We start from the raw sequence: 57,671 nt of genomic DNA, 5'->3' as shown, positions 1-57,671 counted from the left end.
GCATTCGACCACTCTGCCATCTCTCCGTACGGCGCGAATAATATGGTTAAACGTGTTACTTGTAAAGAGCTAAATATAAATTAATCGTAAATAATAATTAAACGATTAAAAACAAGTCACATTGCTCTTTTGTTACGCTATTTACTTCAACACGCTTATTAATTCAATACTCAGTAATATTGTTTGGGCCTGCGAGCAATCCAAGAACAAATCAAACAAGCCAATAAACTCAATGCCGCGAATGTTACACTTTGAAATATTAAGTCAAACCGATTTAAATCATCACTTGGCACTATTACAAACATAAAAGCGGGGAGTACACTTAGCGCTAAAACATAACAACACACTTTAAATGCCCGTCCAAAGTCAAAACGTTTAGACTGTTGCATCCACAAAGTTAACAGTATTAGCATACCTATTGCAGAGCCTGCTATAAAATGCGCTGCATTTGTACTCATTGCAACATACAAGGTTACAAAAGCACCAACGATTCCCCAAATTGACCACGCAAGCCAGTTTTCTTTTTCCTGTAAAAATAAATTTCCCATTGTTTTCGTCTTCTTTATCGTTATTTTTATTAAGACTTTCCGTAATGTATCAAAAAACAACCGATTAAAAAACAAACTGAAGAAGAATTATTAACTTTTGTGCTTCCAAGCGCTTCTCACAGCCAAACCACTAACTTTTTTATATTACTCTTGGTAACCTTAATGAATTATGACTATGCAAATTGCATAAAGTTCATACTATTTCACAAATTACTAAAATAATGTTCTGGTTTATGGCGAGGTGACTTTTTACACTCGACTTGAGGAGTACCAATGTATAAGTACCCTACTATTTCATCTTGCTCATGTAAGTTAAGCGCTTTTTTGACTGCTCTACTTTGTGCAAAGTAACCTGTGCGCCAAACACCACCTAAACCTTGAGCAAATGCAGCTTGTTGCATTGCTAATACACTACAGCCTGCACTTTGTACTTGCTCGATACGAGGAACTTTTGGGTGTTCTTGATATTTAGCAATTGCTATTACAATCATAGGCGCACGAAGGGGAAGCTCTTTAGCACGGTTAATTACTTTTTCTGTCTGTTGCTCTGCCACTGCACTTTGATGGTAAATTTCACCCAGTTTATTGCGTGCATCACCTTGAGCAATGATGAACTGCCACGGTGCTATACAGCCATGATCAGGAACACGTAATGCTGCTTGCTTAATTATGTCGAGCTGCTCAGGCGTAGGACCCGGCTCTGTTAGTTTAGAGTCTGATTGGCGAGTAAGTAAAAGCTCGATAGCGTTCATAACGATTCCTCAAAATTCAAAACGATAGAGTAACATTTAAAACCTTAAATAATAAATACCGAGAAATTAAAATGCAAAACGGCCGCAAAGGGTCAACTATGCAGCCGTTAATAAAATACATTTAATGCGCTATTTTTTTATAACGTTTCGCTTTAACCAGTAATCAAAACTAACAAAACGCCCACCGCCCATAAAAAATAAACTTAGGAGCATAGCAAAATAAATTGCCGAAAATTCTATGCCATTATTTAAAATAGATGGTTTACCTTTTTCGTATAGGTAATCAGGAAAGCCATGCTCTTCAACTAAGCCTCGAATTTTCCCTATCCTGTCTTGTACTTCTAGTGAGTTTTCGAGGCTTTCTTTTGCACCAGGTATAGATAACCAATCAAGTACTTGCGCAGCACTTGTTTCTGGATTAGTCGGCGCTATTGCAAACCACCCGTTATGCCAATGTACTGAAGTAGCCGCTACAACCATTGTGAACATAAGCGGGATACTGACTAAGCGAGTTAAAAGGCCAAATAATAACAACCAACCTCCTAAAAACTCACTCCAACCAGCTAAAAAAGCTAGTAAGTCAGGAAACGGTAAGCCTAAACCCCATTCACTATTACCAAACCATTGAACGACATCAGGCGACGCTAAAAAGTTACTTAGAAAGCCTTCTGTTTCAGTGCTTATAGCAAGTTTGTTATAACCTGCGATGATCATAACGGGAGCTAAGATTAAGCGAAATAGTAAAGCAGGTAAACCATCTAAAAACGATAGTTTACCCAATATTGTGTTATAAAAACTGATTAGTTTATTCATGCGTATCCTGTGTGTTCAATGTTTATTAAGTTATAGACTATAAACAACAAAGACCGTATAAATTGATAAACTATTTCAATTTATTTACAAAGGTTAAATACTTCTCGCCACTTGTAGGGCTTCAAAAATAGCGCGTTTAGCATCAATTGCAGCAGCCAGTTTAGCTCCGCCTATCACATGCACTTTTGCGTTATCTGTGTAACCTTCTAGCACTTCGCTATTAGAAACCTGACCAATACAGGCAATAACAGTATCTACCGGCAGCACTTGTACTTCTCCAGCAACATTAATTGTTAACCCATTTTTATCAAAACTTTGATATTGGCAATCAGCAATTTGTTTAACGCCATGCTGTTTAGCAACTTGGCGATGTATCCAACCAGTGGTTTTACCAAGCTCACTACCAAAACGACCCGAACTGCGTTTTAACATATACAATTGGCGCTCGTCTTTATGAGGTTGTGCATCACACTCAATCCCCCATTGCGTTTTAAACTCGCTAATAGATTGTGATTTATGTTCACTTAAAAAAGCAACCATATCAAAACCAATACCGCCAGCACCTAAAATAGCGATTGATTTGCCCAATTCTACTTCGCCGCGTATGACTTCGTCATAAGCAAACACACGCTTATCATCACTACATTTAATAGAGGCTTCACGCGGCCTAACGCCTGTTGCAAAAACAATATCATCATAATTTTTAAGCATTGAATCGTCGTAAGCTTTACTAAGCTCCACAGTTACTTTTAATCGCTCGAGCTCATTTGTGAAGTAAGTAAGTGTATGGTTAAAGTCTTCTTTACCCGGTATCTGCATGGCTAAATTAAATTGGCCGCCCATTTGCGATTTTTGATCAATTAACGTGACGTTATGCCCTTTTTGAGCCAAGTAACAACTTGCTGATAAACCAGCAGGACCTGCACCGACAACTAATACATTTTTAGCTTTGGCTGCTTGCTCTAGCGGGTAATCTAGCTCAAATGCAGCTTGTGGATTAACTAAACACGTAGCACGTTTATTTTTAAATACGTGATCTAGACAACCCTGGTTACAGCCAATACAAATATTAATTTGTTTAGATTGATTGTTTACATACTTATTAAAAAACTCAGGATCAGCCAATAACGGACGTGCCATCGAAATTAAATCAGCCTCGCCTGCATTTAAAATATCGTTAGCAATTTCTGGAGTATTAATTCGGTTAACAGCAATCACAGGGACATTAACTACGTCTTTTAAACGCTTTGATGCTTCTTTAAATGCACCCGGTGGCACCATACTCGCAATAGTCGGTACACGCGCTTCGTGCCAACCAATGCCAGTGTTAAATATATCAACACCCGCTTTTTCAAGTTCGGTAGCCTGAATAACAACTTCCTCTGGTGTTGAACCGTTTGGAATCAAATCAATGACCGACAATCTAAAAATAATTAAGAATTTTTCAGATACTTTTGCTCTTACAGCTTTAATTATTTCAAGTGCAAGTCGCATTCTATTTTCTAAGCTGCCACCAAACTCATCATCGCGTTTATTGGTATGAGGCGCCATAAACTCATTAATCAAATACCCTTCAGAACCCATGACTTCTACGCCATCGTAGCCGGCTTTTTCAGCCATATAGGCAGAATGCGCAAAGTCTTTAATTGTTTTTTTTATCGAGCCAAGCGACATCGCTTTAGGTTTATAAGGATTAATAGGTGCTTTTATTGCACTTGGTGCTTGATTGAAAGGATGGTATGCATAACGTCCAGCATGTAATAATTGCAAACAAATTTTTCCACCGTGTTTATGCACAGCATCTGTGTAAGCGCGATGCTTAAACACATCGTAATAACTATTAAATGAGGAAGAAATAGGTGTTAACTTGCCACGTAAATTAGGGCTGTATCCGCCTGTAATTAACATCGCGGTGCCACCTTTTGCACGTGCTTCATAAAATGCGCGTAAGCGTTTGCGGTTATGCCAGCCCTCTTCAAGACCTGTATGCATTGAGCCCATAACCAAGCGGTTACGTAATTGTGTGTGTTTTAGTTGTAATTGTTGTTCTAACATCTTGTGCCCCGTTAACTGGTCTAACCTGTATACATTAGCTAATTCTGCTTTAATGGCAAGTAATAAGCAATATGTGCATGCATTTAATTAAAAATAGCAGTAAAAACTTACGTTTATATAGGTTCATAAACACTTCGTTACGATTTAGCAGTTAAATTTATTTTTATTCTAGGCTAAGATGGGACTAATGTATTAACTGTACCAAATTAAGGAGCTATTTTGATAGCAAAGGTATTTAAAGGTATTTGGGCTGGAATTAATTTTTCTCGTCGCTTAATACTAAACATTTTGTTTTTATTACTGGTAATTGTTTTCTTTGTGTCACTCTCAAGTGACGATGATCAAATAATAGTTGAAAATGGCTCTGTACTTAGGCTTAACTTAAATGGCCCTATTGTTGAAGAGAAAACATATATAGACCCAGTTGAAGCCGCAATTAGTGATGCAACTTCTGGTTCTGAAGCACCAAGCGAAATATTACTCGACGATATTGTTGAAGTAATAAACGAAGCGACTAAAGACGATCGTATCACGGTGATATTGCTTGATTTACAAGAGATGCCTAAAGCACATTTAAATAAACTTAAGCAAATTACAAAGGCTATTGATGCCTTCAAGCAAGCTGGCAAAAAAGTAATTGCATCGGGTTATTACTATACTCAAGCACAATACTATATTGCATCGCATGCTGACGAAATAGCTATGCACCCATACGGCAGCGTAGGTATTGAAGGTTATGGCATGTACCCGCTTTACTTTAAAGATGCACTTGAAAAGCTTGAAGTAACGCAGCATATTTTCCGTGTTGGTACATTTAAGTCAGCAGTAGAACCTTTTATTCGTAACGACATGTCCGATGCAGCTAAAGAAGCTAACCGCGTTTGGTTAGGCGCTCTTTGGAGCGAATACAAACAAGATGTTGCCGCTGTTCGCCCGTTTGATGAGTCAAATTTTGACGAAACAATGGACGTATATCTAGAAAAAATGAAAGCTGCCGATGGCGATGCAGGTAAATATGCACTTGATCACCAGTGGGTTGATTCTTTAAAAACAAATCAGCAAGTTCGCAAACAATTAATTGATTTAGTGGGCACACAAGAAGATGGTAAGACATTTAAGCAAGTTTCATTTCGTGAATACTTAAGCTTAATTAAACCGCCTATTGAAATTGATAACCCTATTACCGAAAAAGTAGCGGTAGTTGTTGCTAAAGGTACGATTGTTGATGGTGAGCGTAAAGCGGGCGAAATTGGGGGTGACTCTACAGCTGCCCTACTTCGTAAAGCACGCCTTGATGATAAAGTTAAAGCGGTTGTACTACGTATCGACTCTGGTGGCGGTAGTATGTTTGCCTCTGAAGTTATTCGTGCTGAAGTATTAGCCCTTAAGGCTGCTGGTAAACCTGTTATTGCTTCAATGAGTTCTGTGGCTGCATCAGGTGGTTATTGGATTGCCTCTGCTGCAAACGAAATTTGGGCAGCACCAAGTACAATTACAGGCTCAATTGGTGTATTTGGTACGTTTATGACATTTGAGAAAACCTTATCAAAAATTGGTGTTTATTCAGATGGCGTTGCAACAACCGAAATGGCTGGCTTTTCTATCACTCGTCCACTAAATGAAAAGATGGGTCAAGTAATTCAAATGAACGTTGAGGAAGCATACGGTCGCTTTTTAAATGTTGTTGCTGATGCGCGTAATATGACGCCTGAGCAGGTTGACAAAATTGCCCAAGGCCGTGTATGGATTGCATCTCAAGCACTTGAACTAGGTTTGGTTGATAAGCTAGGCGACAAACAAGATGCGATTGAAGCCGCTGCTGCACTTGCCAAGCTTAATCATTATGAAGTTAAAACTATTAAACAAGATTTAAGCTCGCAAGAAAAAATGATTCAAAACATTTTTGGTAATGCGTCTATTAAATCTATGCTTGGTTTGCAAACACAAAAAACATCTGTGTTAGCAACACAAGCTAATTTACAAAGTGTTATTAACCAATTAAGTACTGAAGTTGAAAACCTTAAAGATTACAACGATCCACAAGGTGTATACGCACGCTGTTTAGTGTGTAACGTTGCACAATAAAAGTGCATAGCTTCACCTAATCAGCTGTATTTAAAGCTGCTTAACGTTATACTAGGCCCAGTTTTTTTACTGGGCTTTTTTTATGAAACGTAAACGCATTTATATCGCTTATACTGGCGGTACTATAGGTATGAAAAAATCGAGTCGAGGCTATATTCCTGCTGAAGGTTTTTTAACAGAAACCGTAGTGAATAACGCAGAATTTAATCGTGATGAAATGCCTTTGTTTGATATTCACGAATACTGCCCTCTTATAGATTCTTCAGACATGTCTCCAGAGCATTGGCAACTTATTGCTAATGATATCAAAGATAAATACCAAGATTATGATGGTTTTGTGGTGCTCCATGGCACTGATACTATGGCGTATACAGCCTCAGCGCTGTCATTTATGTTCGAAAATTTGACTAAACCTGTGATTGTAACCGGCTCACAAATTCCGCTCTCACAATTACGTTCTGATGGCCAAGTAAACTTACTTAATGCCATGTATTTAGCTGCAAATTATCCTATTGCTGAAGTAAGTCTCTTCTTTAATAACCAACTGTTTAGAGGTAATAGAGCAACTAAAGCACACGCGGATGGGTTTAATGCTTTTGCCTCGCCTAATCTAGACCCCTTAGCGTTATCAGGTATTAATATTCAACTTATTAAGGGTCAGCTTAGCCCATATGTTGAAAATGAGCTGCAAGTTACACCAATTACACCTCAACCTATCGGGGTGCTTTATTTGTATCCTGGCATTAGCCAAGAGGTAGTTAAAAGCTTGGTCAATGGCAATATTAAATCACTGGTGCTACTGAGTTTTGGTGTGGGTAATGCACCACAAGATCCGAGCTTTTTGTCAATACTCGAAGAAGCAAGTAAACGTGGCGTCGTAATTGTTAACTTAACTCAGTGTTTAAAAGGTCATGTAAACATGGGTGGCTATGCAACAGGTAATGCGCTATTAAATATTGGTGTAATAAGTGGGTATGATATGACCCTTGAAGCATGTTTAACTAAGTTACATTATTTATTTAGCCAAAATCTTGAAGTCGAAACGATTCGTCATTTAATGCAAGATAACTTACGTGGTGAGTTAAGCCGTTAATTTTTACGGGCTAAAAATACAAAAGGCACGCTAAATAGCGTGCCTTTATCGTTTTAAACAACTGTTTTTATCTAACTTTAGCGTCTATATCTACTAAATCAGTTAAATGACACATTTCACCACTGTGGGTTTTTATGCCGTGCTCACCAAAGTAATCACGCTGGGCTTGAACTAAATGCCCATTACTCGGTGTAGTTAATGTTGCTAAATACGTTTGTGTAGCTCCCAATACAGGGAATGCTAAACCAGTCATTATTGCTTGACCGGTAATTTTTCGCAAAGAGTTAGACTCTTTTTCAAGAGTGTCAATAAATTCAACACCTTGTGCAACGCTATCAAGGTAGTCAGCACGGATTATACAACCAGCGCGCCATGTTTGAAGCGTTTTAGATAAATCTACTTTCCACTGATGAGTACGTGATGCACCTTTAATTAGCGCTAAACCTTGACGATACGCAAGTAAGCTTGCAAGTAAGAACGCGTCTTTTAGCTCTTCTAAATCAATTTCAACATTGTTCGTTGATTTAGATGCATATGTCATCTCTTGTGCAGCCGTTGTGTTACATGCATTAGTTAAATGACGAGCTTGAACAGCAGCAACAAGTGAAGGGACAGCAATACCAAGCTCTAGTGCATTTTGCGCAGTCCAAAGACCAGTACCTTTAGCGCCAACTTTATTATCAATTAAGTCCGCAAGCGGTACATTATTATGATTTTCAAGTGACAATATATGGCTAGAAATAGACAGTAAGTAACTATTTAATTGACCTTCTGACCAGTCATTAAATATCTCAGCTACTTCTTTTGGTGAACGATTAGTACCTAAACGAAGTAATTGGTACACTTCTGCAATAAGTTGCATCAGTGCGTATTCAATACCGTTGTGAACCATTTTTACAAAATGACCACTTGCTGATTGGCCAACACGTGCAAAACATGAGTCGCCATTATAGCTAGCAGCTACTTTTTCAAACCATGGCTCAATACGTTCCCAACCACCTTCAGAACCACTTGCCATCATTGCAGGACCATGACGAGCGCCTTCTGCACCGCCAGAAATTCCCATAGTGGCAAATTCAAATTTATTTTGGTATTTGAGTTTACGCGTTATACCATCTTTATAATTACTATTACCGCAATCGACTATCATATCGTCACAATTAACGCCGGCCTCTACAAGTTCATTACAAACTGTATCAACTAACTCACCAGCAGGAACAAGTAATAAAATAGAACGAGGTGCCTCTAAACGCCTTACCATGTCACTTAAATCAGAGACAATGTGAAGCCTATCAGCCATGCCTTGTGATTTGGCACAACTTAGTAACTCTTCACCCGCATGTGGGTTTTTATCATAAGCGACTAGCGTTATCCCTTTTTCAATCAAGTTTAGGGCAAGATTTTTTCCCATAACGCCTAACCCTACTAATGCAACTTGCATCTAGTGTCCTCCTCGGTAACAACTATTTGGTTAGAAAATTCAGTGTATAAATTAAATAATACCGCGTGCATTATACTCATACAGTCATAAAATACTAACTATGAGCTCATACAACATGCTTTTTTATTACAGATAAATAAGCTACGTAATTATATCAAACATCAATGCTCTCGGGGTGACTAAAAGCAACGCTAATTGAAATTAAGATCATTGACGCATTCTGACACCGGTGTCATAATGATGACACAATAGTTTTGTATAAAATAGTGGCAAACCTTTGAAGTTTGCACATAATTAAAATATTTTAATCTAATATAGATGTTTTAATTCAACAAAATAACGTCAACATGCTTTCACCAAGCAAACAGGAGAAATTGATGCTAAGACGCACGAAAATAGTCGCTACCCTTGGACCTGCTACCGATAGAGATAACAACTTAGAAAAAATTATTATCGCTGGGGCTAATGTAGTACGTTTAAACTTCTCACATGGTGTTGCCCAAGATCATAAAGACCGTGCGCAAGCTGTACGCGATATTGCAAAAAAATTAGGCAAGCATATTGCTATCCTTGCTGACCTTCAAGGCCCTAAAATCCGCGTTTCTACTTTTAAAGAAGGTAAAGTAACGCTTGCTGTGGGTGCAAAGTTCACTCTTGATGCAAAAATGGAAAAAGGCGAAGGCGATGTTAACTCTGTAGGTATTGATTATAAAGAACTACCTAACGATGTTAGCCCTAACGACCTACTACTCCTAAATGACGGCCTTATACAACTAAGTGTTGATGAAGTAGCTGGGCACTTAGTACATTGTACTGTAACTGTTGGCGGTGTTTTATCTAACAATAAAGGTATTAACCGTTTAGGTGGTGGCTTAACTGCTCCAGCATTTACTGAAAAAGATAAAGAAGATTTAATAACTGCCGCTGAAATTGACGTAGATTACATTGCCGTATCATTCCCACGTAGTGGCGACGATATGCGCTACGTACGCTCACTTGCTGAAGCTGCTGGTTCAAAAGCACAACTACTTGCAAAAATTGAACGTGCTGAAGCCGTTGAAACACAAGAAGCTGTTGATGACATCATTCTAGCGTCTGACGCTGTAATGGTTGCTCGTGGTGATTTAGGTGTTGAAATTGGTGATGCAGCTCTTATGGGCAAGCAAAAACTAATTATTCGTCGTGCTCGTTCATTAAACCGTACTGTAGTTACAGCAACGCAAATGATGGAATCGATGATCGATAACCCTATGCCTACACGTGCAGAAGTTATGGATGTTGCAAATGCTGTTCTTGATGGAACAGATGCTGTAATGCTTTCAGCTGAAACAGCTGCAGGTGATTACCCTGAAGAAACTGTTGCAACTATGGCACGTGTTTGTTTAGGTGCTGAATCTCAAAAAGAAACGCATGTTTCTAAGCATCGTTTAGATAGTCGTTTTTCTAACAATGCAGAATCTATCGCACTTTCTGCTATGTATGCAGCTAATCACTTAGATTCTGTTAAAGCTATCATCACGCTTACTGAATCTGGTAGCACGGCTAAATTAATGTCACGTATCAGCTCTGGCTTACCAATCTACTCGCTTTCACGCCATGCGAGTACATTAGGTCAAACAGCACTTTATCGTGGTGTTTACCCAGTATTTTTTGATTCTACAAAAACTGAAAAAGACGGTATGGTAAAAGCGGCACTTGATACTTTGGTTTCTCAAGGTTCTTTACAGTCTGGTGATACAGTAATTATTACTCACGGTGACTCAATGGAAACTGTGGGCGCAACTAACACTATGAAAATTGTAACTGTTGCGTAATTAAACGCCGAATATAAAAAATGCGAGCTTAGCTCGCATTTTTTGTGCCTGTAATAAAAGCGTTGGCTTTAACTTGCTAATGCCGCTTTAACCTTATCTCGGTAGCTACGGCTCACTTTTAATTCTTGTCCGTTTTCAAGTACTAATAAATACTCGCCACTTACTTGTGTAACCAGCTTACTAATTTGTTTTGTATTTACTATTGCACTGCGGTGTACACGCACAAATAACTGAGGGTCCAGCTCTTGCTCAAGCTCTTTCATTGTTTTACGAAGTATATGCGTTTGTCCATCTTCACAGTGTAAACACATATAGTCACCTGCAGCATCAACCCATTGGATAGTCGCTACAGGTACCCGTATAATTTCACCCTGCTCTTTTACTGCAAGCGATTCTGGGTAACGTCTATCTGTTAAGGTATCGCCAGTCGCTAATTTTTTTAATATTTCTTCGCAATTATTACCAGTAATACCGGCTACAAAACTCGCTAGTTTTTTCTTATGGGCGTTGTCTTGCTGCGTTTTTAAATAAGTATGCACTTTTTCTACCGCCTGTTTTAATCTGTTATCATCAACGGGTTTTAAAATGTAATCGAGAGCATGAATTTCAAATGCTTTTACAGCAAACTGATCAAAAGCAGTTACAAATACAATTGCAGGTAATACTTTTGTACTTTCGCTAAGCGCTCTTGCCACCTCAAAGCCATTCATACCTGGCATCTGAATATCTAAAAAAACCAAATCGATTTTCTCTCTTTGGCACATTTCAATTGCATCAGCGCCTGAACTACATAATTTAATTACTTCAATATCAGAATATTCTTCAAGTCTTACCGCTAAACCTTTTCGCGCTAACGGTTCATCATCAACAATGAGTGTTTTTATTTTAGTCATTTTTCACAGCCTTCTCAAAAGGTACTCGCAGATTAACTTTTAATCCACTTGGCGTATTATGTGATAATACAAACGAATAATTATTTTCATACAACGTTTTTAATCTATCTTTGGTGTTAGCAACACCTACACCTTGAGCGTTAACTAATTGGCCATCAAGTATTTCAGTGCCAGGGCCGTTGTCACCCACTTCTAGTAATAATTCATTCGCAAATACTTGTGCTTTAATATCAATTACACCACCTTCTGTCAGATGGGCAATGGCATATTTAATCGCGTTTTCTATAATTGGTTGCAAAATTAAGCTCGGTACTAAAGCCTCTTTTGCTTGCTCGCTAATATCTACATTTACTTTCAATCGCTCATCAAAACGGACGCGCTCTATTTCTAAATAAAGCATGAGAGCATGTAGCTCTTGCTCAAGCGGTACTTTTTTAATTGGATCGGTATTAAGTGTGTAACGTAAAAAGTCACTTAACCTTGCTACCATTAAGTTAGCATCTTTGTTTTCTTTAACCAAAATTAAAGTAGAAATAGCGTTAAGTGTATTAAATAAAAAATGGGGATTTAACTGATACCTGAGCATTTTTAGTTGCGCTTCGTGTGCCATCGTTGTGGCCTTTAACGCTTTTTGTCGCTCACTTTGTAATAACTGATAATATTTAACGCCAAAGTACAAACCACTCCAACATAAAATAATATATACAGAATCTAAGCCTTGCTGCAGGTAATAAAACCACTCCTCTGGTCTATAACCATGGCGGTATATTTCCCATAGATTGAATTTTTGAACGACAGCCCATAGAGTCCCCGTTATATAAGAGGCACCAAATACTACAATCATTAATACCCAAGGAGAGGCATTCCAAATTTTACGGTAAATATACCTAAGCGGCACTGTCATCAAACAACCAGCGTAAGCATTCAATAAAATAACAAATACGTATATATCACGCATTTCAAATACTTTAGAGCCGATATAATTTACTAACGCGTAACCAATCCAGCCCGCGATTTGCAAAAGCCAAAAAAAACGTTGCCTGTTATCGACTAAAGATTGCCAGTTCAAAATAGATGTTTACTCCGTATGGTTAAAACTAATTCCATAAAATAGGCGTTTGTTATTTTTATTATTTTTACCTATGTAGGGCTAATTTTCACAAAATTAGGTAGTCTTATTATATAGATTTATGAGTTTGCATAGCACTACAGCTTGCCTTGCTTTTTAAGAGTCTTACCGCAAACAAATAGTCGAGACACTAAAAAAGCGAAAGGTTATCCACCTTCCGCTTTTTAAATATCAATAGCTTTGTGTAAATTAAGCTAGTTTATCTGATGCTACTTTGTACGTTGGATCTTCAATCACATTCACTTCAACTAAATCACGTGCTTTATGAAGCAACTGCGTACAGTCTTTACTTAAGTGACGTAAATGAAGTTGTTTACCTGCTTTTGTATATTTGTCAGCAAGTGTATCAATTGCTTCTATTGCACTGTGGTCAGATACGCGGCTGTGTTTAAATTCAACAATCACATTTTTAGGATCATTTTTCACATCGAATAACTCAGAAAAGTTTTTAACAGAGCCAAAGAATAACGGACCATGTAGTTCGTACACCTTAGCGCCTTCCTGATCAATGTAGTTAGTTGTATAAATCTGCTTCGCATGCTGCCAAGCAAATACTAGAGCCGATACAATAACACCCACACATACAGCAATCGCTAAATCAGTAATAACCGTCACGCCCGACACAAGAACAATCACAAATGCATCAGATAATGGTACGCGCTTCATCATTTTAAAGCTTGCCCACTCAAATGTACCAAGTACTACCATAAACATAACACCAACAAGTGCAGCTAATGGGATCATTTCAATTAAGCTAGAGGCAAAAATAATAAAACCAAGTAGCATAAGTGCAGCGCTTATACCTGATAAACGAGAGCGGCCACCTGAGTTAATATTGATCATTGATTGACCAATCATTGCACAACCACCCATTGCACCAAACATACCGCAGGTAATATTTGCAGCGCCTTGACCAATACATTCTTTATTACTATGACCACGAGTTTCTGTGATCTCATCAATTAAGCTAAGCGTTAATAATGATTCAATTAAACCAATAGCCGCTAAAATAAGTGCATATGGGAAAATAATTTTCAGTGTTTCTACATTAAAAGGCACCATAGGAATATGAAATTCAGGTAAGCCGCCAGCGATTGTTGCAGCTTCGTCGCCTGTCATTCCTTTTAAGAAATCTAATACTGTATGCGCTTCTAAATCAAACCCAATCACTAATCCGGTTACAGTTACAATAGCAACTAGAGATGAAGGCACTGCTGTAGTCAATTTTGGCAAAAAGTGGATTATTGCCATGGTTAATGCAACTAAGCCAAGCATGATAAATAATGGATTACCTGTCATCCATTCTTGTCCGCCCATACCGTCTGGCACTTTAAACTGCCCTAGCTGAGCTAAAAATATAACAATTGCTAACCCGTTTACAAAACCAAGCATTACCGGATGAGGAACCATACGGATAAACTTACCGAGTTTAAATACACCCGCGAGAATTTGCAGTATTCCCATCAGCAACACAGTTGCAAATAGATACTCAACACCGTGATCAAGCACTAAACTTACCATGACAACAGCTAGTGCACCGGTTGCACCTGAAATCATACCAGGGCGACCACCAAAAATAGCCGTAATTAAACCAACGATAAACGCGGCATATAGACCAACCAAAGGTTCTACATTTGCAACAAATGCAAACGCAACTGCTTCTGGGACTAAGGCTAACGCCACAGTTAATCCAGATAGAATATCGTTTTTAGCAGAGCTAGGCGCCCTACTGAGTAAGTTAAACATTGAGGTCCTCAAATGGTGTAATGGGTATCAAAAAAAGCGCTAAATTCTACCAAATTAGCGCTCAGTTAACAATTGTCATTATGTGGTTAAGCTAAACTAAAAATGGTTTAGCTTTTAAAAGAAGTGCTTTTACAAAGGAAGGGAAGTACTGCGTTTTACACATGTCATTGTTACATTAGAATGTACTTCTTGGACGTATTCTAAGCTTAGTAAATTATCGCGCACAAAATGCTCATACCCTTCTATGCCTTGTGAAATTATGCGTAGCATAAAGTCCATGGTACCAGCCATAGTGTAACACTCTGTTACCTCGTCGTAGCTCATGATCAGCTTTTCAAACTCAGCAAGATTCTTTTTACCGTGATTTGATAAACGCACATGTGCATATACAAGCATATCAAAGCCAAGTTTTTTCTCATCTAAAAGAGCCACTTTGCTTTTTATATAACCATCTTGCTCTAGCTTAGCGATTCGACGCCAGCATGGAGATTGAGACAAGCCTACTTTATCTGCAATTTCTGCGGTTGATAAACTAGCATCTTGTTGTAAAAGTGCCAATATTTGGCGATCTACGTGATTTAGAGACATTTTATTTCTTATTTATCAAATAAACTGGTTAAATTATACAGCCATTTTAAAACTCAGTCTGCTTATTTTTAATGTTTATGCAGTTTGTAAACTTAAAATAAGCAACTTAACCAAACTTACCACTTACAAAAGGATTTGTTTTTTTTTCAAATCCCACCGTAGTGTCGCTACCATGTCCTGCCAGTATTTTAGTATTATCAGGTAAGGTTAAAATATGCGTCTTAATCGACTCTATAAGTTGTTCACTGTTCCCCTTAGGGAAATCAGTGCGCCCTACTGAGCCTTTAAAAATAACATCACCTACAATAACGCATTCATTCTCTTGTTGATAAAACACAATATGACCAGGTGTATGCCCTGGGCAATGCTTCACTAAAAAGCTAAGTTTACCTACGCTCACGGTATCGTTATGGTTTAGCCAAATATCCGGATAAAAAGGCTCAATGGGTTTAAACCCGAACATTTGTGCTTGCATAGGTAAGTTTTCAAACCAGAAGTACTCATCTTTTTGTGGGCCAATAATTTGTACGTTAAATTGATTACGTAAAATATCAGCCCCACCCACATGATCTAAATGCCCGTGCGTTAACCAAATAGCACTTAATTCTAGTTTATGCTCATTAAGGGCTGCTACTATTTTATCAGGGGCGCCACCTGGGTCTATGACTACGGCTTGTTTAGTTTCACTACACCAAATAATACGACTATTTTGTGCAAATGCAGTGACGGGTATGGTTATAATTTGCATATTAGATTTCTTTACTTTTTTGATCCGGGATAACAACTTCTTCTTCAAATGACATCAATATTGGGTACTTTAAGTACGCTTGATCATAAAATGGACTTTGCTCATATAACCAGTTTAATCTCGCATCAGCGTCGCTTGCGAACGATTTATCTTTAAGCTTTTCATCAAACTTAAGCGCTAGCTTTGGATTATCTTTTAGCATTTGGCGTGCATACGGAATGAGCGCATAGTTTTCCATGTACTCAGTACGCTGAAAAATAGTATTAAATTCCCCCCATGCAAAAAACGAATCTGGTGCTTCAGGGTGCAATAAATGCACAGCAAGCTCACCTGCTTTTTGTTGAGTATTGACTTGATACCAACCATCTAAATCTACATTTATAGCAGGGACGTAATCAAAAGTTGCTGATACTCTAAAACGCCCTTCAAATGGTGCTTTATCAAACGTGTAGTCTGCCACCTTTGCAACTTTCAAAGGCTGTGTGTTTGCCCCTTCAAGTTTATTAATAGAGACACCATGTAACTTTAGTTTCTTAATTATATTGCGATATACAGGCGGAATAAAAAAAGCTTTAGGTACTTCAACTGTATGTTGTACATCTTTTTGCCAATAAATAGGTAAGTCGGTATATGTATGTGCTTTACCCAAATACTTCACTTCATTTTGGCCTGAGAGCGCATTCATGCTTGATGAATACTCAATACCTTTAAACTGCGCAATCGTATCAGCTTGCTTGGAATAGCCACGCTTTACTATTAACTGTTTAGGAACAAATTCCTGTTCTTTTTTTACTGCATCAGCTAATTCATGACTGTGCTTTGATAGCGCAGTAATAGCACCATCTAAAAATACATAAGTTCCCAATACACGTTGCTTGTAAGGCTTCAATGAATGATTTTCGACTAAAATAGTCGGCAATGACTTTAAATCCCCCCAACCATTTGAAAAACGTGGCGTAGCAACCCAGCCCGCTAACCCTTTTTTAAAGTCGCGTTTATCCATAACAAAAACAAGTGGTCCTGGGATGTGTCCTTGCTTCGCTAGCGTATCGTCAATGAGAGGTTTAAAAAACTGGTTTAATGCATCAGATACCGCAGGCGATTCGCTCGAAAATACCGGATTGTAACCATAAGTCACATCGTATTGGTAATCTGCGCCGTCGGTAACGTGTACATCAATGTATAAATTTGGGTTGTAGTCGTTAATAACCTTTAAAACACTTCTAACTTCTGGGGTATCTAATTTAGTAAAATCACGATTTAAATTAAGGTTATTAGCATTTGTTCTAAAGCCCATTTTTGCAGGGCCCCGTTGATTAATGCGATTGAATGCACTGCTACGTTCGTGACCATCTACATTTAAAATAGGAATAAATAATATGTTTACCTTTTTTAAAATGTCACGGCGCTTACCCGTCGCTATATCTCTGAGTAACATGAACATGGCATCTTTACCGTCTATCTCACCAGAATGTATTCCTGCCTGGATAAAAATAGTTGGCTTAGTGCTATTAGCCATTTGCCTTGCTTCAAAAAAGCCTTGTTCACTGGCAATCAACATTTTTATTGCGCGTTTACTATTACTATAGCCAATGGTTTGAGATTGAAACTGAGTAGGGTTTGCAGCAACTAACCTATCTACAAATGCCATTGTATTTGCATAATCGGGCGACGCTTCACCTGCAGATAACTCAAAGTCAGTAGTTAACGGCCCTTGTTTTTGTAAAAGCTCTACGCTTTTCCCCTGCCACTCAATGAGTGGAGGTAAGTGTGCGTCATACGCCACACTTGCAGATAAAATTAGTAAACTTGCAAACATATAATTCTCTAACAAACGCCTTAATTATATAAATTATATCAACTAAATTTTTTATAATGAGGAAACTGCGGTGATTCAACAAAAAAATGCAGCCAAATACATTTCACTCATTCACACCCGTGTTTTTAGGCTTTATAACCTTATTAAGTATTATACCAATGCGCAATAATACTTAATCATTTTGCGGGGCTAACCATGTCGCTACCTGCGTTAAAAAACTCTCATTTACGACTGCATGGATGCAGGAGCAATTGCCGAGAACAACTAAATAGCGAATTTTTGCCTAGCTATCAACACGTTTTTCCGCCCTCAAAATAGATCATTTAATTAAGCGAATTGGTATTACTCATTGGTTTAAGTTACTAAATTACAGGCACAAAAAAAGGAGCCATAGGCTCCTTTTTAATACTTATATAAAAAGCTTAAGCGGCTAGGCCTTCTTTTGCTTTTTCTACAAGCGCTGCGAATGCAACTTGGTCATAAACAGCGATATCTGCAAGGATCTTACGATCGATTTCTACAGAAGTCTTTTTAAGACCATTGATAAAACGGCTGTAAGACAGACCATTTTGACGTGAAGCAGCATTGATACGTGCAATCCATAATTGACGGAAAGTACGTTTCTTCGCACGACGGTCACGGTAAGCGTATTGACCCGCTTTAGTAACAGCCTGGAAAGCTACGCGGTAAACACGTGAACGTGCTCCGTAGTAACCTTTTGCTTGTTTTAAAACTTTTTTGTGACGTGCACGTGCGACAACGCCGCGTTTAACTCTTGCCATTTCTAAAAACCCCTATTAAGCGAACGGTAACATACGTGAAACTAGACCATGGTCATTTTTATGAACCATCATCTTAGGACGTAGGTGTAACTTACGCTTAGAAGTTTTCTTAGTCAGAATATGACGAAGATGCGCTTGTTTACGCTTGAAACCGCCAGAAGCAGTCTTTTTGAAACGCTTAGCAGCGCCACTGTGACTTTTTAGCTTATAAGCCATTGCAATAACTCCAATTGTATTGCTTTTAAATTAGTAAGCAGGCGTGAGATATATTTCTATAGCTCCACTTTTAGGCCTAACTTACTGCCATGTTCCGGTGAAGACCCAACATAAATGCCGCAATCTTGCTTTAAGACCGGTTAACTCAGGTGAATATTCGCATATTGCTTGCAGACCTGAGCTAATTTCGGTGCGTATTATCGCTTAAAAATTATTTTTTAGCAACAGGCGCCATCATCATAACCATTTGGCGGCCTTCAACACGATTTGGGAAAGACTCAACTACTGCAAGCTCTTCTAAATCGGCTTTGATACGGTTTAATAATTCTATACCAATTTCTTGGTGAGCCATTTCACGACCACGGAAGCGGATAGTAATCTTAGCTTTATCACCAGCTTCTAAGAACTTACGTAAGTTGCGAAGCTTAACCTGATAATCACCTTCATCCGTACCAGGACGGAATTTGATTTCTTTTATCTGGATTTGCTTTTGCTTCTTCTTCTGCTCTTTTAGTTCTTTGCTTTTTTCAAAGATGAACTTACCGTAGTCCATGATTCTACAAACAGGCGGCTCAGCGTTTGGACTGATCTCAACAAGATCAACACCCGCTGCATCGGCCATAGTTTGCGCGTCTTGTAATGACTGAATTCCAGCTTGTTCGCCTTCAATGTCAATTAAACGAACTTCTTGCGCTGTAATTTCTTCGTTAATACGATTTTTTTGAGCTGTTTGTTGCCCTTTCTTGCCGCCTCTAATAGTACGTTCCTCCAAGAATATCAATAATATAAGCGTGTAAATGGCTGTTTGTTAATGCCTTACACGCTCGATTTTTACTGTCGATTTTTAATTTCTTCACTAATTTTAGCTACAAAATCATCAACATTAAATTTGCCAAGGTCTTCACCTGTGCGAGTACGCACTGCTACTTCTTGCTGTTCAACTTCTTTATCGCCAACAACAAGCAAGTATGGAATACGCTTCAGTGTATGCTCACGGATTTTAAAGCCAATCTTCTCATTTCTCAAGTCAGCAGCGGCTCTAATTCCAAGTTTATTTAATTTTTGTACAACTTCTTTAACATAAGGAGCCTGTTTATCGGTAATATTCATAATTACCACTTGCTTTGGTGCAAGCCACGTCGGGAATAAACCAGCGTACTCTTCAGTTAAAATGCCAATAAAGCGTTCAATAGAACCTAAAATAGCACGATGTATCATTACAGGTGTACGACGCTCGTTATTTTCTGCTACATAAGTAGCACCTAAACGACCCGGTAATGCAAAGTCTAATTGCACTGTACCACACTGCCACGCTCTGTCTAAACAATCGTACAAAGTAAATTCAATCTTCGGACCGTAAAACGCGCCTTCGCCCGGAAGATAATCAAATTCAATATCGTTTAGCTTAAGTGCATCAGCTAAAGCAAGCTCTGCTTTATCCCACATATGGTCTTCACCAATGCGTTGTTCTGGGCGAGTAGATAGCTTAACTACAATCTTCTCAAATCCGAATGTTTCATATGTATCATAAACCATCTTAATACACGCTGACACTTCGTCCATTATCTGCTCTTCAGTACAGAAAATGTGAGCATCATCTTGTGTAAAGCCACGTACACGCATTAAACCGTGTAGTGCACCTGATGGTTCATTACGGTGACAACAACCAAATTCAGCCATACGAAGTGGTAAATCACGGTACGATTTTAAACCTTGGTTAAAGATTTGCACGTGACCAGGGCAGTTCATTGGTTTAATTGCGTATTCACGTTTTTCAGACTCAGTGGTAAACATTGCTTCTGAATATTTTTCCCAGTGACCTGATTTTTCCCAAAGTGAACGATCCATCATCATTGGACCTTTTACTTCTTCGTACTCATATTCGCGTAATTTTTCACGTACAAATTCTTCAAGCTCGCGGTAAATGCTCCAACCATCGTTGTGCCAAAATACCATGCCTGGTGCTTCTTCTTGCCAATGCCATAAATCAAGCGCTTTACCAATACGACGGTGATCGCGTTTTTCAGCTTCTTCAAGGCGCTTTAAATACGCTTTAAGTTGCTTTTTATCGCCCCACGCGGTGCCATAAATGCGTTGTAGCATTTTGTTTTCTGAATCACCACGCCAATATGCACCCGCCACTTTCATTATTTTGAAGTTTTGGCAAAATTTCATGTTAGGAACGTGAGGTCCACGACACATGTCTACATATTCTTCGTGATGATATAACCCTGGGCGGTCATCTTTAGCGATGTTTTCGTCCAAAATTTCTATTTTGTATGTTTCGCCACGCGCTTCAAATGTATCGCGTGCTTCTTGCCAGCTTACTGTTTTTTTCACTACGTCGTAGTTGGTTTTTGCAAGTTGCAGCATACGCTTTTCAATTGCTTCAAGATCATCTTGTGATAATGAGTGTTCCATATCGATATCGTAGTAAAAACCGTTATCAATGGTAGGACCAATTGCCATTTTTGCGTCTGGGAAAAGTTGCTTAACGGCATGACCAATTAAGTGAGCACAAGAGTGACGAATGATTTCAAGGCCGTCATCGTCTTTAGCGGTAATGATCTCAAGACGAGAATCTTCACAAATTTTATCACATGCATCAACACGGTCGCCATTTACACGGCCCGCAATGGTCGCTTTAGCTAAACCAGGACCAATGTCGTTTGCAACATCAAGCGTGCTTACAGGGTTTTCAAAACTACGTTGACTTCCGTCTGGAAGAGTAATAACTGGCATTATAAATCCTTGCTACAGTGGTGACACCTACAATGTATCACGTGTATTTTTAATAAATTAAATGAGAATGACTCGACAACGCTTTTACGAATAAGCATTGACTAATATATGTAGATGAGGAGTCTATTCAACTACAAAGATATATTGTCGCGTGCCGCGCATTTAATTACAAGTTTAAAGGGGTGAAATCCACCCGTTTTATCCACAAAATGTAGCTTTTAAAGCAAAAAAATCATTTTATTAAAATATAAAAGCATCAATGCATTAATTACGCGCCTACAACTATACCCACACTCGCATTTTAATGTGCGTTGCGTATAATACTGCGTAATTAAGTTATTTTAGAGAATAGACATGAGAACATGTGGTGTAGAAATTACCGGTAGTGATGTACTACTTTGTATTTTAAGTAAAGATAATGACGTATTTGATATTCGCGATGTGCGCCAAACACGCTTTACCTTAGGTAACGGTAACGACACTGAAGTAATGCGTAAATTTCAATTCGATTTTGCAAAATTAATGCAAGATTACCAAATTGATTCTGTTGCAATTCGTGAGCGTCAGCCTAAAGGTAAATTTGCTGGCAGTGCAAAAGGCTTTAAAATGGAAACTGCAATTCAATTAATCGACAACTTAGATGTACGTTTATTTACTACAACTGAAGTTAAAGAGCAGTTAAAACGCAACCCCATCCCTATTGATTTTGAAGAAACAGGCCTTAAAAAGTACCAAGAAAATGCTTTTGTAAACGCTTACGTTTACATCATGAAAAAAACATACCGCAGCGACGAAATGTAAACTCATTACTCGTTTAAAAACGCGTACTTACATTGTAAGACGCGTTTTTTTGTGTCTAAAAAGTAGTATTAGCTTTTATTAATCTAATAATACATTAGTCTAACTGCACTTCTCTTTGTCGACAATATGTGTTTATTTTAACTTTGTAGTTTACATAACTCACACACATTTTCATGGAGAGAGCAATGCACACACACACTATTGCGGTAAAAGAAGTAGAGAAAATAAATCACTTGCCGTTAGCTCAAAGCTACTTTAAAGGTATACAAAGCACACCTTTAACAAATTCAACTATAGGCGAGTACTTTGACTTTATTGTCGACAAAAACCCAGAGGCGTTAGCTGTTGTAGTTCATCACCAAGGTATTAGATTAACGTATAAAGAATTTCAAAAAAAAGTTAATCAGCTTGCGAAGGGGTTACTTGCCCTTGGCGTAAAACCAGGTGAGCGCGTTGGTATTTGGTCTCCTAATAATATTGAGTGGTGCTTAACCCAATTTGCAACGGCAAAAATTGGCGCAATAATGGTGTGCATCAACCCGGCCTACCGTCCTAACGAATTACAATATGCTTTAAATAGTGTTGAATGCTCTACTCTGATCACAGCATCAAATTTTAAAGGCAGTGATTACTTAGAAATGCTTAATTGTTTAGCGCCAGAACTTGCAACTTGCGATAAAGACACACTTAATTTAAAAGCACTACCCACTCTTAAAAATATAATCCGCATTGGCGATGAAGCATCACCTGGTATGCACTCTTTTAATGATGTTATTAACTTGCCAACAGCAGCTCATGAGCTTGAATTAAAAGCAATAGGTGAAAACTTAAATGCTGAGCAAGACATCAATATACAATTTACATCAGGCACAACAGGCAACCCAAAAGGCGCAACGCTCACGCATAAAAATATTTTAAATAATGCGCTATTCGTCGCCGAATCTATGCACTTTACGAGCGATGACAAGTTATGTATCCCTATCCCGTTATATCATTGCTTTGCAATGGTATTGGGTAGCTTATTGTGTGTTAGTAAAGGTGCAGCAGCCATTTACCCAAGTGATTCGTTCGATGCAAAAACCACACTAGATGTAGTTCAACAAGAAGGATGTACAGCGCTGCACGGTGTACCTACTATGTTTATTAGTGAGCTTGAGCTAAGTAATTTTAACGATTATGACCTAAGTACTTTACGCACGGGTGTAATGGCAGGCTCTACATGCCCAGAGCAAGTAATGCGCAAAGTACAAACACAAATGAACATGCATCAAGTACTGATTGCTTACGGGCAAACGGAGTGCAGCCCCATAAACAACATTACCGAAACAGACTCTTCAATTGAGCGGCAAGTAACGACAGTTGGCCGCGCCCTTGCCCATACCGAGGTTAAAATAATTGACGAGCTGGGTAACATTCAAAAAATTGGTCAACCTGGCGAAGTGTGTAGTAAAGGTGCAGGCATAATGCGCTGCTATTGGAATGACGAAGCTAAAACAAAAGCCACAATAGATGACGAAGGGTGGCTGCACTCTGGCGATTTAGGTGTCATGGATACAGAAGGGTTTGTCACGATTGTTGGGCGTATAAAAGATATGATTATTCGCGGCGGCGAAAACATTTACCCTCGAGAAATAGAGGAAGTACTTTACACCTACCCGGGCATTCAAGATGCTGCCATATTTGGTATAACAGATGAAAGGTATGGCGAGGAAGTGTGCGCTTGGATCCAACCAAAAGAAGATGCTGTACTTGATGAGCAAGCAATTCGTGAGTTTTTAAAAGACAAACTAGCCTACTTTAAAATGCCACGACATATCCGTTTTGTAGAAAACTACCCAATGACAGTAACAGGTAAACTGCAAAAATTTAAAATGCGCGAGCAAATGCAAGAAGAGCTAAGCGACAACGCTTTTTCCTAGTTTCGTCTTTAAGTAACTGAGGCTCTGGGTAAGGAATTTATCTCAGAGCTATGTTCAGAGCTAGCAGCGTTAAATTTACGTATATTAGGACTAATACTAAAAAGCACAGCCAATTGGCTGTGCTTTTTATGAACTGAATTTATTATAAATTCAACATTCTCTTTTTTAAACGCTCTAAATCAATCGCACTCGAGCGCACTGTTAATTTAATATGGCTGTATTCATATTCTTCTTTAACAACACTCATACTCGTTCGGATTTCGCCCACAATACCTTTGGCTGTGTACGGTATAACAATCTCTTCTTCAATCATGTCCTCTTGAGCAATGCCAATAATATATTTGTGCAATTTACTAATATCATCTGGATTACGTGTAGAGGTCATCATCGCATCAGGAAATTCATCCATTAGCGACTGCTGCTGCTCAGTACTTAATTGGTCTGACTTATTTAGTACTAATAATTTTTTGCTACCTTCTACCCCAACTTCTGCCAGTACTTTATGTACTACTTCAAGCTGTGAGCGAAAAGAAGGATCTGAAGCATCTACAACATACAACAGTAACGACGCATCATGTGCCTCAGCGAGCGTTGAATGAAATGAAGCAACCAAATCATGAGGTAATTTTTTAATAAAACCAACCGTATCTGAAACCAATATACGAGGCTGGGTAATCGGATACAGCGCGCGAACAGTGGTATCTAGCGTTGCAAAAAGTTTGTTTTCGCCTTCTACATCACTACCTGTAATTGCGCGCATCATTGATGACTTGCCCGCATTGGTATAACCAATTAAAGCCACTGAGAATAGCTCAGAGCGCTGCGTACGTCTGTCCATCATTACATCTTGAACACTAACAAGTTCGCGCTTTAATTCTGCTAACTGATCGCGCACCTTACGGCGATTTAGCTCAAGTGTGGTTTCACCCGCACCTTTACCCATTTGGCGTTCTTTATCACCTGTTGATGTTTCACGCAGTCGTGGCGCTACATAATTAAGGCGAGCTATTTCAACTTGTAATTTTGCAGTTTTAGTACGCGCATGACGACTAAATATTTCAATGATAATACCGGTGCGGTCAAATACTTCTACACCTAGCTGGTTCTCAACATTACGTAGTTGAGAAGGCGTTAAATCGCAGTCAAATACCACTACATCAGCACATGCAAAATCAAGTTCGCCTGATGGGATTTCTGAGGATATTTCGGTTAAAGGGTCTTCATCAAGTAAATCATCTTCTTGCTCGTTTTCAACCATCCCTTTATTACCGGTAAGGTGGGCTATTTCAGCTAGTTTACCTGAGCCCAGTACATTAACTTTTTGAGTTGAGCTTTGCTTTTGCGATTGCGTACCTACTACTTTAAATCCTAACGTAGTCACCAAACGAGCAAGCTCTGCAAGCGACTCTGTTGCTTCGTCGCCTTTAAATTGTGGTGTGCTAATAGAAATAAGTAACGCATTAGGAAGTGATGGTTTTGCAGTTAGTTGCATAATTTTTTGTCTTAATGCACCTAAAGTGCAAACCTAATTTTCATTCGAAAGTAACTTGATCCTACGCTGTTATAGCCCAGCTTTATAGGGTTATAGTTCACTAATGGCGTTAATATTTAAAACTAACCATAATATACTCAATTTTATGGCTAGTTTTAAAATCACATTATATTAAAGCCTTATGTTCAGCTTTAATATTAAACGACGCCTTGCTCAATCATTGCATCGGCGACGCGCCTAAAGCCTGCAATGTTAGCGCCTAATAAAAGATTTCCAGGCTCACCAAATTCTGTAGCGGTATCGTTGGCGGTAACAAATATATTTTTCATAATTTGTTTTAGCTTTTCATCAACTTCTTCAAAGGTCCAACTTTGCATACTCGCATTTTGTGCCATTTCTAATTGGCTTGTCGCAACGCCGCCGGCATTGGCCGCTTTACCTGGTCCATACGCAATTTTTGCAGCAATAAAGCAATCAATAGCCTCTTTTGATGAAGGCATGTTTGCGCCTTCACTTACTAATAAACAACCGCCGGATAATAAAGCGCTTGCATCCGCCTGTGTTAATTCATTTTGTGTGGCGCACGGAAAAGCAGCGGCAGCATTAAAGCGCCAAACAGCGTGCCCATCTTTAGGGTAGTCATTTACAGAAATATAAATAGCATCGGGGTGAGTTTGTTTATATTCGCTCAAGCAATCACGCGATTGCTCTTTCAAACATTTAATTAGATTTAAATCTATACCCGATTCATGATACACAGTGCCACGAGAGTCGCTGCAACTTACTGGTGTTGCCCCCATTTGATAAAGCTTTTCCATGGCATAAATAGCAACATTACCTGCGCCCGAAACTAAGCAGCGCTTTCCTTGCAGGCTATCGCCGCGCGCTTGCAACATGTAGTCAGCAAAATAAACAGCGCCGTATCCAGTGGCTTCTTTTCGTACAAGCGATCCACCCCACAATAAGCTTTTACCTGTTAAAACACCTTCATAGCGCCCAGTCAAACGCTTATATTGACCAAACAAGTAACCTATTTCTCTCGCCCCGACTCCAATGTCTCCAGCGGGTACGTCGGTTGTAGGACCAATATGGCGATAGAGCTCACTCATAAATGATTGGCAAAAACGCATTATTTCAGCATCTGAGCGCCCTTTTGGATCAAAGTTTGCCCCGCCTTTACCACCACCGATCGGTAAACCTGTTAAAGCATTTTTAAATATTTGCTCAAACCCTAAAAATTTAATTATGCTGGCATTCACACTTGGGTGAAAACGTAAGCCACCTTTATAGGGGCCAAGTGCAGAGTTAAACTCAATTCTGTAGCCTTTATTGACCTGAATATTGCCTTCGTCATCAACCCAAGGAACTCTAAACATAATTTGGCGTTCGGGTTCAACTAAGCGTTGTATAATGGCATTTTTTTTGTATTTTTCTGAGTTTTCTAAGATAGGCTCGAGTGATTCAAGTACTTCTTCAACGGCTTGATAAAACTCGCATTGTGCAGGACTACTATTTTTTAATTGTGCGATTGTGCTATGGATATAATTCATAATTATTCTTCCGTGTTAATAATAAAAGTATTTATCAGATGTTAAAGTAAACGTGATCAAGTTTATGATTCATGCTTTAAGGTCTTAATTTAATATAATTAACTATTACCTTAGCATGAAAAATTGAGATATTTAACGCCAGCTGCGTGAATTATTTTTGATTGGAAGTTTGATTTTTATTTATTAAAGATGAATTTAAATTCACAGATTTAAAATTAGAACAGTGCCAAGCGAATTTTTATATTTTCAAAAGGGAATTTTAGAAGTATTAGGTTAGGTATGGGTTTGTTTGAAAATATAACAATTAATGGGTTTTATACTGCATTGCGCTCGCAAAAAACCCACTAACTAAAAGCTAATTAGCTAAAACCAGTTACTCAGCAGACTCTTCTGGGCGGTGCTGCTTTTGTACGCCAGTTAAAAACAAACGTAATATTTGATCGTTACAAACACGGTAATGTTTGTTATCTACTTTTCGAGAAAATGCGCTTAACTCATGTTTACTTAAATCAAAATCAACAAGTGCAAGTGTTGCTATAACATCTTCTGCTTTCATATTTAAAGCAATACGTAGCTTCATAAAGATAATATTGTTGTTTAGCTTTTTCTCAGGCTCTGGTTGCTTACCTTCGCGTTTGCCACGTTGGGTATTAATAAACCCATTTAAAAAGCTAGCAAACTCAGTATCACTTATTGGGGTAAAAGCCTCTTCACCTTCTTTAGTTAACCATGCAATTACTTGCTCTTTGGTGACCGTATGCTCTGCTGATGCAAAAACATTGACCATAGCAGTATCAGTTAAGTTAAAAGTGTAGCGAATGCGGCGTAAAATATCGTTATTAGTCAAAGTAAATCCCAAAGTGAGGTATAGCAACCAAGCAGTTATTGCTTAATTTTAAATAAGCACCTAGTTTAACAGGTTTACTAATACCACCCTATTAATTTTTATCTGAGCTTCTTATACCTAGTTACCAAGCACCTTGGCAGGATCTACGCGCGTTGCTTGCCATGCAGGATAAATAGTGGCAAGTATCGCAAGCACAAACGTAACAATCACTGTAATACCAATGTCTTCAAGTACTAATTTACTTGGTAAAAACTCTATAAAATAAACGCCCTCAAGTGGATTGGCTCCAAATAATTGGCTTATCCACGTAAAAAGCTCACTTATATTAAGCGCTAATACCACACCAATTAGTGTTCCTAGTGCCACGCCTACAAATGCTTGCATTAAGCCTTGCATTACAAAGGTGGCTAAAATAGTACTGTCTTTCGCGCCCATGGTTTTTAAAATCGCGATATTGCCTTGTTTTTCGCGTACTTCCATCACCAAGGAGGACACAATATTAAAACTGGCTACCGCTATAATTAAAAACACCACAATATAAACAATGGTACGCACCATTTGAATATCTTGATAAAGGCTACCTTGGGTTCTAAACCAACTAGAAACATACACGTAGTCGTCAATAGTTTGCCCTACTTTTAGCGCTATTTGGTGCGCCGAAAACACATCATCAACACTTAAACGCAGCCCTGTTACTTGGGTTTCATCGTAACCCAATGTTTGCTGTGCTTTGTTAAGATGTATAAATGCAGCGGTACTATCAATCGGTCCGCCCATTTCTATAACACCTGCAAGGTTAAGTGTTACGCGTTTAGGCGCTAATAATGATTGACCTTTTTGACTAATTTGCGGAATAAGTAATGTAATGTTATCGCCTACTTTGGCGTCTAACTGTTTTACTATTTGCTTACCTAAAATTACATCGTCAAGGCCTAACTGACTCACTAATTTACCACTGGTAAACTGGTTTACCGCCGATACATTACTCTCGAACGATGGCTCAACACCCCGAATTTCTATCGCTTTTAGCTGGCTTTTATATTGCGCCATCCCATTCACTGCAATAAATGGCGCAGCCCCTGTTACATGCGGTTGTGTTTGTAAATCCTCAACCTTTTGTGACCAATTCGCAATGGGTCTACTTGGTGCTACATATTCAACCTGCGGCACAACACTTAGTAATCTATGTACTAGTTGCTGCTCAAAACCATTAATTACCGACAGCGCCACAATTAAAACCGCGACACCTAATAAAATACCAATAGTCGACGCTTTAGCGATAAAACTAACAAAGCCGTTTTTTTCATCTTTGTGGCCTGAATAGGCTCTAAAACGTTTACTTAAAAATGCACTAAGCAACATGCTGCGACTCTTTAATAGCTAGTTTTCCATCGTCTAAATAAGCTATTTTGCCTAGCTTATCGGCAAGTTCTAAATCGTGCGTAACTACCACAAAACTGGTGTTTAAGCTTTGGTTAAGCTCATTAATTAAATCGTAAATTTTAATCGCATTTTGTTTATCTAAATTACCGGTTGGTTCATCAGCAAGCACAAGCGCAGGTTTTGTAACCAGTGCACGAGCAATAGCCACGCGTTGGCGCTCTCCACCAGAAAGCGCAGACGGTTTATGCGAGCTGCGATGTGCAAGGCCTACTTTTTCGAGCATGTCGAGCGCTTGAGCTTTGGCTTCTTTTGCACTCAAGCCTTTAATTAATAATGGCATAGCCACGTTTTCAACTGCGCTAAACTCCATTAATAAATGATGAAATTGATAGATAAAGCCCAAGTTTTGGTTTCTAAATGCGGCTTGCTCTGTTCGCGAAAGTTTTGCAACTTCTTGGTTTTTAATTTTAGCGCTACCTGAGCTTGCGGTATCTAATGTGCCAAGTATGTGTAAAAGCGTACTTTTACCAGAGCCAGAACTCCCCACAATAGCGAGCATTTCACCTTGCTGCAGCGCTAAATCAACGCCTTTTAATACTTCAACTTGGTTGCTGCCATCTTGATAAACTTTACTTAAATTTTCACAACTAATTACTAAATCATTCATAACGTAATACCTCTGCTGGTTTTACTTTTGCGGCTTTACGCGCAGGATATAAGGTAGCTAAAAAGCTCATAGCAATACTGGCAAACGCTATTATTACTAAACTCAAAATATCAAATTTTACCGGAAGCTCTATACCCGCCAATAAGTTTAAGCCCACTAATGCAAGTAGCTCATTTATATATAAACTAAATATTACACCTAAAAATGCGCCTATTGCGGTACCAATTACGCCGTTATATAAGCCTTGCACCATAAACACTTTTTGCACTTGCGAAGGTGTTAAACCTAACGTTTGTAGTATGGCCACTTCACCTTGTTTTTCGCTTACCATCATGGTTAATGCCGATACAATATTAAATACAGCCACCAATACAATGAGGGCAAGCAACATAGACATAATGCGCTTTTCCATAGCAACGGCTGCAAATAGAGTACCTTGGGTACTGCGCCAATCACTATAATTATGATCTTGTAAAATACGCTGGCTTGCTTCAATAAACTCATCTAGTTCGAAAGGTTCGTGCAATGAAACACTTAAATTTGGGGCAGTGTTTTTATCCAGCTTTAATACCCGTTGTAGTGAAGCGCCACTTGTAAACGCAAGTGCCATATCTATCTCAGATCCGGTTTCGTATATTGCGGCAACTTTAAATAAACGCTGGCTGGGTACTCGCCCAAGAGGTGTATACGTTGAAGCATTAGGCATAATAACGCGAAGCTTATCACCCACGCTAACGCCTAATTTACGACTCAAATAACGACTTATAGCAATGTTGTAATTTTTGTTTAATACAGTTTTCCAATCGCCTTGCACTATTTTATCGGTAATTTTATACAAAGAACCACTATCGTTATAAAGGCCTTGTAGTAAAACGCCGTGCAAGTCTTTATTTGTTTGCAAAATAGCTTCGCCGTGGCGGTATAAGCTTACATGATCAACATAAGGAGATTGTTCGAGGTCGGTTTTAAGGGTGCCCATTTGGGTGGCAGTGTTTTTACCTGCGCTAACTTCAACATGCGGAATAAGTCCGAGCATATTGGTTTTGAGGCTATTTTCAAACCCGTTCATTACACTGCTTACCGTAAATAATGCCATTAAACCAATAGCGATACCGGCAATAGAAAAAAACGAAATAAACGATATAAACGCATTTCCTTTAGATGAGCGACTATATCTAAGCCCTATAAATAAGCTAACCGGTTGAAACATATTATTTTTAACACTTATCGTAAAAGTATTGAGCAATAGTAGCACGAAAAAAGTGCCTTTGGGTATGGCGTAAAATGTAAGAAATAATTTAAAAATCTGATACTTGGCTATATTTACAGCAATACATGCTTAACCATTAATTCGCGGTTAAGCTTTCAGCCCTTTAACTAAATAATCGAGCAATACCCGTACATTAGTGGCCACAAACTGCCTTGGTGGATATACGCCCCATACCCCTTCTTGCTGTGGTTGATAGGGTGTTAAAATAGGCACCAATTGCCCTGAGTTAATTTCGTTTTCAATGTAGTAGTCTGGGAGCTGTACAATACCAAGCCCCTTTTTTGCGCCATCCACCAGCGCCCAACCACTATTACACTGTAGCCGCCCCGCTATTTTAATGTGTTTATCGCGCCCATTTTCGTTTACGCGCCAGTAGCTACTATTCCCAATTAAACATTCATGGCTGTTTAGCTCGCCTAAAGTGTGCGGCTCACCAAATCGCGTTAAATACTGTGGTGCCGCGCACATAATAAAACGCCGCGCACTTAACCTACGCGCTTTTAAGCTCGAATCTTTTAAATGCCCTAACCTTATGGCTAAATCAAATCCGCCCTCTAACAAATTTTCTTGTTCGTTACTTAGTGTGGCAACAACTTCGACCTCGGGATGATCCTTCATAAAATTATGCACTATGGGCATAATAAAGCTCTCTCCGTACATAACGGGTGCTGTGAGCTTTATTTTACCTTTAGGCGTACTTTGTTGCTGAGCAAGGCCTTGAGTTGCCTCGTCCATAGCGTGTTGTAAGTGCTTTATTTGATGTAAGTACACTTCACCTTCTTTAGTTAAAACCACTTTACGAGTAGTACGAGTTAAAAGCTGGGTATTTAAACGTTGCTCAAGCGCTGTTACATGGCGGCTAATATGCGCAACCGAAAGCCCAAGCATTTTTGCAGCAGCAGTAAAGCTGCCCTCTTCACCAACCGCTATAAACTCATCAATTCCATCCCAACGCGCCATTATTACCATACTGTAAAAGTGTTTTAATAAAATTGAGATTATCATTATTTGAGAAACAAATACAATAAGCACATCACCCAAGCAAATTGGGTCTACAATTATTTTTTAATAGCCAGTTAAAGGAAATAAAACACATGTCTGAATTTATTAAATCAAAAGCTGCCATTGCTTGGGGTCCTAATCAACCACTTAGTGTTGAAGAAGTTGATGTGATGATGCCTAAAAAAGGCGAAGTAATGGTAAAAATTACCGCTACAGGTGTATGTCACACCGATGCATTTACATTATCAGGCCAAGATCCTGAGGGCATATTTCCTGCTATTTTAGGTCACGAAGGTGCTGGTGTTGTCTATGCAGTTGGCGAAGGCGTAACGAGTGTTGAAGTTGGGGATCATGTTATTCCTTTATACACTGCAGAATGTGGCGTGTGTAAAATGTGTACTTCAGGTAAAACTAACCTGTGTTCAGCCGTGCGCGAAACACAAGGTAAAGGCCTTATGCCAGACGGCACAACACGCTTTTTTAAAGACGGCCAACCAATTTATCACTACATGGGTACATCAACGTTCTCTGAGTACACTGTATTGCCAGAAATTTCACTCGCTAAAGTAAATAAAGAAGCATCACTAGAAGAGATTTGCTTACTAGGCTGTGGTGTGACAACAGGTATGGGCGCAGTTACCAACACAGCTAAAGTAAAGCCTGGCGACACTGTTGCTATATTTGGCCTAGGCGGTATTGGTTTATCTGCGATTATTGGCGCAAAAATGGCTGGTGCAGGTCGTATTATTGGTGTTGATATAAACACCACTAAATTCGATTTAGCTACAAAACTAGGTGCAACTGATTTAATTAATCCAAAAGATTTCGACAAGCCAATTCAAGAAGTTATTGTTGAAATGACAGATGGCGGCGTTGACTACTCGTTTGAATGTATCGGTAATGTTGACGTAATGCGCTCAGCGCTTGAGTGTTGCCACAAAGGTTGGGGTGAGTCAGTAATTATTGGTGTGGCGGGTGCAGGCCAAGAAATATCAACCCGTCCGTTTCAACTGGTAACTGGGCGTGTATGGCGTGGTAGTGCATTTGGTGGTGTTAAAGGCCGTTCACAACTTCCTGAAATTGTTGAGCGTTACATGGCAGGTGAATTTGCTCTTAGCGACTTTATTACTCACACAATGAGCCTTGAAGAAATTAACGAAGCGTTTGATTTAATGCACGAAGGCAAAAGTATTCGTACAGTCATTCATTACTGATAACAGCTAAGCACGTTAAATAATAAGCCGTAACACTTTTAAGTTTACGGCTTTTAAGGATTAAGTATGTTAGAAAACATCTCAAGTGTAAAAGTGTCTGGCGGTTGGCATAAGCAATATACTCACAGCTCGCAAAGTACACATTGCACTATGCGCTTTGCCGTGTTTTTACCACCAGGCGCAAGTGAAGCCAATAAAGTACCGGTACTTTATTGGTTATCGGGTTTAACCTGTACCGATGAAAACTTTATGCAAAAAGCCGGTGCATTTAAAAAAGCAGCAGAGCTGGGCATTGCTATTGTAGCGCCTGACACCAGCCCGCGTGGCGAAAACGTACCCAATGAAGACAGTTACGACTTTGCACAAGGCGCAGGCTTTTACGTAAATGCAACGCAAGCTCCTTACAACACCCATTTTAATATGTACGATTATGTTGTTAGGGAATTACCAGCATTGATTGAACAACATTTTCCCGTCACAAGCACAAAAGCAATTAGCGGTCACTCTATGGGCGGGCACGGTGCATTAATGGTTGCACTTAAAAACCCGACTACTTTTGTAAGTGCCTCGGCTTTTAGCCCTATTGTAAATCCGATTGAATGCCCTTGGGGTGTAAAAGCATTTACTGGTTATTTAGGAAATGATAAAGCGCTTTGGAAGCAATACGACAGCTGCGAGCTGATGAAAAACGCAGAGCAAGCTAATTACTTACCCATGTTAGTGAGTCAAGGTGATGCCGATGGTTTTTTACAAGAGCAACTTAAGCCAGAAAACCTAGTCGCTATTGCAGATAAAAAAGGCTACCCGCTTACACTTGAAATGCAAGCAGGCTACGATCATAGCTACTTTTTTATAAGCAGCTTTATTGACCAACACTTATTATTTCATCATCAGTTTTTAACTGCATAGGCTCATTAGTGTGTAGGGATGACTTTTCTACCTCTACACACTCTTTTAGACTTTTAGTGACCTGCCTACATACTTGCGTAGTAGTGCTTTCCCCTTTAACTAGGCTAACAAGAGCCGAATCTATCTTTAATCCCATATCAGTAAAGTTAAATCCGTTTTTATCTGTAGGTACTGGCTCTAGTGGGTTTTTATAAGGTGTTGACTGCGCCGGGCTAATACTATTTTTATCATTACGCGCCTGAGATTGTGCTTGCCCATCAATAATAGCGCCCGCAACTGTACAGCCAGAAAGGCAATAAAAAAACAAAAGTACAATAATTGTTTTCATCATTCATCCTAAACAAAATATTACCTAAATTGTATACGTTTTTTATTGTAACTCTGTAAAAAAATGTAAGTATTACTACCTAAAATCATTTATAAACTTTCTTGTAACACCCACCAGCTGCAATATAAAAAATGGTGATCCTAAATAACCTAAAATTTTATTAATAGCGGGTTGTAAGTGTTCTGTGAGAAATTCAGGAAATAAAAAAGCAAAAACAGATAACCCAGCGCAAAATAGTAAGGCTGTTTTTTCAAGCTTAGTGGGCGTGCTTAATGTTTTATTTAAAGGCAAGATATTCACATAGCTGTCTTTTAGATATGATAAAAGAATACGGGGCTTTAAAACTCAGATCAAATTAACTATTGCGTAAAATAGTAATAAAAACATGTAAAAGTTTCCTCAATAATTTTTATTAAACTCAGCTTCCTACAATAAACCATTGATTATTAGTTATTTATGCAATGGCCCACTGTTTGCTTATTATTAACAAAATTAACCCGCATAGGCTCAATAATGGAAATTGATTTACAGTGGAATGAAATCATCGATAACTTAATACATTTAGGTATTGCATACCTACTTGCGCTACCTATGGCTTACGACAGAGAGCGTAGCCATGATGGTGCAGGCCTTCGTACCTTTCCTCTTGTTGCGGTTGCATCGTGTGGGTATGCATTAATAGCTATGTCGGTTTTAGATGGCGCAGAAGCTCAATCTAAAATGTTACAAGGCATCATTACTGGCATTGGTTTTATTGGCGGTGGCGCAATTTTGAAAAATAATAAATCAACCTCCGGTACAGCAACCGCAGCCAGTATTTGGAATATGGGCTTAATTGGTATAGCTGTAGCCTATAGCCGTTACGAAATAGCCATTTTGCTCGCCATTATTAATTTTATAACGCTAAGGTATGTAAAAAAGTTTAAGTGATAATTAGCTGTATTATTACAAGTAATGCGAGCAGATATTGGTCGTATTACGTGTGTATAATCACTGGCAAAATATAAATACACGATTTCAATTTGATACAATATAACATATAATAAATGCAGTTTTAAATCACTCTATATAGCTCTCTTATGTCGCTACCTTCAACCGATAACCGCTTACATCATATTGATATATTACGGGGCATTATAATTATATTTATGGTTATTGACCATGGTATGTATTATTGCCTTAATTACTCAGTTACCGATCCGATGACCATTCCAGGGACTGATCCCGTTACCTTTTTTACGCGTTTTGTTTCTCACTTTTGCGCACCACTCTTCGTATTCTTAGCAGGTCTATCTGCGGCTATAACAGAGCATAAATATGTATCCACTAAAGCATTTTCACAAAGCTTGATTATTCGTGGTTTAGTGCTAATTTTGTTTGAATTTACTATTGTTTCGTGGTCTTGGAGCTTTAACCCATTATACCCAATGCTATACGCACAAGTTATTTGGGCTATCGGCTGGGGCTTTGTTATTTTAGGACTGCTGCGTTTCCTGGGCATTTATGCCATTTTTGTAGCAGGCTTATTACTCGTGTTTGGGCATAATTTATTTGATGGAACAAGCTTTGAGCCTAATACATTTGCACATACTGCTTGGTCTATTGCACATCAAAAAAATGTACTTGATCTCCCATTTGATTTTCAAATTAGAACAACCTACCCAGTTGCCCCCATTGTTGGCTTAATGGCATTGGCATATTGCGCTGGTGTTTATTACAAAGCGCAACAATACAGTAAAAAAGTGATGAATCACGCATTGTTATTAGGGGTTACTTGCCTTGTGCTTTATGGCATTTTACGTGGATTTAACTTATACGGTGATATGTCACAGTTTGCTATACATACAAGCTCATTGCTCACTGTTATGTCGTTTCTGAACCCAACAAAGTATCCGCTTTCGCTTCAGTTCATGTTACTTACAGTTGGCCTTGGACTTATTTCTTTAAAGGCATTAAGTGGTTTAAAAACCGATTTTTCGCATAACTTTTTACAAGTACTGGGTAAAACAAGTATGTTTTCATACCTTGTGCATTTGTATTTATTACATGCTATTGCTTGGTTACTTATACCTATTCTTGGCTTTAATTTTAGCGATATGACCTACGCAGATACTCTCGTTGGTTTGCCTGAAGGTTATGGCATGAGTTACACAGCAACACTTTTATTCATAGCCGTTGTAATAGGGCTAACAACCCTACTCGCTAAGCGATACATTGTTTGGAAGCGAAGCCACAAACATAGCTTAATTGCTAAATATATATAAGTAAAAACACAAACCCCGCATAATATTTGCGGGGTTTTATGTCATTAACCAATACGTAAAACTTATAAAAAGCTATCACCACTTTGCTTTAGCGTAACAGTTTGTGCTTGAGCGCTTTTAATTAATAACCCACAACGCACATCGTTTTGTGAAATTACAATTTTATCAATTGTGCTTATATCGTAATTTACTACTTTGTTCTCGCAGCGTAACTGGACTTTAGTTAGCGGCATTTGCGCTTCAAGCGCTACTTCACTTTTTGACAATAAAGGTAATACCGCCTGCTTAGGCAATAGCTCTATTTGTTGTTTTATATCGCCAGAACTTTTATAAATGTCATTAACTTGAGCTAATAACTGCTCCTTATTTTGCTGTGTAAAAGTGATGGATTCAATATTGCCTAACGCATCTATTGCGTCATAGGCACGTACATAATCTTGTTTTGATATAAACCATTGTAATGCATTTTTTATCACACGCTTTTGAATTTGATCTGGTAGGTTACCTCGAAATAAAAACGCTTCGTTGATGTGCTGATCAAAGCTCTTCCAATCTTGTACAAAATAACTGTGCTGGCTTTTAAGCCATGCAAGCAAAACAATCTCAACCGTATTTTTCGTATGTTCGTTTTCTAACTCATCAATACGGCTTTTAGCTTCATCGTATTTCTTTTCATCGATTAACTTACTAGCTTGTTCATAATCATTAAAAAAGCCGCGAGACGCTTTATCATTTGAAAAACCAGCATGTAAATTTTGCGAACTTACAGTAATAGTTTTTGCTACAGGTATAGTCTCGCCATTTAATTTTGCACTTTTGTAGTTGAGCTTAGACACGTAGTCCATTACTTCTCTTTGATACTTTTTTTGACCAGCTGTAGCTACAATTTCGATATCGCTCACTTGGCCGTTTTCATCAACAAGATAACTACTTAAATTAATTCCTTCTAATCGAGACGCACGCGGTGAGGTATTAGTAAGTTGATCGTAATTTTTATTAATCACCTCTGCAGGGACAAAGTCGTCAGCAAACGCAGGGAGTTGAGTAAAAGCAGAAGTAAAAGAAAGCGCTAATATGAGTTTTTTCATCGATTTTATCCATCCTAGATAGTGTTTATATAATAGAAACAAACGATCGACATAAAAGCAAGTGTAAATACAAAAAATTAGTTCATTTAATGAGCTTAACTTAGAAAAAACTTAATAGATAAATATATTTGAGGCATTAAAAAAGGCGCTTAAAAAGCGCCTTGCTAACAAGTATGTGTGCTTAAAACATATCTTGATAGGAGTTTGTTGTGCTAAACGTAATTGCTTTTTCAAAGCCTGGTAACTGAATACTTTGCTCGTCTATTACAATGTCGTTGTCGTCAATAAGTCCGTCGCCAAAGCGATAAATAAGCTCGTACTGCCCTAAATCTGCTTGTGTTTGATACGTTTTCTGCGAAGCGCTAACCACACTATTTCTCTGTGTGTAACTAGTCATAACATCATCGCCATGGCGCTTAGCAAGCATTTGCATTGTTACTTTTGGTGAAAGTACAGTCGCTGTTGCATTGTTTCCGCCAAAGCCTTTTGAATTTATAAAAGCAATATCCATATCAGCGCATTCGTAATGGCTATTACGAATATCAAGATGGTCGCTATAAACATCATCAGCCACTTTATCAATTGTGGTAATACCCGGCATAATATTATGACAAAATATGCCTAACGCAATCGCTAACTGGTCACCACTTGCAGGTGCAATAGTATGGCCAACATACGCTTTTGGCGCTGTTACTTTCCAGTTATCAATAGCAAACGTTTGCGCTACTTTATGATAAATCAAAGACTCTGTTACACGGTTTTGCGGTGTACTAGAACCATGAGCTAAAATAAAGCTACGTTCTTGCAGTGCTTCTTTACCTAATAAGCTGCTAGCAAGTGCGGCTGATTTTGCCATTGTAATATAGTTACCAGGTCCAGGTGATGTAATCGACTTTTTAACGCCATCTGCATTTACAAACACATCCGGTACGCTGCCCATAATATCAGCGCCCAACTCAAGGGCTAAAGCATCATCCATTAAAATAGCAACTTGCGCGCCCTCACCTAATGTAAAGCCACAGTTATCGCCAAATGGGCGGCTGCTATTACGGTAATCGGGTTCTTCATCATTTGATAAGTTATCTAAACGGCGCAAACCTTCAACGTTTGCAAGTGCACTCATGTTACCAAAGCCTTCTACAACTTCTGGTGTAATAGCGCACTCAACACTTGCGACAACCGCAACGCGTGTACGCCCTGCTTGTATGTCATTAACCGCTGCACGCAAGTTATATAAAAACGTAGCGCATGCTCCCGAGGTCGAAAACGTAGTCCCTACATTGCCCGTAACATAGGCGTTAATAAAATCGGTAGACATTGTATTTAAACCCAGTGCTAACTGCTTAGTGCTAACACGGTCGCCTTGTTGGCGCGCTTTTACTAAACCGCCTAGGCCTTTGTCGTCCATTTGGCCAATTACCGATGCTGAATAGGTACCAATTTTATCTGGTTCTACGCTATTCATAATATGCTGCCAATCAAGCCCTGTTGATTTAATCGCATCGGTAGCTGCAAAAATAGTAGCTTGCAAACCACGAGGCTGATAGCGGCTGTTATACATAACAGACGGATCAAACCCAGTCGGAAATTGCCCAGCAGATTTAATTGGGTTATCGCGTGTTGAGTCGTGCTTTACGTCTAAGTCAGCTGCAATAGTTACTTTAACTTTTTTGCCTTCAAGCTCTTCAACTTGCCAGCTAGCTGGAACAGGTGCAGGTAAGTCGCGAGCACGCGTTTCAAACACAATTGCGTTATCGCTTGAAGCGGTTAGTGTCATTTTTTGCTGCCACGGTGTGGCATCGGCATCAAAGTGTTCTTTTTCAATTTTACGAATAAGTGTACCAGCAATAATTTGCTCACCAAAGCGTGCTTCTATGTCGCTTTGCTCAACATTATTACCTTGTGTATCTTGTAATTGGCCGTTTACAACGCTTACTAGATTCATCAGTGTGGCGAGGCCTAAAAATGTTTCACTGCGATCTTGAGCATTTAAACTATCTAACACGATACGGCGATAACCTTGATGAAAAGAAGTACGGCCAGCGGCGTTAATGCCACCCATGCCTACTATAACGGGTAATGCTGTCATAATTTACCTTTTAGAAACGTGTTATAAGGAGAAGAGGCAGTTTAAATGGATTATGCACCACGCATTGTGCTTTAATAGCCAAATATTCAGCACAAAAGGCCAAAAGGTACTGGTCGGAGCATTTATATGACTGATAAACACACTAATCCACCACTAAACATTGCTATAGCGGTATATCCGCATTTGTTAGTGACTAGTTTAACGCTGCCTATAGAAATGCTAAGAGCCGGCGAGGCCTTTGCTAAAGGGCATCTTGATAAGCAAAGCTTTAGGCCACTTGCTATAAATTTAGTGGCTAAAAGTACTGAATCTATACCCACCCGCGCAGGCCTTGCTATAAATCCTGATTGCATAACAACTAACGCGCCCTACAGCGATTTGATTATAGTGCCGGGTATTTGGCGAAACCCACGCCCAGTGGTGCGAACAAATCAAGAAATAGTTGATTGGCTAAGTGAGAGCTTTAGCGCAGGCAGCCATATAATTGGTGTAGGCACTGGCAACTGTTTATTAGCTGAGGCAGGCTTACTCGATGGACACCCTGCTACCACCCATTGGCATTACGCCAAACAATTTAGCCATGACTACCCGCAGGTGCACCTAAAGCCCGACTTTTTTATAACCCAGTCAGAGCGAATGTATACGGTGGCCAGTCTTAATGCGCTTGCAGATGTGATCGTACACATTATTAGCCAGTACTACACAAAAGCCGCCGCGCAGCATGTAGAGCGTAATTTTTCGCACGAAATACGCAAACCCTATGAAGATCAACGCTACTTAGAAGGTGCAGTAGACCGCCACCCCGATGAGCTAATTGCGCAAATTCAATTTTGGCTAAAAACAAATTTAGCCACCGAGTTAAACCTGCAAGAAGTCGCTGCTCAATTTAGCTTAAGCTACCGTACTTTTACCCGCCGTTTTAGAGCCGCCACTAACCAAAGCCCAATTGAGTATTGGCAACAACTACGTGTAGAAGGCGCAAAAGAGTTATTAGCATCATCAAATTTATCAATTCAAGAAGTGGCTTTAGAAGTTGGATATAATGACCAAGGGCATTTAACACGCGTGTTTAAAAAAGTATTAAGCCAAACACCCAGTGGTTACAGAAAAGTAGTTAGGAGAAAGTTGTTTGGATAACCTACAGGTTGATTTGCTATTAGTATTTGCTATATTTGAAGCAGGATAAATTTAAATAAAGGATCTATTTAACAATGAATAACCCAGGAAAAACAGTAGAATGCCCGTCTTGCCAAGCCGAATTTTTAGAAAGTAGAGCGTATAAGCTCGACTATGAATACCTACGTGAGTACTGCTATTGTCCCTCTTGTAATAAAAAGTTAACAGTAGAGCTTAAAGGTCCGTCTATAAGAAAATTTCACTATATAACAGCAGCTGTAGGAATTTGCACTTATTTAATAGCCTGGTTTTTAATAAACCAATTAGTGTTGCAAACAACTTTTTTTGGAAACTTTAATCCCAGCTCTTTACTTGCGATATTAATGGCTGTGTTTGCTACCTCAAAATATAGACTTAATAACTTCCCATATATTGCTTTAAAAGTAGAAGCATAGAGCCTTATGCAACTAAAACCATTCGTAGAAAACTTAACACCCAAACACAGCTTTTAGGGAAAGCACACTGAAGACTTTGATTGTTCATTGCAAAAAGAAGTTAAAAACTGGCTAGAGCATATCAAAGTACTTTCCCACCTAAAGTAGTGATCTCTATTTGGTACTCATAAACGAAAAACGCCTCTTTTAGTGGCGTTCTGATTCGTTAAACTCTTTTCGATAGTAACGTTTTTGATAGTTTTTTACTTTAGTGTGTACACCTTTGCTTAAGCTTTTAAATTTAGCTTCGAGTACGTCTACACCGTATAAAATACCCACCACCAGAACAGAGAGTTTAATAGCTGCGCCTAAGTTTTCGGTCGCTATCATAACGCCTATTGATGCAAGCACCCAGATGGTTGCAGCAGAGGTTACGCCAACTACCGCACCATCTTTTGCGAGCATAACGCCTGCCCCTAAAAAGCCAATACCTGTAATTATTTGCCCCACTACACGAGAATGATCTATTACATCCCCTTGTAAATTAAACGCAGTGGATAAAAACAAATACGTGCCCAGCGTTATTAGGGCTGATGTACGAATGCCTACAGGTTTGCCGCGCAACTGGCGCTCTATACCAATAATAGCACCGCAAAAAGCCGCAGTACCAATAGCTGCCCACGAATACGGGGCTACATCAATTAAATCTAAAAAAGTCACTGTTAACCTTATATTTTATTAGCTATAGCCACCGCCGTTCTTAAACGTTGGCTACCAAACGCTGACATTTTACTAAAATCACTTCGTGCAATAGGTACATATTGGCAATCTATTGCGAGCTGTTTATCGTTACCGGGCTCACAAAATGGGTCGTGAACATACACGCAGTGCTCATCAAGGTGCGTAACACACACCCAGTGTGGCGATTTTTTACCATCAAAACTGTATGTACTAATTAATAACAGCACACTAAAGCCTTTACTTAACCACTGCTCAATATGTTCAAGCTCTACATCTTTATACGTAAGCGGTATATTTGCCTGTGCAATACCATCTACAAATTGCTGATGCACTGTGGCAAGTACCACTTTTTTGTTTTCGTTGCGTACGCCATCTAAAAACAAAGGCTCTGTGGTATTAACCATTACTTCGCTTTTAAAATCACGCTTATTAGCGGCAAGTGCCAAACCAAACGGATGGCAACCACCATGACCCGATGTCATAAAAATGGTGGTACCTTCACGCCAAAGTGCCAGCTCATGTGATTGGCTAAGCTCAGTTGTTGGCTCAAGTGCACCCATTGCCATTAATAGCGCAGCAGGCCCACAAGTAAACTCGGTAGTTTGCTGATACCACGGCGTTAAACGCGCCACTTTTAACTCACTTGTTTGTCGAATGTTTTTTTGCATTCGTAGTGCGTCACTGTGGTCATCGTAATAATCGCTATATTGACCAAACACTCTGTAACCTAAGCTTTTATAAAGCCCAATTGCACCTTCGTTATTTACAGCCACTTCTAAACGAAGGTAAATACGCCCACGCTCACACGTTTCTTTTTCAAGGCTAGTAAGTAATGCTTTTGCAACGCCCTTACCTTGCATTGTGGGTAAAACAGCAAGCGAATATAAACGTGCTAAACGCGTCCCTTTATGGCACCACACTAACCCGTAACCACATAGTTGCTCGCCATTTTGGGCAACGAGCAAAATGCCGTGCTTAGCACTAAGCCAGCGCTTTAAACTGCGCGGGCTAAGTTTGTCGTTATTAAAGCAAGCGTTTTCAACGTCAATCAGTGCATTTAAATCACTACTAAGCGCCTTTCGAATAACAAGGTTGCTCATGTTATTACCCACGGCCTCGTGCTTCTAAGCGTTGTTTAAACTCATCCATAATGATCATGTATAGCTCGTCGCCTAAATAGCCGTCTTCTACTTTGTGATCAATACTTGGGTTGTCGTTTACTTCAAGCACGTATGCTTTGCCTTGATGCTCTTTAACATCTACGCCATATAAACCCCTACCCACTGTTTTACATGCTTTTAATGCTGCATCTAACACCGCTTTTGGTAACTCAAAGGTTGGCAAGGTTTCAAAGCCACCAGAGAAAAACCGTTTAGCGTCGTGGTTATAAATTTGCCAATGGTTACGCGCCATTAAATAGCGGCATGCATAAATTGCACGGCCATTTAACACACCCACTCGCCAATCGTATTCGGTATACATGTACTCTTGTGCAAGCACTAATGCGCTAAACTCAAACAGCTCTGTAAGCTTAGCTGCTAGCTCATCACGGTTTGAAACTTTAAACACACCTTTTGAAAAGGACCCTTCAGGCATTTTTAAAACAAGCGGATACGTAAACGCTTCTTCTAATTGCTCAAGCGTTTCATTTGCTTGATCAGCCACTACAAGCGTTTTTAAACTTGGCACTTTTTGATAATTAAATGCATCGTGTAAATACACTTTATTACAACAACGTAAAATAGACTCAGCATCGTCAATAACCACTAAACCCAGGCTTTGCGCTTTGCTCGCAAGGCGATACGTTGGATGGTCAATCGCTGTAGTTTGGCGAATAAATAACGCATCAAACTGGGCAATGTTATCAATTTCGTCAAAGCTTAATGCTTGTGCATAAATACCGTGTTTAGCCGCAGCTTTAATAAAGCGTGCGATGGCGTCTTTGTCACTCGGTGGTACTTTTTCGTTATGATCAACAAGTATTGCCATGTCCCATCTAAAACGACGTTGCACAGAACTAATACGCCACTGCGTTTTAGTAAAGTTATCTAGCTTTGCTACAAATTCACTGTACTGCTGCTCGCTTAAAGACGACATCGAGCCTTGTTGCAATAAGCCTTGTTCATCAACAAATAAAATAGGTGCTGGGTATTGTTTAAATACCGACTTTGCTGCTTTTGATTGTAAATCGTTTTGGGCATTACCAAAGTAAAGTGTGCCATCTATTCGGCCCACATTTAACATAGGAGCTTGGCCACTACGAAGAGCATTAATGGTTTTTACACTGGGTAAAACTTGGTGCTTGCGCGCCTCTGCAAGTAATGAGCAATAGTAACCTTTGCTCAAGTATTGGCTTGAGTCGCACAGATTAATAATGCGTGTTTTTGGTTCGTTATGTTTTGGGTAATCACGTAAGTAGGTATTAAACGTAATTACATTTTCGAACGATTGAGCAAGCGTTTGCTCGTTGTTATCAACCACAATTAAGGTTTTAAACACGACTTTTCCTAGTTAAGTCAAAATATAAAAAGCATGCTTAGTAAAATACTAAGCATTATAAATAGAAACACCCATCGTACTAAGTGGGCATTGCGCGAATCACTTAATATGATGGGTGCTTTAACAGGTACCTACTGTACGAGTTAGCGCTTAAATTGCTTAAGCGACATGTGCTTTATATGCCCTTTTTTAAAAACGCACAAACGAGATATTTTTAGCGTGAAGATAAAAAATATTGATTAACTAATAACGCAGATTAAAATACGCAAAACAATACCTTATGAGAGTTAAAAATGTCGCTGCCTGCTTGCCCAAAATGCCAATGTGAATATGTTTACGAAGACCAACAACTGCTTATTTGCCCCGAGTGCGCCCATGAGTGGAACCCAAATAATACAAACGATGAAGACGCTATTTTAGTTAAAGATGCCAACGGCACATTACTTAATGATGGCGATAAAGTGACAGTAGCCAAAGATTTAAAAATTAAAGGCAGCTCGCAAGTAATTAAAATTGGCACCAAAGCGGTAGTTAGAAGAGTGCTTGATAAAAAAGATCACGAGCTTGATTGTAAAGTAGAAGGCATTGGCGAAATGATGGTAACAGCGAAGTTTGTGAAAAAAGCTACCTAAAATTGGATATTTAAAATATAGGATGTTAGATGAAAAATCATAAAAATAAATTCATCCAAGCCTTATGGTCTGTTATTGAAGCTTATTATTAGTGCGTGTAATAGATTTTGTTTAACTGCTATTAGTTAGTGTATATCTAAAGGTCCACCTACATTTAATAAGGTGAATTATCGCTTAGGTGTGTTTAAGCATTTAACCTCCTCACCTTAATGAGGAGGTATCTCTTGAACTGATCAGTTTACATTTCAGTTAAAGTGCTTTTTAAGCTTTGATTACCCAGTAAAGAAATCAAATACGTTACCAAGTGTTGATGATGAACCTTTATAAAATTCAGTAAAACTACATCGACTGCATGTCACAGCGGTGTACTTTTTATTTTGAACATCAAAAATTCTTGACCAAAAGCCACCCGAAACTCTTATTTCACCGGTATCAAATTCGTTATTAATACACTTAGAGCAAGACCAATTGTTATGTCTCATATTTCAACCTCCATATTCTTTATGTACGGTATATTAAACACTTAACGAACGTGTGTAGCAATTTTTTTAATAAACAAACCATAATTTAGTTCTTATATTGGTTAAGTTGGGATTTTGATAGATGGTTAGAAGAGATGTTTGGATGGCTTTTTAATAATTGCTTTTTATAATAATTAGTATGGGGGTCATACTAATTTCACTCAGGGATTACCTACTTGTTAGCTGTATATTGTGTTAGCAGCAAAAATTTTCGTAAGTCTCGTTCTTGTCTCATTACGTGCAAAATATATACTTTATTGTTATCTTTTTTGTAAAATATACGACAAGGATTCACGACCAGTTCAAGATAATTTAGGTTAGCTAACTCAATTGGTTTTTTACCTGATTCAGGAAAGGGTTCGAGACGTTCAACTTTTTCAAATATTTTGGAAACCAATTTTTTCGCTGGCTGCAAATTGCTTAATGCGATATATTCAGCAATATCGTTAAGATCACCCAAAGCTGGATTAGTCCAGATTATTTCAGCCATTTATTCATTTTATCTTTAGCTTCAACATTCGACATGGTTTCACCACGACTTATTGCCTGCTCTCCTTTTGCAAGAGACTCAAGAATTTGCATACGCTTTTGCATAAATTCATAATCATCAACATCTACTAGGTATGCAGATGGTTGTCCATGTTCAGTTATCAACACAGGTTCTTTAGAGGAATGAAGTTCAGATAATATCTTCGTTGCTTGACGCTTCAATGTTGTTACTAGTTCTACTCTCATAATAATCCCCAAACAGATGTATCACTATAGTAGCACCGAGTAGCCAACTTGGGAAATACAACTAACGAGGCTATAAAACCACTAAAATCAATTAAAAAGGGAGCTCCTAACGTCAACCCTGCTCATTTTTAAACTATTAGGTACTTCTCATTATATGCCTTTGTACAAATTGAAATACACACCACGTTGCGCTATAAAAGCATATCTGTAGGTTGGATAAATGGCGCAGCCATGCCATCCGACAATTAATTTATGAATATAAATAAGCGATTATTACGTTGGCATAGCTTTGTCAGATGATGTTCTCTTAAAAAACCAAAGCTTTATAAAACCTCTACCACCACATATTCGTGGGCTTTACCTGCAATTGTTAACGTAATTTCATCATCAATCTGTTTATTTAGTAACTGCTTACCCATTGGTGCGCCGGGTGTTACAACAGCAATTGCGTGCTTTTTAACGTTTACTGTTAAACCACCAGCTGCAGGGCCTAAATAAAACCATTTTTGGGCTGCGTTATCATCTTCTAAACATACCAGCGAACCGATAGCTATTTTGTCGGTTGGTTTTTCATTAAAGGCAGGTTCGAACAATTCTATGCTTTTATAGCAATCGTTTACGCGCTGGGCTTGGCCTTGTGCTAAATAAGCGGCTTCGAGCCCTAGAGTATCGTATTTGTTTTCGGCTATGTTTTCTTCATGTGTGGCGGTGTCGTGCGCGGTTTTTGCCGCTACTTTTGCTGTTGTAAGCTGCGCTTCTAGCGCAAAACGAAGATGTTCGATTACGTGGGTTTTATTCATGGGGATTAGTACAATACAGGCTGTAAAAATAAGGTAGCTAGTTTAACATTTTTGCTAGGCTTAAAACCATTGTTTTAAACCCCCGCAAGTTTGGTGGGAATACTAGCGGGGCTTAAATAAGCATTAAACAAGCAAAGAGCCGTTGGTTGGTACAGCTCTTTGCTTGTGTTTTATTAAAAACCTTATGGCATATCTAATAATGTTTGCGTGTGGGCATCTACTTTAACTTCGTAGTTTTTAGCGCTTAAGCCCAATAGCTCCGGCAAGGTTGCCGCTATACAAATAGACGAGAACGTACCCACTACAATGCCGGTAAATAATGCAATAGCAAAGCCTTGCAGTGGTGCACCTGCAAGCAACCAAACGCTCGCAACCGTCGCAAGTGTGGTACCCGACGTTATTAAGGTACGTGTTAGTGTACTTTTAATCGCATTATTAATAATAGTCGCTGGGCTAAGTACATTGTTTGATTGAACACGTAAAAGCTCGCGTACTCTATCCCCTACTATTATTGAGTCGTTAAGTGAGTAACCAATAATAGCCAATAAACTTGCTAGTACGGTTAGATTAAACTCAATTTGTAATAGTGAAAATAACCCAAGTACGAGTATTAAATCGTGCACTAGCGCTACCACAGAGCCAACGGCTAATCGCCATTCAAAACGCACTGCAAGGTAAATCATTACCGCAATCATCGCAGCAAACATTGCTAAACAACCCTGATCAAATAACTCATCGCCCACTTGCGAGCCAATATAAGATGACGATAACACCTGTGCGTTTATATCATCGTTTTGTGTAACAGCGCTTTGCCAATCAAGGCTATTAGCTGTTGTTGATGCACTTGGCGCTTCTCTTAATTGAAAATGACTATTACCTTGCGCGGTTAGCTCAAACTCACCGTTGTGATTTTTAGCAATAAACGATTGAAGCTCTTTTAGTTCAACACTTTGACTGGTTGTAAACTCAGTTAAATAACCGCCGGTAAAATCTAGGCCAAAATTTAGACCTTTTTGCGTAAGCGCAAATACGGATAGCAACACTAAAATGGCACTTAAAAGCATACCCATAAAGCGTAAACGTGTGCCCTTTTCACCTTTCAAAAAATAATTAAGCATGTGCTTTTTCTCCTACTTTTTTACCCATTTTTAAATACAACGTTTGGCTTAATATTTTTGATACGTACACACCTGTAAATACAGACGTTAAAAGCCCCAGTGCGAGTGTAATGGCAAAACCTTTAACGGGCCCATAGCCTATGCCGTATAAGATAAGTGCGGTGATCATGGTGGTTATATTGGCATCAAATATTGTATTTGCGGCTTGTTTATAACCCTCTTGAATAGCTTGATATGGTGCACGACCTTGGCGACGTTCTTCTTTAATGCGTTCAAATATTATTACGTTAGTGTCTACCGCCATACCTATGGTTAGCACCAGGCCTGCAATACCCGGAAGCGTTAACACAACCCCTGGTAATAATGACATTAAGCCCACAAGCGACGTTAAATTTAATATAAGTGCTACGTTTGCAATAAGACCTAAACGGCGATACCAAAGCGCCATAAATGCAAGGGTAATACCCATGCCTAACATAAGCGCGGCTAAGCCATTACTTATGTTTTCTTGGCCGAGGCTTGGCCCTATTGTTTGTTCGTGCACAATTGTCACGGGTGCTGTAAGCGAGCCTGCACGTAGTAACAATGCCAGATCGGCTGCCGCTTGCTGGCTTTTCATATTGGTAATACTAAAACGCGAACTTAAATGCTGAGCAATATTGGCAACATTAATAACTTCGCTTTTTTTAACTACTTCGCCTTTAACGTTTTGTGAATACTCAGAGTAAACCGTCGCCATTGGCTTACCAATATTGGCTTTTGAAAACGCCGACATTGCATCGCCGCCTTGGCCGTCTAGGCTAAGTTGTACAAGTGGTTTACCCCAATCGTCGCGGCCTATGTTTGCATTATTAATATGGTCCCCTGTAAAAATTGGCACAGGATCGAGCTTTATCGTTCCGCCCGATTGCATATTAAATGTTTGCCCGCCAATTTCTTTTAATTGATAAAAACCAAGCGATGCTGTTGCACCAATAATACGCTTAGCTTCGGTTGGATCTTGCACACCCGGTAGCTCTATACGAATGCGGTGCTTACCTTGTTGCTGTGTTACCGCTTCAGTAATGCCTAACTCTTCAATACGTGAACGAAGGGTTGTAAGTGTTTGCCCCATTACTTCTTTATCAAAGCTGCTGCGGCCTTGCTCTGAATAACTAAATTTGGCAGTTTTAACGCTGCCGTTATTGCTTGTTACAACGGCTAAATTAGCAAATCGGCTTTTTAGCTCTTCAATAACAGGGGTTAACTTGTCGGTTGCATTAGGCAATGCGTTTATTTCAAACCCGTGCTGAGTTTGCTGCGCTTTTACGCCATGTGCTTTTTGTTTAATAATGATTGATTTAGCTTGTTGATACGCACTGACTAATTGCTCATCAACGGCTTTATCTAAATCTACGTCTAGTACAAATAGCACACCGCCATTTAAATCAAGGCCCAGCTTTATTGGTGATAAACCAAAATCTTGTAACCATGTAGGGCTGGTTGCATGCTCAACAATTTTTACTTGCGTGTTTGGATATTGCTCTTTTATAGCCGCTTGCGCCTGAGCGCTTTTAGTTGGCTCGTTTAAAAGTACATTAATAGTCGATTGCTTATCTAAACCCTGCTCAACCTCAAGCCCTTGGTTATTCAAAAAAGTAACTAGCGTTTTAGTGCTCGGTAAAGATTGCGTTTCGCTGTGCGGAGCAGCACTGATGTGCAACCACGATTTATTTGGGTATAAATTTGGTAATGCGCTAATAGCTAATAAAACCAATACTATTAGCATGGCTATATAGCTTAATTTGAACTTAGCCGTAGACGGCTTTTTATCTTTTTTAAAACTTAACATGTTGAATCCTTATTGCCAGCAAAGCTAGCAACGTACTTTTTAAAAGCACAATTAATCTGCAGGCTAAAACTTTAAAAGTTAAAACCTAATAAAATTAAATAAGGAAAATTAAGCGTGGTAGGTAGTTACAGCTCTGTAGAGTAAGTTTACGTCTTTCCAGCCACTCAAGCGCGACTTTTTACTATTAGTTACAAGCGTATACCAAGGCTGTATAGGATTAACGGCTCTTGGTGGTAAGAATATATGCCTAACAAGATTTTGAGCAAAAAATTCAAAAACCACATCGTATTCTGGCTCACTTTGAACAGTGTGCAAAAACAATGATGAATTATTGGCTGTTAACCTTGGTTGGTGCGCGTCAAAATCGGTTTGATGCGTTTTTTTATGCTGCGAAGTATCTACAGACTTACTAATAGGCTGTATTTTAGTTAAATCGGCAATATCAGTAAGCGAAACCTGCGTACTAATATTGATATTTAAATTTTGTGAGGCGCCCATAGCATTGCTCTGCACACTAAAAAGTGCAGCAAGTAGCAAAAAGGCAGTTAAAAACACTCTAAATTTAAACATTCACGTTTTAAAACTAAAATAAGGGATGCGTAGTATATAAGGGCTAGTATTTGAAATACAATAGCCTGCTCGTTAATTTAGTTTGATTTTACAACTTAACCTGAGGCGCTGGCGTTGCTTTATTTCGAACCAATTATTTAAAGATTTTTTTGGTAATTTCATTTATAAAATATGTTGCGCTCAAATCTACTACTTCGACAGCATCTCTTTTCCTTACCAAATACAAAAGGAGTAGTTATTTAGGGTTGATTTTAATTTATTACTTGTAGTTTTATTATTCATTTTGCATTCATTTGGTCGTTTTTTTTGGTAAAATAATAAATAAGCCATAAAACTTCGTACTATAAATGGTCAAGTTGCAGCGGCTATACGAAATTAGTATAATTAAATGTAAACAAATAGCTAAATTTTGATTTTCTTAATTATGTTATGGATAGTAAATAAGGCAGGGAAAGTCATTATGGAAAAAAACATATTTAGTAAAATAACCTCAAAATTTTACAACAAAAGCTTAAAGCTAATAAATACCCTAAGTAATGACACTGACCTAAAAAAGCTAATAAACAACAGTGAAATAGTCTCTTTTGATATCTTTGATACAGTAATCCTCAGAAAAGTCTTCGAACCAGCTGATATTTTTACAATAGTTGAGAATTTATATAATGATGAACATAAAAAGCTAGACATAGACTTTAAAAGCATCCGAGGTAATGCCGAGGCAGAAGCAACAAAAATACTAGCTGAGCTAAATGGTACCCAATCCATAGGTTTGGATGAGATATATGCACATATACAAAAAACACAAAACCTAGATAGCAAAGTAATTAACATATTGAAAGCGCTAGAAATCGAAATAGAATTAAAATTTTGTGTCAAAAATGAATATATGCACTCTTTTTATCAATACTGTATTGATAATGGTAAAAAGGTTATTTTCACCTCAGACATGTACTTACCGGAGTACGTGATAAAAAAAATTCTTTACGATAATGGGTATACAAAATTTCACAAATTATTTTTATCCTCTGTAATTCGTAAATCAAAGTCTAAAGGAGGGTTATATCCACATATACTTAAAGACCTATCCTGTAAACCATCTAAGCTTTTACATATTGGCGATTATTACTTCGCCGATGTCATTAACGCAATGAAAGAAGGCATCAAACCTTATTATTACAAAAAAACCAGTGAATATGCGCTTAGCCATCATTCATTTAAAAGACTAAGGCAGCTATACCCTTCTAAACTCTCTATAGAAGAATCTATTTATTTTGCGACTATCATCAACAAAACGTTTACCCAAAGAGATAATAACAACGAGAATATATGGTACGACTTTGGTTATGTATACTGTGGAATAATATATTTTGGCTTAACTCGTTGGTTAACTAGCCAGGTTTTGCATCAAGAAATAGAACATATATTTTTCCTTGCTCGCGACGGCTATATTATGCACAAAGCCTATAGCCTTATGAATCAGGGAGCTAAAACGCCTGTTAGTAAGTATATGTACGCATCAAGACGAGCTATAAACATCCCAACTATATACAATGGAATCGATGAATATTCGATAAAAGTACTATGCCATTTTGTTCCTAATTTGAGCGTCGCTAATTACCTTGATAGAGTTGATATAGATGCAACAAAACATATTAAAAAAATAAAAGAAGTTGGATTTTTTGATCAAAATCATATAATTGACACAGATAACGATAAGGATAAATTAGCAAAACTCTTTCATTTATTAGTTGATGATGTATGCAGTATTGCAGCTGTAGAAAGAGAAAACCTACTAATTTACCTAAATCAAATTGGGTTTATGGATGCCAAAAAAGTCGCGATTGTTGACATTGGGTGGCAAGGGACAATTCAGAACTCATTAAATAAGCTAATGTTATTAGAAAATAATGAAATAGACATTAATGGTTATTACCTAGGCACATTTCAAACTGCTCTGAAATTTGCTGAAAAAGGATTTCCGATGTCAGGTTATATGTGTAACTTTTCAGAACCTAAAAATAATTTTCAGGTCTTATCGGGAGGTGTACATATGCTCGAATTTATTTTTTCGGCACCTCATGGCTCTGTAATAAAATTTGATAAAAAAAATGATGAAGTAATAGCTATATTTGAACCTAATGATTTTTCTAATAACAAATTAGACACAATAAACGAATTTCAAAAAGGAGCTATGGACTTTATTTCTGATTTTATGGCTATTGAAAGAGATTATAAAAAAATAAATATCGCTCCTGAAACGGCTATAAAACCTATATCTAGATTATTAAAAACTCCTACCTATAGCGAGTCTGTGAACTTTGGTAATCTCAAACACTCTGAGTATGTAGGAGCAAATAGCCATGAAAGTTACTTTGCGAAATCGCCTGATCCATTAAAAATGTTTCTTAATCCAATTAAGTTTAAGCAAACCTATAACAAATCATTATGGAAAGCTGGCTTCAGAAAGCGCTACATGAGATATATTCTACCAGAAAACATATACTGCTTTTTCAGAAAGCATTAATTTGGTAACCGTATTTTAATGCTTAAAATTAATATTCAAAAAACTAATACCTTTCCTTGTTTCAATTAACGGCGTTTACTGAACTTATAAGTTATTTTATTTACCCATATACCAACTCTGAGATACTGAATGCGCCCCAGACAAAGCAGTGAAAAACGCCCCGACGCCATGAATTTACGCCAAAGTGTAAAAACACTGTGGCCCTACCTTACAAAATTTAAAGGCCGTGTTTTTATTGCACTTATGGCGCTTATAGGCGCAAAAGGTGCCACGCTTTTAATGCCTTGGGCACTTAAAGAAATTATAGACTCGGTAGATAAGTCGATTAACCCACTGTTAGTTATTCCTGCTTTATTGTTATTGATGTACGGTGCACTGCGTTTTGCCAGCGTATTTTTAGGCGAAATAAGAGATGCTGTATTTTCTCGCGTTACCGAACACGCAATGCGTGATATTGGTTTAAAGGTATTTAAGCATTTGCACTCACTTGAGCTGGCTTTTCATTTAGATAGGCAAACCGGAGGCATTAGTCGCGATATAGAACGCGGTACTAGCGGGTTAAGCTTTTTAATGCGTTTTTTAATGTTTAATATTGTGCCTACTTTGTTTGAAATACTAACTGTTGCGATTATTTTTGGCACGTTGTTTTCTGTTTGGTTTGCGCTGATTACATTATTGGCAGTTGCTATTTATATTACCTTTACGGTGGTTGTTACCCAGTGGAGAAACCGCTTTATTAGAGAAGCAAATGCTGCCGACAATCAAAGTAATACCCGCGCTATAGACAGCCTACTTAATTATGAAACTGTAAAGTATTTTAATAATGAGCAGTTTGAAGCAAAAACGTACGACACCTTTTTAGCAAACTGGGAAAAAGCCCGTTTAAAAAATAGAATGTCGTTGCTCGCCCTCAACTCAGGCCAAGCACTTATTATTGCTTGTGCTATTACCGCGTTAATGTGGTTGGGCTCAACCGAGGTAGTTGCAGGTACACTCTCTATTGGTGAACTTGTGATGATTAACGCGTATATGATTCAATTGTTTTTACCGCTTAACTTTTTAGGTTTTGTGTACCGCGAAATAAGACGCGCGCTAACCGACCTTGAAAATATGCTAGGGCTACTTAACAAAAAACCACAAATAACCGATGCACTTAATGCTAAAGAGCTCAATATTAGCCAAGGTGAAATAACATTTAATAATGTAAGTTTTAGTTACGATGCGCATCGCCCTATTCTTAATAATCTTAGCTTTAATGTTAAAGCAGGCAGCAAAGTAGCCATTGTTGGTGCCAGTGGAGCTGGTAAAAGCTCATTAGCCCGACTGCTGTATCGTTTTTATGATGTAAGCGCCGGTGAAATCAGTATTGATAATCAAGCAATAAACTCAGTTACACTTAATAGTTTACGAACAGCCATTGCAATAGTGCCGCAAGACACCGTGCTGTTTAACACCACGATTCGTGAAAATATAGCTTACGGCAGACCATCAGCAAGCGATGCTGAAATTGATGAAGCCATTGCTATGGCGCATTTAAAAGACTTTATAGGCACACTTGATAAAGGCGATAAAACACTGGTTGGCGAGCGCGGTTTAAAAGTATCCGGCGGCGAAAAACAGCGTATTGCCATTGCCCGCGCCATTTTGAAAAAGTCCCCTATTTTAATTTTTGATGAAGCAACATCTGCACTCGACTCTCATTCTGAGCAAGCAATTCTCGCAGCAATGCGTGAAGTTGCCAGTAACCATACGAGTATTGTTATTGCACATCGTCTTTCTACTATTACCGATGCAGACACCATTATTGTGCTCAAAGCCGGACAAATTATTGAGCAAGGTAAGCACGATGAGTTACTTACACTCGCTGGAGAATACGCCCGTATGTGGGAGCTTCAGCATAAAAAATAAATAGTGTGTAACCCCTTTTAGCTCTTATGCTTTTAAGTATTCGAGCTAAATAAAGCGTTTATAGAACCTATTAGCCTTTCTCTTTTCTCCTAAATTAGTTTTATCGAGCACTGTGGTGATTCACCTCAAAAGATTTGTTTGTCTGATTAATATCAATAACAATCGATAAGTTAAATATTCGTAACAATAAAAATGATTCACTGCTGCTTAAATTCAATCAGTGATACTCAGGAGTAAGTAATGAAAAAGAGTTTAATTGCCGCAGCATTAGCTGCCACATTTATAACCGGTTGTTCAGAGCCGCAAACAACAAAAACAGAAGAGCAACAACCTAAAGTAGCCACTGCAGCAGTGACAGAAAAAGCAGAGTTAGGCAGTTTTGGTGTTGATCTAACAGCTCGTAACGAAGCCATTAAACCAGGCGATGACTTTTTTATGTATGCCAGCGGCACGTGGTATGACAACTACGAAATGCCTGCAGATAAAACCCGCTATGGTGCATTTTCAGGATTAGCTGAGCGAAGCGAAGACGATGTTAAAGCTATTATTGAAGAAATAGCAGCACGCAAAGACTTAAACGCAGAAGAAAAACTCGTTGCTGATTTTTACAATGCGTATATGGATACCGAAACACTTAATAAACTCGGTGTGGCGCCAATCAAGCCATTATTAAGTGAAATTAGTGATATAGCGTCAACCGACGATTTAGCTGAAATGTTTGGTAAGTCTTGGTTAACCGGTAATAAAGCCCCATTTGGCGGCGGCATGTGGTTTAATCGCCTAGACCCTAATAAATATGAAATGTCACTAGGTGCGGGTGGTTTAGGTCTACCAGATCGTTCTTACTACCTTGAAGACGCTGAGCGCTTTGTTAAAACCCGCACAGCTTATGTTGCTCACATTGCTGATATGCTTGAGTTTGCAGGAGTAGAAAACACCGCTGAGCGTGCTCAAGCAATTGTTGATCTTGAAACCAAAATTGCACAAGGTCACTGGCCACGTGAAAAGCGTCGTAATCGCGATTTAACGCTAAACCAAATTGAACGCGCCGATTTAAGCACTGCTTACCCTGGCTTTAACTGGGATTTATACTTTGCGCAAACAGGTTATAAAGTACCTCAGTTAAATGTATCTCAGCCTGAGCCAATAAAAGCGATGATTGAGCTAATCAATCAAGAAGATATTGAAGTATGGAAAGACTACCTAACGTATCACGCTATTAGCGGTAACGCAGGTTTACTATCAGAAGACATATTTAATACTAACTTTGCTTTTTTTGGTAAAGAACTAAACGGACAACAAGAGCCTCGCCCTCGTTGGAAACGTGCAATAAGTCAAATGTCAGGCACAAGTTCGCTTGGTTTTGCTATTGGTAAAATATACGTAGCACGTTACTTCCCTGAATCATCAAAACAACAAATGTCAGAGCTGGTTGAAAACCTTCGTACAGCCCTTGGTGAACGTATTGATAACCTAGAATGGATGGGCGATGAAACTAAAGTAAATGCGCGCGCTAAACTGGCTGCATTTGTACCAAAAATTGGTTACCCCGATGTATGGCAGTCTTATGAAGGTTTAAGCATTACTAAAAACGATTTGATTGGTAATGTGAAAAACATGCGTGAATTTTTTCATGCAGAAAGTGTTGAAAAAGAGCTACAAAAAACAGACCGTAACCGCTGGGGCATGACACCACAACGCGTAAACGCTTACTACAATAGCTCGTTTAATGAAATTGTATTTCCGGCTGCGATATTACAACCGCCGTTTTTCGATCCAAATGCCGATCCGGCTGTAAACTATGGCGGTATTGGCGCTGTAATTGGTCACGAAATGGGTCATGGATTTGACGATCAAGGTTCAAAATCAGACGAAAACGGTGTGCAACGTAACTGGTGGACTGATGCTGACCGCGCTGCATTTGACAAAAAAGCCGAGCAACTGGCTGCGCAGTACAGTAAATACGAGCCAATCGAAGGTAACTTTGTTAATGGTCGAAATAGCCTTGGCGAAAACATTGGTGATGTAGGTGGGCTATCAATGGCTTATCACGCTTATAAGCTAAGTTTAAATGGTAAAGAAGCGCCTGTTATTGACGGCGTTACTGGCGATCAGCGTTTCTTCCTTGCGTGGGCACAAGTATGGAAAGAAAAAC

At 38.7% G+C, this 57,671-nt stretch carries 50 protein-coding genes and 1 tRNA gene (2 of these 51 cut by a window edge); 15 read left to right on the top strand and 36 right to left on the bottom strand.

Annotated features, from left to right (window positions below; all coding sequences use genetic code 11):
- The 5 genes from JG479_RS07350 to JG479_RS07330 all read right to left on the bottom strand — a co-directional run.
- Positions 1-26: transfer RNA gene (locus tag JG479_RS07350), tRNA-Ser, on the bottom strand (it extends 65 nt beyond the left edge of the window).
- A gap of 144 nt (positions 27-170) precedes the next feature.
- On the bottom strand, positions 171-548 hold the full coding sequence (locus JG479_RS07345) for a hypothetical protein (RefSeq protein WP_024596649.1): 378 nt from the start codon (positions 546-548) through the stop codon (positions 171-173).
- A 203-nt stretch (positions 549-751) separates the two neighbouring features.
- Complete coding sequence (locus JG479_RS07340; RefSeq protein ID WP_138489000.1) at positions 752-1,300, bottom strand: NAD(P)H nitroreductase; 549 nt, start codon at positions 1,298-1,300, stop codon at positions 752-754.
- 129 nt (positions 1,301-1,429) lie between these two features.
- Positions 1,430-2,113, bottom strand: coding sequence for an HvfX family Cu-binding RiPP maturation protein (locus tag JG479_RS07335; RefSeq protein ID WP_200220239.1), 684 nt, complete (start codon positions 2,111-2,113; stop codon positions 1,430-1,432).
- Positions 2,114-2,206: 93 nt separating this feature from the next.
- Positions 2,207-4,168, bottom strand: a complete 1,962-nt coding sequence (locus JG479_RS07330; protein WP_200220238.1) for an oxidoreductase — start codon at positions 4,166-4,168, stop codon at positions 2,207-2,209.
- Between the two features lie 219 nt (positions 4,169-4,387).
- On the opposite strand from JG479_RS07330, the gene sppA reads away from it, so the two are divergent.
- Positions 4,388-6,253 (top strand): signal peptide peptidase SppA, encoded by a 1,866-nt coding sequence (gene sppA, locus JG479_RS07325; RefSeq protein ID WP_200220237.1) that lies wholly within the window; start codon positions 4,388-4,390, stop codon positions 6,251-6,253.
- An 82-nt stretch (positions 6,254-6,335) separates the two neighbouring features.
- On the top strand, positions 6,336-7,346 hold the full coding sequence (gene ansA / locus JG479_RS07320) for an asparaginase (protein ID WP_039489815.1): 1,011 nt from the start codon (positions 6,336-6,338) through the stop codon (positions 7,344-7,346).
- A 67-nt stretch (positions 7,347-7,413) separates the two neighbouring features.
- On the opposite strand, the gene gndA is transcribed toward ansA, so the two are convergent.
- Positions 7,414-8,787, bottom strand: a complete 1,374-nt coding sequence (gene gndA, locus JG479_RS07315; protein ID WP_165743572.1) for an NADP-dependent phosphogluconate dehydrogenase — start codon at positions 8,785-8,787, stop codon at positions 7,414-7,416.
- A gap of 377 nt (positions 8,788-9,164) precedes the next feature.
- Here gndA and pyk point away from each other — a divergent pair, with 377 nt between their 5' ends.
- Positions 9,165-10,601 (top strand): pyruvate kinase, encoded by a 1,437-nt coding sequence (gene pyk, locus JG479_RS07310; RefSeq protein ID WP_039489818.1) that lies wholly within the window; start codon positions 9,165-9,167, stop codon positions 10,599-10,601.
- A gap of 68 nt (positions 10,602-10,669) precedes the next feature.
- On the opposite strand, the gene JG479_RS07305 is transcribed toward pyk, so the two are convergent.
- From JG479_RS07305 to thrS, 10 genes are all read right to left on the bottom strand, one after another.
- Complete coding sequence (locus JG479_RS07305) at positions 10,670-11,494, bottom strand: LytR/AlgR family response regulator transcription factor (protein ID WP_039489820.1); 825 nt, start codon at positions 11,492-11,494, stop codon at positions 10,670-10,672.
- Positions 11,487-12,563 (bottom strand): sensor histidine kinase, encoded by a 1,077-nt coding sequence (locus tag JG479_RS07300; protein WP_024596641.1) that lies wholly within the window; start codon positions 12,561-12,563, stop codon positions 11,487-11,489. The genes JG479_RS07305 and JG479_RS07300 overlap by 8 nt, the downstream gene beginning before the upstream one ends.
- A 249-nt stretch (positions 12,564-12,812) precedes the next feature.
- A complete protein-coding gene (locus tag JG479_RS07295; RefSeq protein ID WP_182672657.1) occupies positions 12,813-14,369 on the bottom strand; it encodes a SulP family inorganic anion transporter in 1,557 nt (518 codons plus the stop codon).
- Between the two features lie 129 nt (positions 14,370-14,498).
- On the bottom strand, positions 14,499-14,957 hold the full coding sequence (locus JG479_RS07290) for an Lrp/AsnC family transcriptional regulator (RefSeq protein WP_002960703.1): 459 nt from the start codon (positions 14,955-14,957) through the stop codon (positions 14,499-14,501).
- 106 nt (positions 14,958-15,063) lie between these two features.
- Positions 15,064-15,705, bottom strand: coding sequence for an MBL fold metallo-hydrolase (locus tag JG479_RS07285; protein WP_149602770.1), 642 nt, complete (start codon positions 15,703-15,705; stop codon positions 15,064-15,066).
- Between the two features lies 1 nt (position 15,706).
- The gene (locus JG479_RS07280) at positions 15,707-17,524 is read right to left on the bottom strand and encodes a M14 family metallopeptidase (protein WP_200220236.1); all 1,818 of its coding nucleotides are present in this window, start codon (positions 17,522-17,524) and stop codon (positions 15,707-15,709) included.
- Between the two features lie 422 nt (positions 17,525-17,946).
- Positions 17,947-18,306 (bottom strand): 50S ribosomal protein L20, encoded by a 360-nt coding sequence (gene rplT, locus JG479_RS07275; RefSeq protein ID WP_002960711.1) that lies wholly within the window; start codon positions 18,304-18,306, stop codon positions 17,947-17,949.
- A 15-nt stretch (positions 18,307-18,321) separates the two neighbouring features.
- On the bottom strand, positions 18,322-18,522 hold the full coding sequence (gene rpmI / locus JG479_RS07270; RefSeq protein WP_002960713.1) for a 50S ribosomal protein L35: 201 nt from the start codon (positions 18,520-18,522) through the stop codon (positions 18,322-18,324).
- A gap of 211 nt (positions 18,523-18,733) precedes the next feature.
- Entirely contained in the window at positions 18,734-19,294 is a 561-nt protein-coding gene (infC, locus tag JG479_RS07265) for a translation initiation factor IF-3 (RefSeq protein ID WP_002960714.1), read from the bottom strand.
- Between the two features lie 59 nt (positions 19,295-19,353).
- A complete protein-coding gene (gene thrS / locus JG479_RS07260) occupies positions 19,354-21,264 on the bottom strand; it encodes a threonine--tRNA ligase (RefSeq protein WP_024606251.1) in 1,911 nt (636 codons plus the stop codon).
- A gap of 354 nt (positions 21,265-21,618) precedes the next feature.
- Here thrS and JG479_RS07255 point away from each other — a divergent pair, with 354 nt between their 5' ends.
- Positions 21,619-22,065, top strand: a complete 447-nt coding sequence (locus JG479_RS07255) for a DUF3010 family protein (RefSeq protein ID WP_002960715.1) — start codon at positions 21,619-21,621, stop codon at positions 22,063-22,065.
- A gap of 185 nt (positions 22,066-22,250) precedes the next feature.
- Positions 22,251-23,984, top strand: coding sequence for an AMP-binding protein (locus JG479_RS07250; RefSeq protein ID WP_200220235.1), 1,734 nt, complete (start codon positions 22,251-22,253; stop codon positions 23,982-23,984).
- Positions 23,985-24,126: 142 nt separating this feature from the next.
- Here the strand turns inward: JG479_RS07250 and hflX are convergent, their stop codons facing one another.
- From hflX to JG479_RS07215, 7 genes are all read right to left on the bottom strand, one after another.
- Positions 24,127-25,476 (bottom strand): GTPase HflX, encoded by a 1,350-nt coding sequence (hflX, locus tag JG479_RS07245; protein WP_200220234.1) that lies wholly within the window; start codon positions 25,474-25,476, stop codon positions 24,127-24,129.
- 197 nt (positions 25,477-25,673) lie between these two features.
- Positions 25,674-27,026, bottom strand: a complete 1,353-nt coding sequence (gene gdhA, locus JG479_RS07240; RefSeq protein ID WP_200220233.1) for an NADP-specific glutamate dehydrogenase — start codon at positions 27,024-27,026, stop codon at positions 25,674-25,676.
- Positions 27,027-27,399: 373 nt separating this feature from the next.
- Entirely contained in the window at positions 27,400-27,873 is a 474-nt protein-coding gene (locus tag JG479_RS07235) for a DUF1456 family protein (protein ID WP_200220232.1), read from the bottom strand.
- Positions 27,874-27,990: 117 nt separating this feature from the next.
- Positions 27,991-29,235, bottom strand: coding sequence for a lipoprotein-releasing ABC transporter permease subunit (locus tag JG479_RS07230; RefSeq protein ID WP_138488992.1), 1,245 nt, complete (start codon positions 29,233-29,235; stop codon positions 27,991-27,993).
- On the bottom strand, positions 29,225-29,923 hold the full coding sequence (lolD, locus tag JG479_RS07225; protein WP_007375330.1) for a lipoprotein-releasing ABC transporter ATP-binding protein LolD: 699 nt from the start codon (positions 29,921-29,923) through the stop codon (positions 29,225-29,227). The genes JG479_RS07230 and lolD overlap by 11 nt, the downstream gene beginning before the upstream one ends.
- Positions 29,916-31,133: a lipoprotein-releasing ABC transporter permease subunit gene (locus JG479_RS07220; protein WP_033029508.1), complete on the bottom strand. Its 1,218-nt coding sequence runs from the start codon at positions 31,131-31,133 to the stop codon at positions 29,916-29,918. The genes lolD and JG479_RS07220 overlap by 8 nt, the downstream gene beginning before the upstream one ends.
- Before the next feature lie 147 nt (positions 31,134-31,280).
- Complete coding sequence (locus JG479_RS07215) at positions 31,281-32,153, bottom strand: LysR family transcriptional regulator (protein ID WP_182755463.1); 873 nt, start codon at positions 32,151-32,153, stop codon at positions 31,281-31,283.
- Positions 32,154-32,287: 134 nt separating this feature from the next.
- Here JG479_RS07215 and JG479_RS07210 point away from each other — a divergent pair, with 134 nt between their 5' ends.
- Both JG479_RS07210 and fghA read left to right on the top strand, forming a co-directional pair.
- Positions 32,288-33,409 (top strand): S-(hydroxymethyl)glutathione dehydrogenase/class III alcohol dehydrogenase, encoded by a 1,122-nt coding sequence (locus tag JG479_RS07210; protein ID WP_149602775.1) that lies wholly within the window; start codon positions 32,288-32,290, stop codon positions 33,407-33,409.
- Positions 33,410-33,475: 66 nt separating this feature from the next.
- On the top strand, positions 33,476-34,318 hold the full coding sequence (fghA, locus tag JG479_RS07205; protein ID WP_200220231.1) for an S-formylglutathione hydrolase: 843 nt from the start codon (positions 33,476-33,478) through the stop codon (positions 34,316-34,318).
- Here fghA and JG479_RS07200 read toward each other — a convergent pair.
- Positions 34,272-34,646 (bottom strand): hypothetical protein, encoded by a 375-nt coding sequence (locus JG479_RS07200; protein WP_200220323.1) that lies wholly within the window; start codon positions 34,644-34,646, stop codon positions 34,272-34,274. The two genes, fghA and JG479_RS07200, sit on opposite strands and share 47 nt — an antisense overlap.
- A 513-nt stretch (positions 34,647-35,159) precedes the next feature.
- On the opposite strand from JG479_RS07200, the gene JG479_RS07195 reads away from it, so the two are divergent.
- Together JG479_RS07195 and JG479_RS07190 are read left to right on the top strand one after the other, a co-directional pair.
- A complete protein-coding gene (locus JG479_RS07195) occupies positions 35,160-35,576 on the top strand; it encodes an MgtC/SapB family protein (RefSeq protein ID WP_002960738.1) in 417 nt (138 codons plus the stop codon).
- A gap of 149 nt (positions 35,577-35,725) precedes the next feature.
- The gene (locus JG479_RS07190; protein ID WP_197121921.1) at positions 35,726-36,910 is read left to right on the top strand and encodes a DUF1624 domain-containing protein; all 1,185 of its coding nucleotides are present in this window, start codon (positions 35,726-35,728) and stop codon (positions 36,908-36,910) included.
- 62 nt (positions 36,911-36,972) lie between these two features.
- Here JG479_RS07190 and JG479_RS07185 read toward each other — a convergent pair whose 3' ends face one another.
- Both JG479_RS07185 and JG479_RS07180 read right to left on the bottom strand, forming a co-directional pair.
- Positions 36,973-37,998 (bottom strand): energy transducer TonB, encoded by a 1,026-nt coding sequence (locus JG479_RS07185; protein WP_197121919.1) that lies wholly within the window; start codon positions 37,996-37,998, stop codon positions 36,973-36,975.
- Positions 37,999-38,179: 181 nt separating this feature from the next.
- On the bottom strand, positions 38,180-40,087 hold the full coding sequence (locus tag JG479_RS07180; protein ID WP_200220230.1) for a beta-ketoacyl synthase: 1,908 nt from the start codon (positions 40,085-40,087) through the stop codon (positions 38,180-38,182).
- A gap of 126 nt (positions 40,088-40,213) precedes the next feature.
- Between JG479_RS07180 and JG479_RS07175 the strand changes: the two genes are divergently transcribed.
- A complete protein-coding gene (locus JG479_RS07175) occupies positions 40,214-41,224 on the top strand; it encodes a GlxA family transcriptional regulator (RefSeq protein WP_200220229.1) in 1,011 nt (336 codons plus the stop codon).
- A gap of 74 nt (positions 41,225-41,298) precedes the next feature.
- Complete coding sequence (locus tag JG479_RS07170) at positions 41,299-41,658, top strand: hypothetical protein (RefSeq protein WP_200220228.1); 360 nt, start codon at positions 41,299-41,301, stop codon at positions 41,656-41,658.
- Between the two features lie 186 nt (positions 41,659-41,844).
- Here the strand turns inward: JG479_RS07170 and JG479_RS07165 are convergent, their stop codons facing one another.
- Genes JG479_RS07165 through JG479_RS07155 form a run of 3 tightly spaced genes read right to left on the bottom strand, consistent with a single transcriptional unit; the run spans position 41,845 to position 44,877 of the window.
- Positions 41,845-42,357 carry an MgtC/SapB family protein gene (locus JG479_RS07165; protein WP_002960746.1) on the bottom strand — a complete coding sequence of 171 codons (513 nt, stop codon included), beginning with the start codon at positions 42,355-42,357 and terminating at the stop codon, positions 41,845-41,847.
- An 8-nt stretch (positions 42,358-42,365) separates the two neighbouring features.
- Entirely contained in the window at positions 42,366-43,478 is a 1,113-nt protein-coding gene (locus JG479_RS07160; protein ID WP_200220227.1) for a GNAT family N-acetyltransferase/peptidase C39 family protein, read from the bottom strand.
- A 4-nt stretch (positions 43,479-43,482) separates the two neighbouring features.
- Positions 43,483-44,877 carry a RimK family protein gene (locus tag JG479_RS07155; protein ID WP_200220226.1) on the bottom strand — a complete coding sequence of 465 codons (1,395 nt, stop codon included), beginning with the start codon at positions 44,875-44,877 and terminating at the stop codon, positions 43,483-43,485.
- 293 nt (positions 44,878-45,170) lie between these two features.
- Between JG479_RS07155 and JG479_RS07150 the strand changes: the two genes are divergently transcribed.
- Entirely contained in the window at positions 45,171-45,509 is a 339-nt protein-coding gene (locus tag JG479_RS07150) for a zinc ribbon domain-containing protein YjdM (protein WP_182748959.1), read from the top strand.
- Positions 45,510-45,781: 272 nt separating this feature from the next.
- On the opposite strand, the gene JG479_RS07145 is transcribed toward JG479_RS07150, so the two are convergent.
- From JG479_RS07145 to JG479_RS07115, 7 genes are all read right to left on the bottom strand, one after another.
- Positions 45,782-45,991, bottom strand: a complete 210-nt coding sequence (locus JG479_RS07145) for a zinc ribbon domain-containing protein (protein ID WP_200220225.1) — start codon at positions 45,989-45,991, stop codon at positions 45,782-45,784.
- Positions 45,992-46,202: 211 nt separating this feature from the next.
- Positions 46,203-46,520 (bottom strand): type II toxin-antitoxin system RelE/ParE family toxin, encoded by a 318-nt coding sequence (locus JG479_RS07140; protein WP_200220224.1) that lies wholly within the window; start codon positions 46,518-46,520, stop codon positions 46,203-46,205.
- Entirely contained in the window at positions 46,508-46,765 is a 258-nt protein-coding gene (locus JG479_RS07135; RefSeq protein WP_010555056.1) for a type II toxin-antitoxin system Phd/YefM family antitoxin, read from the bottom strand. The genes JG479_RS07140 and JG479_RS07135 overlap by 13 nt, the downstream gene beginning before the upstream one ends.
- 323 nt (positions 46,766-47,088) lie before the next feature.
- Positions 47,089-47,565, bottom strand: coding sequence for a GreA/GreB family elongation factor (locus JG479_RS07130; protein WP_200220223.1), 477 nt, complete (start codon positions 47,563-47,565; stop codon positions 47,089-47,091).
- A 182-nt stretch (positions 47,566-47,747) separates the two neighbouring features.
- On the bottom strand, positions 47,748-48,683 hold the full coding sequence (secF, locus tag JG479_RS07125; RefSeq protein WP_200220222.1) for a protein translocase subunit SecF: 936 nt from the start codon (positions 48,681-48,683) through the stop codon (positions 47,748-47,750).
- Positions 48,676-50,514 carry a protein translocase subunit SecD gene (gene secD / locus JG479_RS07120; RefSeq protein WP_200220221.1) on the bottom strand — a complete coding sequence of 613 codons (1,839 nt, stop codon included), beginning with the start codon at positions 50,512-50,514 and terminating at the stop codon, positions 48,676-48,678. Before secD ends, secF begins: the two co-directional genes overlap by 8 nt.
- A gap of 108 nt (positions 50,515-50,622) precedes the next feature.
- Positions 50,623-51,084 (bottom strand): hypothetical protein, encoded by a 462-nt coding sequence (locus JG479_RS07115; RefSeq protein ID WP_200220220.1) that lies wholly within the window; start codon positions 51,082-51,084, stop codon positions 50,623-50,625.
- Between the two features lie 460 nt (positions 51,085-51,544).
- Here JG479_RS07115 and JG479_RS07110 point away from each other — a divergent pair, with 460 nt between their 5' ends.
- The 3 genes from JG479_RS07110 to JG479_RS07100 form a co-directional block, all read left to right on the top strand.
- Positions 51,545-53,608, top strand: a complete 2,064-nt coding sequence (locus tag JG479_RS07110) for an HAD family hydrolase (RefSeq protein ID WP_200220219.1) — start codon at positions 51,545-51,547, stop codon at positions 53,606-53,608.
- A gap of 129 nt (positions 53,609-53,737) precedes the next feature.
- A complete protein-coding gene (locus JG479_RS07105; protein WP_200220218.1) occupies positions 53,738-55,516 on the top strand; it encodes an ABCB family ABC transporter ATP-binding protein/permease in 1,779 nt (592 codons plus the stop codon).
- A 240-nt stretch (positions 55,517-55,756) separates the two neighbouring features.
- On the top strand, positions 55,757-57,671 hold the 5' portion of the coding sequence (locus JG479_RS07100; protein WP_200220217.1) for a M13 family metallopeptidase. It continues 164 nt past the right edge of the window; 1,915 of the gene's 2,079 nt are visible here — the first part of the coding sequence; the start codon lies at positions 55,757-55,759; its stop codon lies beyond the right edge, outside the window.

It is taken from the genome of Pseudoalteromonas sp. LC2018020214 (assembly GCF_016598755.1).
Classification (GTDB): Bacteria; Pseudomonadota; Gammaproteobacteria; order Enterobacterales; family Alteromonadaceae; genus Pseudoalteromonas; species Pseudoalteromonas distincta.
Note: the sequence above shows the minus strand (reverse complement) of the source record. Positions and strands in the feature narration are given on the sequence as shown.

Bases quoted from the DNA above. Each gene is read 5' to 3' on its own strand.
- JG479_RS07210 (WP_149602775.1), top strand. From the start codon at position 32,288: ATGTCTGAATTTATTAAATCAAAAGCTGCCATTGCTTGGGGTCCTAAT.
- rpmI (WP_002960713.1), bottom strand. From the start codon at position 18,522: ATGGCTTATAAGCTAAAAAGTCACAGTGGCGCTGCTAAGCGTTTCAAA.
- JG479_RS07145 (WP_200220225.1), bottom strand. From the start codon at position 45,991: ATGAGACATAACAATTGGTCTTGCTCTAAGTGTATTAATAACGAATTT.
- hflX (WP_200220234.1), bottom strand. From the start codon at position 25,476: ATGCAACTAACTGCAAAACCATCACTTCCTAATGCGTTACTTATTTCT.
- JG479_RS07115 (WP_200220220.1), bottom strand. From the start codon at position 51,084: ATGTTTAAATTTAGAGTGTTTTTAACTGCCTTTTTGCTACTTGCTGCA.
- JG479_RS07220 (WP_033029508.1), bottom strand. From the start codon at position 31,133: ATGTTTCAACCGGTTAGCTTATTTATAGGGCTTAGATATAGTCGCTCA.
- JG479_RS07190 (WP_197121921.1), top strand. From the start codon at position 35,726: ATGTCGCTACCTTCAACCGATAACCGCTTACATCATATTGATATATTA.
- gndA (WP_165743572.1), bottom strand. From the start codon at position 8,787: ATGCAAGTTGCATTAGTAGGGTTAGGCGTTATGGGAAAAAATCTTGCC.
- thrS (WP_024606251.1), bottom strand. From the start codon at position 21,264: ATGCCAGTTATTACTCTTCCAGACGGAAGTCAACGTAGTTTTGAAAAC.
- ansA (WP_039489815.1), top strand. From the start codon at position 6,336: ATGAAACGTAAACGCATTTATATCGCTTATACTGGCGGTACTATAGGT.
- JG479_RS07185 (WP_197121919.1), bottom strand. From the start codon at position 37,998: ATGAAAAAACTCATATTAGCGCTTTCTTTTACTTCTGCTTTTACTCAA.
- JG479_RS07340 (WP_138489000.1), bottom strand. From the start codon at position 1,300: ATGAACGCTATCGAGCTTTTACTTACTCGCCAATCAGACTCTAAACTA.
- pyk (WP_039489818.1), top strand. From the start codon at position 9,165: ATGCTAAGACGCACGAAAATAGTCGCTACCCTTGGACCTGCTACCGAT.
- JG479_RS07290 (WP_002960703.1), bottom strand. From the start codon at position 14,957: ATGTCTCTAAATCACGTAGATCGCCAAATATTGGCACTTTTACAACAA.
- JG479_RS07230 (WP_138488992.1), bottom strand. From the start codon at position 29,235: ATGTTGCTTAGTGCATTTTTAAGTAAACGTTTTAGAGCCTATTCAGGC.
- gdhA (WP_200220233.1), bottom strand. From the start codon at position 27,026: ATGAATTATATCCATAGCACAATCGCACAATTAAAAAATAGTAGTCCT.
- JG479_RS07195 (WP_002960738.1), top strand. From the start codon at position 35,160: ATGGAAATTGATTTACAGTGGAATGAAATCATCGATAACTTAATACAT.
- JG479_RS07295 (WP_182672657.1), bottom strand. From the start codon at position 14,369: ATGTTTAACTTACTCAGTAGGGCGCCTAGCTCTGCTAAAAACGATATT.
- JG479_RS07150 (WP_182748959.1), top strand. From the start codon at position 45,171: ATGTCGCTGCCTGCTTGCCCAAAATGCCAATGTGAATATGTTTACGAA.
- JG479_RS07170 (WP_200220228.1), top strand. From the start codon at position 41,299: ATGAATAACCCAGGAAAAACAGTAGAATGCCCGTCTTGCCAAGCCGAA.
- JG479_RS07180 (WP_200220230.1), bottom strand. From the start codon at position 40,087: ATGACAGCATTACCCGTTATAGTAGGCATGGGTGGCATTAACGCCGCT.
- JG479_RS07335 (WP_200220239.1), bottom strand. From the start codon at position 2,113: ATGAATAAACTAATCAGTTTTTATAACACAATATTGGGTAAACTATCG.
- JG479_RS07345 (WP_024596649.1), bottom strand. From the start codon at position 548: ATGGGAAATTTATTTTTACAGGAAAAAGAAAACTGGCTTGCGTGGTCA.
- rplT (WP_002960711.1), bottom strand. From the start codon at position 18,306: ATGGCAAGAGTTAAACGCGGCGTTGTCGCACGTGCACGTCACAAAAAA.
- JG479_RS07200 (WP_200220323.1), bottom strand. From the start codon at position 34,646: ATGAAAACAATTATTGTACTTTTGTTTTTTTATTGCCTTTCTGGCTGT.
- JG479_RS07160 (WP_200220227.1), bottom strand. From the start codon at position 43,478: ATGAGCAACCTTGTTATTCGAAAGGCGCTTAGTAGTGATTTAAATGCA.
- secF (WP_200220222.1), bottom strand. From the start codon at position 48,683: ATGCTTAATTATTTTTTGAAAGGTGAAAAGGGCACACGTTTACGCTTT.
- JG479_RS07130 (WP_200220223.1), bottom strand. From the start codon at position 47,565: ATGAATAAAACCCACGTAATCGAACATCTTCGTTTTGCGCTAGAAGCG.
- JG479_RS07280 (WP_200220236.1), bottom strand. From the start codon at position 17,524: ATGTTTGCAAGTTTACTAATTTTATCTGCAAGTGTGGCGTATGACGCA.
- JG479_RS07140 (WP_200220224.1), bottom strand. From the start codon at position 46,520: ATGGCTGAAATAATCTGGACTAATCCAGCTTTGGGTGATCTTAACGAT.
- JG479_RS07135 (WP_010555056.1), bottom strand. From the start codon at position 46,765: ATGAGAGTAGAACTAGTAACAACATTGAAGCGTCAAGCAACGAAGATA.
- JG479_RS07110 (WP_200220219.1), top strand. From the start codon at position 51,545: ATGGAAAAAAACATATTTAGTAAAATAACCTCAAAATTTTACAACAAA.
- JG479_RS07175 (WP_200220229.1), top strand. From the start codon at position 40,214: ATGACTGATAAACACACTAATCCACCACTAAACATTGCTATAGCGGTA.
- JG479_RS07105 (WP_200220218.1), top strand. From the start codon at position 53,738: ATGCGCCCCAGACAAAGCAGTGAAAAACGCCCCGACGCCATGAATTTA.
- JG479_RS07215 (WP_182755463.1), bottom strand. From the start codon at position 32,153: ATGGCGCGTTGGGATGGAATTGATGAGTTTATAGCGGTTGGTGAAGAG.
- lolD (WP_007375330.1), bottom strand. From the start codon at position 29,923: ATGAATGATTTAGTAATTAGTTGTGAAAATTTAAGTAAAGTTTATCAA.
- JG479_RS07255 (WP_002960715.1), top strand. From the start codon at position 21,619: ATGAGAACATGTGGTGTAGAAATTACCGGTAGTGATGTACTACTTTGT.
- secD (WP_200220221.1), bottom strand. From the start codon at position 50,514: ATGTTAAGTTTTAAAAAAGATAAAAAGCCGTCTACGGCTAAGTTCAAA.
- fghA (WP_200220231.1), top strand. From the start codon at position 33,476: ATGTTAGAAAACATCTCAAGTGTAAAAGTGTCTGGCGGTTGGCATAAG.
- JG479_RS07250 (WP_200220235.1), top strand. From the start codon at position 22,251: ATGCACACACACACTATTGCGGTAAAAGAAGTAGAGAAAATAAATCAC.
- JG479_RS07285 (WP_149602770.1), bottom strand. From the start codon at position 15,705: ATGCAAATTATAACCATACCCGTCACTGCATTTGCACAAAATAGTCGT.
- JG479_RS07305 (WP_039489820.1), bottom strand. From the start codon at position 11,494: ATGACTAAAATAAAAACACTCATTGTTGATGATGAACCGTTAGCGCGA.
- JG479_RS07330 (WP_200220238.1), bottom strand. From the start codon at position 4,168: ATGTTAGAACAACAATTACAACTAAAACACACACAATTACGTAACCGC.